Raw genomic sequence first — 57,671 nt, 5'->3', positions numbered from 1 at the left:
ATTTTCTTACAGGATTACCCGTTACTAAAAGCTTTGTAGCAGGAAAGAATTTTTCCATTCCTTCTGATGCAACAAATATTTTCGTCGCCTTTTTTCCAAGTAGCATGTTTGTTTTACCGGCAAACGAATTGCTCTCATGGATGAACGTTGGGATACCTTTTAACTGCGCCTGCTTTAGAACCGGAAAGCTTGAATATCCTCCCACACCAATTACTGCGTCTGGTTTAAATTCGGCAATAATTTTCCTTACCTGGAAAAAGCTCTTAATAAGCTTCAAAGGCAGACCAATATTTTTTATCAAAGAACTTCTGTTAAATCCCGCTATGTCGAGGCCTTCTATTTTGTATCCGGCCAGCGGCACTTTTTCCATTTCCATTTTTCCTTTGGCGCCAACAAACAAAATCTCTATACCAGGTGCCATTTGATTTATGGCATTTGCAATAGCAATTGCCGGAAAAATGTGTCCGCCTGTTCCTCCACCTGCAATGATAATATGCCCCCCCCGCCCCCTAAAGGGGGAGCCGGAAACCGTTTCAGTATTTGGGGTCAGTTCTATCATCAAATTTTTTTTTCTTCTTTATACCCATCCACTATAAACTTCTTATTTTAATAGCTGTTTTCTCTCTCCTCCCTTTAGGGCTGGGGCTCCAACTCTTTCTCAATTCTCTTTTTATTAATAGGTTCCTCGACTTCATCAACCGGCTTCACAGCCTCCCCTTGAGGGGAAGTTGGAGGGATCCTCCCTTCCAGTTGTTCGACGTTTCTTGCTACACTCAGCACAATTCCTATAGATGCACAGGTAAAGAGAAACGAGCTTCCGCCCATGCTAACCAGTGGCAGCGTAACACCTGTTACAGGAACAAGATTTACCGCTACTGCCATGTTTGCCATTGCTTGTATCACAAGTGTAAAGCTTAGCCCCAGCGCCAGGAATGCACCAAATGCAAAGGGACATTTTCTAAACAATCGTATACAACGCAGAAGAAAAATGAGGTACATGAAAATGATGATCGCGCCTCCGATCAGTCCATACTCTTCAAGTATTACTGCATAAATCATATCGGAATATGGATGAGGCATAAAGTTCTTCGCTTCGCTGTTTCCCGGACCTACGCCAATTATCCCACCTTTTGCAATGGCAATTTTCGCCTGCTGAACCTGGTAAGGTGTTTCTTCGTCGCTTGCGTACATAAAGTCTTGAACCCGGTTTATCCAGGTGCCAATTCTACCATGCGATTTTAGCTCGCTGATAGCAACACTTTTTGTTTGCTTTTCTGTATTCTTATCATAAGTCCCTACCGCAACTGCAATTAAAAGCAGCACCGGTACGAGCGCAATTCCTATCGTTGAAAGAATGTGTTTTACCTGCGCCCTGCCAATAAACATGAGCAGCAACCCTGTTGCACCTGTCAGCAGAGCTGTTGAAAGATTTGCCGGAGCAATGAGCATACAAATGATTCCGATTGGAATAATAATGGGCAAAAAGCCGGTTTTGAAATCTTTGATTACTTCCTGCTTTCGACTCAACTGCCTGCTCAGGTACATAAACAATCCCAACTTCGCAAGATCACTCGTCTGGAAAGTCATGTTGATGATGGGAAGCTTAATCCACCGGCTTCCATCGTTGATAGTAGCGCCAAAGAAATAAGTAAATATCATTAATGGTATGGCAGCAAGAAAGAGGTACAATGCAAACCTTGAATAGAGCGTGTAGTTAATCCGATGCGCAAAATAGATTACAATAATGCCCAAAACGATGAAAGCAAATTGCTTAAACAGGTACACCTCGGTGTTGCCTTTGTACATCTTGTAGGCCAATGATCCTGTGGCGCTATAAACAACCAGCAAAGAAGTAATAGCCAGCAGAATAACTATTCCCCAGATATACTTATCGCCTTTGGTCCTTTTAAGCAAGCCTCCGCCTACACCTCTTACCGGTGGCATCTCTGAAAACGGCTTATTGAAAAATGTACTCATTCTAAAATCGGGTTTAAGGTTTAGGGCGTAAGGTTCAGGGCCTTTTACCCTATACCTTTTTCCTTTCACCTTGTTTTCTACAACTCCTTTACTGCTTCTTTAAATTTCTTTCCTCTTTCTTCGTAATTCTTAAAAAGATCGAAACTTGCGCAGGCCGGACTAAGCAATACTGCTTCACCTTTTGAAGCAAGGTTGAATGCTGTTGTTACAGCGTCATGTGCGCTTTGTGTGTCGACAATTGTTTTTACTACATCTTTAAAAGCTGCATGAATTTTTTTGTTATCCAGTCCCATGCATACAATTGCCTTTACTCTGTCTTTTACCAGGTCTTCTATAAATGAATAATCGTTTCCTTTGTCAACGCCTCCTAATATCAGAACGGCCGGCTTCTTCAAACTTTCCAACGCATACCAGGTGCTGTTAACATTCGTCGCTTTGCTGTCATTTATAAAATCTACTCCGCGAACTGTAGCTACATATTCCATACGGTGCTCGAGACTCTCAAATGTCTTCACCGCCTCCCTGATCTTCTCCTTGCGTATGCCAAGGGTAGAAGCTGCAATGCCTGCTGCCATTGTGTTGTGTTGATTGTGTATTCCTTTCAGAGCAAAGTCGTAAATGCTCATACTCACTCGTTCTTCCTGTATCTTCAGCATCATCTGGTCGGCCTTGATGTATGCTCCTTTCTTTACTTCTTGTTTCATGGAAAATGGCAGTTGGTTTATATGTAGGGTTAAAGTCTCCAGTTTTTTCGTTATCACTTCATCGTCCAGGTTGTATATGAAATAGTCATCTTCAGTCTGGTTCTCTATTATCTTAAACTTGCTGTTTATATAGTTTTCAAACTTGTATTCATACCTGTCTAAATGATCTTCTGTTATGTTTAACAGCACCGATACATCCGGCCTGAATTCCTTGATATCATCTAGTTGAAACGAACTTATTTCAGCTACATATAATGGCTTTGGATCTTCAGCCACCTGCTTCGCAAACGAGTACCCGATGTTACCAACGAGGGCTGCATCAAGACCCGCAACTTTGCATATATGATAGATAAGTGAGGTTGTAGTGCTTTTGCCATTACTGCCTGTGATGGCTACAATCTTACTATCACCCTTAAACCTGTACGCTAATTCTATTTCACTAATCACCGGAATTCCCTTAGCTCTTATCTTTTTAACCAGTTCATTCTTCTCAGGGATACCCGGACTTTTTACAATTTCATCGGCACTTAATATCTTCTCTTCCGTATGTCCGCCTTCTTCAAATTCTATATTGTTTGCAAGTAGTTCCTGCTTATAACTTTCTTTCAATGAACCGCCGTCGCTTAGAAAAACATTATAACCTTTTTGCTTTCCCAGTATTGCGGCACCCACACCGCTTTCACCACCGCCGAGTACTATTAGCCCCCCCGCCCGTAAAGGGGAGCTTAAAAGAGCGTAATTATTTTTATCGTCGTTCATCAATTCCAATCCCTTGTTTTATAATCAAATACTATCTTCTTTCTCTCTCCTCCCTTTAGGGCCGGGGCTTCTACCTTATTTTCAAACTCATGATAGAAAACACGACGCATAATATTGTTACGATCCAGAACCTCACTGCTATTTTGCTCTCGTGGTAACCTAACTTTTGGTAATGATGGTGTAGTGGGCTCATCTGAAAAATCCTTCGCCCCTCACCATATTTTCTCTTTGTGTATTTGAAGTAGGATACCTGTAAGATCACGCTCACCAATTCAATCAGGAACACGCCGCAGATAATTGGTATCATTAATTCTTTACGGATGATAATGGCAAGTGATGCTATGATACCGCCAAGTGCGAGACTACCTGTGTCGCCCATAAAAACTTGTGCAGGAAATGCATTGTACCATAAAAAACCTATACATGCCCCAATGAAAGCCCCGATAAAAATGCTTAGTTCTCCCAGGTTAGGGATGTACATGATGTTTAAGTATTCTGCTAATCTTACGTTTCCACTTACATAAGCGAAGACACCAAGACAAACACCAATGATAGCCGAAACGCCTGTCGCCAAACCATCGAGGCCGTCAGTTATATTGGCACCATTTGATACAGCGGTGATAATAAAGATTACTATGAGAATATATAAAACCCACGTAAAACCCCTTAAAGCTTCGGGCAATAATCTCGAATAATTAAACTCGTGGTTTCTTACAAACGGAATGGTTGTAATAGGTGTTTGTACAACTGCAAAACGATGTTGCCTTCCACTGATCATTCGTGTTACTTCGTTCACCTTTCTTTCTCCTGCGTGAATAGTTTCAACTCCTTGCTTAGACATTATCTCACGCTCAACATTTACACTGCTATTAAAGTATAGGGTGGCACCAACAATAATTCCTAATACCACCTGTCCAAATATTTTAAACCTTCCGGCCAAGCCATCACTGTCAGACTTTTGATACTTTAAACCTTTTTCTTTGGCAATTCTCTTAGACCTTAATTTCAAATAATCATCTATAAATCCTATGATGCCTAACCATACCGTGCTCAGTAGCATCAGGCGTACGTAGACCTTATCAAGGTTTCCAAATAATAGGGTAGGGATGATGATAGCAAGCAGGATGATTATGCCGCCCATCGTTGGGGTACCTTTCTTTTGCTGTTCTCCCGCAAGCCCTAAATCTCTAACCGTTTCACCCACTTGTTTCTTAAGCAAAAATCTGATAAGGCGTTTTCCATAGACTGTAGTAATTATCAGCGACAGTAAAACAGCCAACAGCATACGGAAGGTGATGAACTGAAACAGTCCACTTCCCGGAAACTTTATTCCTGCTTTTGCCAGCCATTGATAGATGTAGTACAGCATATTAAAAATTACTAGTCCACTATTGTTAAGTCAAAAGGAGAAAGTCAAAAGGAAAAATTTTGAAAGCCGTTGAACATTGTTCCGTTTTGTTGCTACAGTACAAGAGTGCGACGCAACGAAAGCTGGATTATTAACTTTAGCCCGGCCTATACATATTTTACCTAATCTCTTTGCTCCCGTGCCACCTTTTTTATTTTTTATTTTTTATTCATTCTTTACTTCTCAAACAACTCAAACATTTCTTTCAACACCGCCTTGTCATCGAAAGGATGTTTTACACCTTTTATCTCCTGGTACTTTTCGTGTCCTTTTCCCGCAACCAGCAGAATGTCGAATGGCTTTGCCATGCTGACCGCCATTTTAATGGCGTCCTTTCTATCTGTAACGGACATAAACTTTCTTTTCGCAGCACTCCCTAAACCCTGCTCCATTTCCTTTATAATTTCTACCGGATCTTCACTTCGAGGGTTGTCGCTGGTAAATATTACCCGATCACTTAGTTCACACGCGATCTCTGCCATTTCAGGCCTTTTTGTTTTATCCCGATCTCCACCACATCCAACTACCGTAATCACCTGCTCATTTCCCTGGCGAAGCTTTTTGATGGTATGCAACACATTTTCTAAAGCATCCGGTGTATGAGCATAGTCAACAATCCCTATAATCTTCGAGTCACTGACAACGTAGTCAAACCTTCCTTCAGCACTAGTTAGCAAACTCATGATCGTTAACACTTCCTCGCTGTTTTCGCCGAGACACATAGCAGCGCCGTAGACAGCAAGAATGTTATAAGCATTGAATTCTCCGATTAACCTAAAATGAACTTCCTTATCATTTACCGTCATGATTAATCCTGTAAGTAAATTTTCCAGGATTTTTCCTTTAAAGTCTGCTACGGTATGCAGGCTGTAGAAGTGCTTTTTAGCAGCAGTATTCTGCAACATTACTTGCCCTCTTTTATCATCGAGGTTCGAAATGGCAAATGCTGCAGAGGGCAAACCGTCGAAGAACTTTTTCTTTACCCTGATATATTCATCAAAGGTTTTATGATAGTCGAGGTGGTCGTGGGTAATGTTCGTAAATATGCCTCCGACAAATTCAACCGCTGTAGTTCTATGTTGGTGAATGGCGTGGCTGCTTACTTCCATAAAAACATGTGAACATCCAGCTTCTACCATGTCATGCAGCAACGATTGCAGGCTAATAGCATCAGGCGTGGTGTGCGTTGCCGGAACTATAGTGTTACCTATTTGATTTTGAACAGTGCTTATCAGGCCACACTTGTATCCCAGTTTTGTAAAGAGCTTATATAAAAGAGTGGCAATCGTAGTTTTTCCATTGGTGCCTGTTACACCCACCAGTTTCAGCTTAGTTGATGGTTCGTTGTAGAAGTGATGAGCCATGTTAGCCACCGCTTCCGCCGTATCGTTCACCTGCAAATAGGTCACTTCGTCTTTCAAGACGTTCGGCATTACCTCACAAATAATTACACTGGCACCTTTACCGATTGCAGCATCAATGAAATCATGACCATTACTAACGGTGCCCGTTATAGCGACAAATACAGAACCCGAAGTAACTTTCCGGCTATCAGTCTGGATGTCTTTCACGTCCAGATTCGTAATGCCTGTTACTGCCTTCAGCCGTACATTGTATAGTATGTCTTGTAGTTTTGCCATAACCAGATTCCTAGCGTGCCCTTGGTAGAGAAAGTAGGAGTTAGTTGAGTTGTATGTTTACTGTTTGCCCTTTTGTAATATTTTGTCCTGCCGGTATTGTTTGCGTTGTAACTTTTCCTTTTCCTTTAATAATCACCTTTAACCCTAAATTTTCACAGAGGTAAACCGCATCTTTCAAGCCCATGCCCAGTAGGATAGGCATCTTTTTCATACTGATTTGCTGACTCGACAAAACATTGTTTCCATCCTGCCTATAAATCCTGCTGTAGTTTCCTTTTGCTTCGGTCGCCGCTATACTTACTCCCAGTTGATCAGTAATTTTCTTGATGTCTTTGGTATACCCGGCGTAGCTATACCAACTGCTGTCATTTGTTGGAAAGGCATTAACTGTATTGTGGTTTTGATTAACTTTTAAGAGATAGATCTGGTCTGAAATTTCTTTGAACACAGGGCCTGCAACCGAGGCTCCGAAGTAGTTAGCCGCGTGAGCCTTATTTTTTATGGTAACAATTATGGTGTATTGGGGATTTTCAGCAGGAAAGTATCCTACGAAAGTTGATTGATAGATTTTATCATCATACCCACGGTTGCCATTTGCAACAAGTGCAGTGCCTGTCTTACCTGCTATCCGGTAATTATTGCTTTTTAGTGCTTTTCCTGTTCCCTCTAAAACAACTCCTTCCAGGCATTCCTGCAATTGATGCAACGTAGATTTACTACAAATACTGTCTTTTAGAATAGTGGGTTGAAACTGTTGAAGCGGTCTTCCGTCTTCCCTTATCTCATTTACCAGATAAGGTCTCATCATCCTGCCTTGGTTAGCAACGGCATTGTAAAGGGTCAGCATTTGCAAGGGACTTACGGTAAGGTTGTAACCAAAGGCCATCCAGGGAAGCGTTGTATTGCTCCAGCGCTTGCTGCCCGGTTTATATATTGAAGGTTTTATCTCACCCTTAAGATCTATTCCTGTTAGTGTATCAAGTCCCAGCTTCTTTATATGATTAACAAACTGATTTGGATTATTGCTATAATGCTGTACTGATAGCTTTGCCATTGCAACATTGCTGCTATGTTCGAAGGCTTGCTTTACCGATACATTATACAATCCGTGTTCTTCAGCATCATACACGGTACGCTTATAAATCTGCCATTTGCCACCATTCAAGTCGACATTGGTATTTAGATTTATTTTCCTGTCTTCTAACAATGAGAGCATGGTAGCCAGCTTAAATGTAGATCCAGGTTCAGTTGGCGTGATAGCATAATTGTAATCTTCCCAGTACAAGCTGTCTTTCTCATGACCCAGGTTTGCAATTGCTTTAATCTTTCCCGTGTTTACTTCCATTACAATTGCACATCCATGCTCTGCTTTATTTTTGACCATCATCTTCATCAGTGCATTCTCCGTCACGTCCTGTATGTTCACGTCCAACGTGGTAATGACATCTTTTCCATTTTCAGCTTCAACTTCATAATCGTCTACGGGAACGCTTGCTCCTCCTGCTATGAAACGCACCAGTCTTTTTCCTGCTGTGCCTTGTAGATACTTGTCGTAGGTTAATTCGAGACCGACTTTGTTGCTGTCTCTCAATAATCCTATGGTACGATACGCAAGCATCTTATATGGGTTAAGCCGGATGATTCTTTTATCAGGAATGAAGCCGCTTTTATTTCTTCCAAGGCGCACAAGCGGAAAGTTTCTCATCTGCTGGTACTCCTTAAAAGACATTTTCTTTCTCAATAAAAAATACCTGTCTTTTTCGCGGTAGCCTGTTTGTAACAGGTATTTATATTCAGCACTTGATCTGTCGTGAAAAAGGTTGGCAAGGCAAATACTTAAAGAGTCTATATTCTCTTTGAAGCGCTTACCATTTTTATCTCTTAAGCCTTCGGCCATGAAATCTATATAGATATCAAACTGGGGAATGCTCGTACTCAACATGCTGCCGTCTTCGCTATATATTGTTCCTCTTTCTGCATCCAGTGAAATAATACGCTGATGAAGACTGTCACTCATCCCTCTCCAGTAAGAACCTTGTACCTGTTGTATGTAAACAGCCTTTCCAAGAATACAGGTACCTACTATCGCCATAAGAATAAATCCCAGGTACACTCTCCACAGTATGTCTTTTTTTACATCCACTTTTCTCGCAAACTTTTTTGAAACACTATGGCCTCTTAGTTATTTTCTACCGATTTTCTGCTGATCAATTTTATCCTGGTTGGTGATGTTGTATCCATCGTTAGCCCCATCGGTTCGGCGGCTTTCACCATCTCGCTCTCACGACTTTTAAACATCATCTCGCTTTTTAGCGTTTTATACTCATACTGTAGATCCTTTAACTTTCTCGCTGTTTCATTTATCTTTCTTATACGGTTATCGCTCATGTGTCCGTTAGCGATATACACCACTGCCAGTGCTGCCAGGAATAAAAAAAATCCAATGTTTCTTAATATCCAGCTGTAGTTGAAAAAGCCTCCTACTGCACGAATAGCTGCATTCTTTTTTCCTATGTTGGTTTGTTCAGACATTTGAAAGCCTCAAGCTTTTAGCTGCTAGCTGCAAGCTTTTCGGGTTTTACTTTTTGCTTTTTATTCTGTTTTGCTGTGATGTTTTTCCTGGTTTTGGTACACGCATTTGTACATTGTTAAACATCTGTTGCGTCGCATTCCGTTCGTCTTTTAGTTCGTTTTTCAACTTTTCCTGCCTTTTGCATTTCTGCTCATTTTAGCCTCATTCCTACAAGAGTGCGACGCAACGATGTCTAATTTTCCTTCTCCTGCCTGTTACATCATTATTTTCTTCTGTTCAACTTTGCCTGCCGGTAGTTTTGGTTGCAGCTTTAATTTCCGGTCTTTATATATTTCCTGTCATTTATGTAAACCTTACTATTTATTATTCTTCATGTTTTTAAGGCTCATCTATTCTTGTCCTTTTCTCTCAGCCACTCTCAGCTTAGCACTTCTGCTTCGTGGGTTTCTTTTTACTTCGTCGGTTCCTGCTACGATTGGCTTCTTTGTAATAATCTTTAAATCGTTTTTTCGCTCCTCAATCGACAGCGGGTTTTCATCTTGCTCGTCAAAGCTTCCGTTTCTAAAAAAGTTTTTAACTAACCTGTCTTCCAACGAATGAAACGTTATGATGGCCGCCCGTCCCCCAGGTTTTAAGACTGCCGGTATTTGTGCCAGCATTTCTTTTAAAGCGCCCATTTCGTCATTAACTTCTATTCTTAGTGCCTGGAAAACCTGTGCTAAATACTTGTTAGGGTTTCCTTTCACTACCGGACTTATCAAAGCTTTTAGCTGCGCAATCGTTTGGAGCGGACTACTGTTTCGTTGCTGCACAATTTGCTTCGCTAATGTTTTCGAGTTGGTCACTTCGCCATATTGCTCGAATAGTTTGTGCAATTGTTGCTCGGTGTACTTTTTCAAAATTGCCGAAGCCGTGTTTTCATGGCGCTGGTCCATCCGCATATCAAGTGGGCCCTCAAAACGCGTAGAGAAACCTCGCTCCCCTTCGTCAAACTGGTGGCTGCTTACTCCCAGGTCAGCCAACACTCCATCCACTTTTGCAAAGCCATGTAGCCTTAAAAACCTTTGCAGGTGTCGAAAGTTATTGGCCACAAATACCACCCGTTCATCTTCCGGAATATTCTTACTTGCATCTGCATCCTGGTCGAAAGCAACCAGCTTTCCCGCAGGACCGAGTTTATCTAGAATACCCCTGCTATGTCCGCCTCCGCCGAATGTGCAGTCCACGTAAATACCTTCGGGTTTTATCTCGAGCGCTTCCATCGTTTCATAGAATAAAACCGGCACATGATAAGGCGATGAATGGTGATCAACAGTTGGAGTGTTGTCCTCCATACCTTACAGATTTATTACGGGTTTATCCGCCATTACATCGGCTGCGAGTTTACTAAAGTCCTCGGGCGCCATGTCATCAAAGAGCTTTTTATATTTTGGTGAATCCCAAATTTCAATTTTATCAAGAGCCGCTACCAGGATGATGTCTTTAGATAAATCAGCGTACTCTTTTAATGTCGGTGGTAACAACATCCTTCCCGCAGCATCTAATTCTACCTCTGTTGCACCGCCCAAAAACTGCCGACGAAATGCGCGTACTTTTGGGTCAAAGTCATTTAAAGCATTAATTTTTTCAACAATGGGCTGCCAGCTACTCATCGGATACAGCGTCAGGCATCTTTCAATACCGCGACTTAAAACGAAGGTATTTTCGCCTTCCTTGAGCTGCTTTTTGAAGCCACCAGGTAAAAGGAAGCGACCTTTCGTGTCGACAGTAGCTTCATATTCACCTAGAAATGTGGGCATTTGTTGAAAAATTTTGTCGGCCTTTCCATTTATTACCACAAAATAACACTTTTTCCCACTTTTAATACAAATTAAAGTGCATTCTTTTTATCCACACCACTATTTGGGGGAAGTCAGCCGTGGTACTGAGTTTGAGCCATGTCTGTTGGTATTTCTGTTAGTACATTGTGGAAAGCGGTGGATAAGCTGTTGATGCTATTAATAATCAAATAGATAGGATGAGTTACGAAAGTTACCAATGGGGATAAGAGAAGCAGGAACAAACGAATTCGTGCAAAAAATCAGAGAAATCAATAAACCCCTATTTTTGAAAATTTTAGCCACTATGCACCCTAAACATCTTTCAATTACAGAATTTAGCTATGATTTAGATCCCGAAAGGATAGCAAAGTACCCTTTGGAAGAGAGAGATGCGAGTAAGCTACTGGTGTATAAAAGTGGAACAGTTACTACTTCAACCTATAAGCAGGTAGCAGAATTTTTGCCGGAGGAAACGTTACTTATTTTCAATAATACCAAGGTTGTTGAAGCTAGATTACTTTTTCAAAAGCCGACCGGAGGTGTAATTGAAATTTTTTGCCTCGAGCCCGGGGATCAATACAAGGATATTACTTCAGCAATGCTGCAAAAAGGAAAAGCGAGTTGGAAGTGTTTGGTTGGCGGTGCGAGCAAATGGAAGCACGGGATGAAGTTGCAGAAACAGGTAAATGAAAATGGGGTCAACTTTATTTTGGAAGCTTCCATTGCCGGACGGCTGCCTGATTGTTTTATCATTGACCTAAGCTGGAAGCCAGAGGAAGTTTCATTTGCTGAAATTTTACACATAGCCGGATTTATTCCATTGCCACCATACTTGCATCGTTCGGCCGAGGAAGATGACAAGAACCGATACCAAACCATTTACGCAAAACAGGACGGATCGGTAGCAGCACCTACAGCAGGTCTGCATTTTACAGATGAAGTGTTTGAAAGACTAGCGGCTAAAAATATTCGACACGATTTTGTTACGCTACATGTTGGAGCAGGTACCTTCAAACCAGTCAAGGCCGAAACAATGGATGAGCATGAAATGCATGCAGAGTTTATAGAGGTAGCCGCGGAGGCAGTTGAAAGGCTAATAAATTATGTTGACAAAACTGTTGTAGCGGTAGGCACTACGTCTTTAAGAACAATTGAAAGCCTTTATTGGATGGGCGTGAAAGTGTTGCATGAGCCGGCAATTGAAGTTGACGATATAGTTATATCTCAATGGGATCCGTACGAGTTAGAACATTTTGGCATTGAAGTAAAAGATGCTCTAAAAGCTTTGTTCTACTGGATGATAAAAAAAGGTTTGAATAAAATAATTACAAAAACGCAAATACTGATTGCGCCGGGTTACCAACTGAAAATTGCAAAGGGAATAATTACGAACTTTCATCAACCACAATCCACCTTGCTGTTACTCGTGGCGGCTATTGTAGGAGAAGAATGGAAGAGGATTTATCAATACGCGATGGACAACGATTTTCGGTTCTTAAGTTATGGCGACGGCTGTCTGCTATGGAACGATAGCAAATAAATTTTTAGTACGAGATCTCACAATTAGAATGCGCATCTCAATTGCCTTGTTCCGGTTCTGTTGCCAGTTTTTTCCCTGCCTAACACTACGCCAACCTTTACTGACAACGACATGAAAGCGTCGTTATTGTTTGAATGACCTCGATAGATAGGTATAGAGCCGTCTTTAGTTCTGTTGAACAGCGCCCTTGCATTAGCTGCGTCGGCAGGAGGGAGGTATTTTGCAAATAAATTAGGATTGATATAAACTTTTGTACTTGCATCATCAAGGTAATCGGTAAATAGCCTTCGATGAACATATTCTACTCTTACATTTATTAAACCGGTTTCAAATCTTAGCCCGACTCCCATTGGTATATTGAATTGAGATAAACTATAAGGTTTGCGATCAGGAAACTCGGCGAATCCCTGGCCTTCGGTGTGTAAAGGTTGTAAGTCAATCATTTTGCCTTTTAACTCTGCCTGCGGCTTGAAGCGATACCATCCGACTCCGGTAAGAACATAAGGTGATAAATTTTGCGATAGCTGAAAGTTGAGTAATAAAAGTGGATGAAACTCCAGCAACAGACTCACCTCAGCAATTTTGCTTTTAAAGCTTAAGTTTCGAACATATTTAGAGTAGATGTTATTAGACTTGCCAGTTATACTGCTGTCATCAGCGCTTACTTCACCAAGTGTTCCCTCAATCCTCGCTCCCAGCAATCCCTGGTACAAAACACCGCCGTAGATACTTTTGCTGAATTTGTTATTCTTCTTATTAATTTCATTTAAGTAAGCTGTGTTATCTGTATTTGCACCGCCGATATCAGTGATGCAGTTCATTGCTCCTAGTCCAATTCCAACCTCGTACAAAAGATCGGTATTGTAGTATTTGTCACTGAAATAATAGAATTGGCTGAGGGAATTTTTGTAAATCAAGTTACATACAACCAATAAAAGGAAGATTTTCAAGGCTTTCATAAGAAGTTCAACTCTATAGTCCTTAAAAAGAACGTGATTTTGAAACTTTTATTAGCCTTTAGATTATTTCTTTATGAAAATGGTAGTATTTACAGGCTATTTTCAACCCGCATTCTTCGCATTTTGGAGTTCTTGCTACACAGATATAACGTCCATGTAATATTAGCCAGTGATGCGCGACGTAAATAAGTTCTTTGGGGATGTGCTTGATCAACTGCATCTCTGCAGCCAGGGGAGTTTTGGCATTGTTAGTAAGACCTATGCGTGCGGCCACACGAAACACGTGGGTGTCAACAGCCATGTTTGGTTGATTATCTACAACCGAGGTAATTACGTTTGCAGTTTTGCGGCCGACACCGGGAAGTTGCATTAGTTCTTCAACAGTAAGCGGAACTTCTCCTCCAAATTTCTCGACCAGCATGTTTGCCATTCCCATTAGATGCCTGGTCTTGTTGCCAGGATATGAGATGCTTTTGATGATGTCAAAAAGGTCCTCATATTCGGCTTTAGCTAATTGGAAAACGGTCGGGTATTTTGCAAATAGTGCAGGGGTTGTCATGTTGACCCGTTTGTCTGTGCATTGCGCGGACAAAACAACTGCTACTAATAATTGATAGGGATTGTCGTAGACTAGTTCTGTTTCTGCATTTGGGGCGTGTTCGCTGAAGTAGGAAATAACAAACCCGTATCTCTCTTTCTTAGTCATAGAATAAGAACAAAGATACGGGTTGAGATAATTGTCAGAAAGCGGTTAAGGTTGTTCTACTACTGATGTTCTTTTTGCATAATTAAGAATAGCGGTTATTGATTGTTCACGTGGACTTGTAATAACAGTATCTAATTGTTGCATTGAGTCTTTTAAAGCACCAAGTTTTTCTTTCAGGTTCCAGTCATTTTCTAATGCCTTCTCTAATGCCTGTGTTTTTTCTGGTGATGTCTCTTGATACACGTACTGTATCAGTTCCTCTGTTGAATAATTTGGCATGCTTAAAGAAGTATTTTCCGGTTTATGTTTTATTGCCTGATATTAAAAACGGCTTTAAAACTTAAATATTGTATTAAATCACTTTTTTTCTTGGGTACTGTCATCAATGATAAAGATTTCTTCACTTGGTTTTTTCAGGTAGAATTTCTCCCGTGCAAATTTTTCTAATACTGCCGGATTATTGTTTAAATCCATCAAATCTTTCTTTGTAGTGGCAATCTCCTGTTCATAAAAGGTTTTGCTTGTTTCCAATTTCTGCAATTCGTGTTTCCTGTCCCATTGCGTCCACAAATCATTCCGGTCAAAAAACAGGATCCAAACGACAAATACAATTACGGAAGAAATGTATTTATTTCTTAAAACCCTTACAACACTTCCAAATTTTTTATAAAACATAATAAAAAAATCGTTAGCTGTAAAGTTATACGAACAGCTAACGATTAGGTAATAAAAATGAGAAATTATTTTATAAACTTGAAGCGCCCTTTCGGGTAAATAGCGCTCTCGCCTAACATTTCTTCAATTCTAATAAGTTGGTTATATTTTGCCATTCTGTCCGTACGGCTTGCGCTACCAGTTTTAATTTGACCACAGTTTAGCGCAACAGCAAGGTCAGCAATAGTCGTATCCTCAGTCTCACCACTACGATGGCTCATGATCGTAGTATAGCTATTCATTTGAGCCAGTTGTACCGCATTGATCGTTTCGGTCAATGTACCGATCTGGTTCACTTTAATCAAGATGCTATTGGCAATACCTTCGTTGATACCTCTTTGTAAAATCTTAGTATTAGTTACAAAAAGGTCATCACCTACCAGCTGCACTTTTTTACCCAAAGCGTCTGTAAGTTTTTTCCAGCCTTCCCAGTCTTCTTCAGCCATACCATCTTCGATACTGATAATAGGATATTTATTAGCCCACTCTACCCAATAGCCCACCATTTCATCTATACCGTATCTTTTGCCATCACTTTTGTGAAACTCATACACACCGTCTTTAAACATTTCAGAAGTAGCGGCATCAAGCGCAATTCCTATTTGCTCGCCCGGTTTGTAACCCGCAGCCTCAATTGCCATTAACACAGTTTCGATAGCTTCTTCGTTGCTTTGAATGTTGGGTGCAAAACCACCTTCGTCGCCCACATTTGTGCTATAGCCTTTCTTTTTTAAAACTGTTTTTAGTTGATGAAAGATTTCCACTCCCCACCGAAGACCTTCACTAAAAGTGTCAGCTCCAACTGGAACGATCATAAATTCCTGGTAATCTATCTTGTTATCAGCATGTGCTCCGCCATTCAAAATATTCATAAGAGGAATAGGTAACACACTGCTGTTTACACCGCCTATGTATTTAAATAAAGGGAGGTTGCTTTCCTGGGCAGCAGCTTTTGCTATAGCCATACTTACTGCAAGCATAGCATTTGCTCCCAGGTTACCTTTATTTTCGGTTCCGTCTAATTCTATCAATTTTCTATCGATACCTGCCTGGTCATTTACAGCCCAACCTAATAGAGGATCTGCAATTACATCGTTTACGTTTTTAACTGCTTGCAGAACACCTTTGCCGGCGTAAGTACTTTTGTCATTATCCCGAAGCTCTACCGCCTCATGAATACCTGTTGATGCACCGCTTGGTACTGCTGCACGTCCTATAATGCCGTTGTCAGTAGTTACATCTACTTCAACTGTTGGATTACCACGGCTATCTAGAATTTGCCTGGCATGAATGTCTGAAATGTAGCTCATATCTCGTTGGTTGTGTTATTATTTAAATAGATTTTGGCAGTGATCTTTATATCATTATTGGGCATAGTTGCGTCGCACTCTTGTACTGGTTATACGTTACTTAACCAGGTAAGCGACCTGAAAATTTCTTCAAGGCTTCCGCCTTCGGTTTGCAAAGAAACGATATTAAGATTATGTTGCAAACTCAGTTCGAGTAATTGCTTTTTTACCTCATTTGTGTCAGTTCCCAGTATTTGCCATGTAAACGTATCAACCTTTGTAACAGTCTTTACTGCATCCAATCTTTTAAGCCATTCTGCTTCCAACGGCTCTTTAAAGGATACTCTTACCTGGTCATTGTTTCCTTTTTGCTGCAAGTTTGCAAGCCTGTCATCTGCAACCAGCACTCCTCTATTGATGATAATTACGCGATCGCATATTGCTTCCACCTCCTGTAAAATATGGGAGGAGAAGAGCACTGTTTTATTTTTTCCCTGCTCTTTTATGACGTTCCTTATCTCTATAATTTGGTTGGGATCAAGTCCACTTGTAGGCTCATCAAGGATCAGCACTTCCGGGTCATGAATAAGTGCAGCTGCCAGCCCGGTTCTCTGCTTATATCCTTTTGACAACTGGCTTATCTTTTTTCGTTGTTCTACGCCTAAACCTGTCAGTTCGATTACGTCTTTAACCCGCTGTTTTTTATTTTTAATCTCATGAATCCCTGCAGTGAACTCGAGGTACTCTTTAATATACATGTCAAAGTATAAAGGATTTGCTTCAGGGAGGTAGCCGATTTTCTTTTTGGCAGCAATAGGATCGGCAGATACGTTTATGTTACTAACAGTAGCGAGCCCACTGTCTGGAGAAAGATAACCTGTAATCATCTTCATAGTGGTAGATTTACCAGCACCATTAGGTCCGAGAAAACCGACTATTTCACCCTTCTGAACTGAAAATGTTATTTTGTCAACAGCCTTTTGTTCGCCATACATTTTCGTTAGTTCACTTACTACAATTGACATTCAGATTACTTTACTTTCTGCTAAAATTATTGAAGACTTCCTCTCATGGATTATCGTTAACGTCCCAAAATTTTGGGAATTAATGTAGCTGCCAAAATGATTCCCAGCATCGCATACAACATTAAGGTTACGATGTTGTGAAAACGCATCATTGTTCTCCGCGGTCCAAAATCTTCCATTTCCTGTTCTTCCTCGCCATACCATTTAAATAATGCATACAATATCCCGTTTACTCCTTCAAGCGTTCCATGGAAGGAATATGAAAGAATTATTTTTACGAAAGCGATGGCAGCAAATGCCAACCACAAAAGTGTATAATATCGGGCTATCAGTTCTAGCAGCATCTTCTATTGGAGCAATGCTCCCAGCGAGTTTTAGAATGGATAATGTTTTTGCGGCAAATTTACTGTTTATAATTCTATTCGAGTTTAAGCTCATTTTTATAACAGTTTCAACCTTTCTAACATAATTATAGAAAGAAGGCAAAATAGATAGATGCGGGTAGGATTAACAGCTATACCAGCAAAAACATGTATTCGGACTAGAATGTGTATACAACTACTGATCGTATTCACCCTGCAGCGCATATTTTCCAAAGATTAGCAGGCCGCCGACAATGATGGGGGTTAAAATGAAGGCATAAATTATCGCAGGAATTAGGTCTTCACTCTTATCGCTGTAGAATTTAGGGATGGCCTGGTTTATAATCAAATAATATCCTCCTGCAAGGCCTATTACGATCCATAGTATTCCCAGTATTCTTCTAAGCTTATTCATAGTTTATCATTTATAGAAATTAATCTTCCCGTTTCCCCTTGCCGTGAATGTATAAAGCTCCTATAACAAAGCAAATAGCGGCAATTATAATAGGATACCACAGTCCTTCAAGAAAGGGTTTATCGTAAGGTAATTTTGTACCGGCTTTTGCAGCTGCGTCATTTGCTTGTGTTGCCCTAAGCGCAAGGAAGGTAGCAATTGCTGGTAGTAGACCTCCGAAGATTCCATTTCCAATATGATAAGGAAGAGACATAGAGGTATACCTGATTTTTACCGGAAACATCTCAACAAGGAATGCAGCGATTGGTCCATACACCATTGTTACAAATATTACCTGGATAAATACAAGCAACACCAGTAACCAGAAGCTGTTACTATTTACCTCAACAGCCTTTGTTGTCTTTACATCTGTTGGAGGAACTACTTTTGATACATCTGTAAAAGTTGTTTCTTTTTTGGTCTCTTTCAGCTTGGTACCGTCAGTAAACACCTTAGTGGTAACGGTGGTTTTTAAGCTCTGCCCGCTTTTAGTTGCGTCCGGTACTTCAGTTGATTCTATTTTCTGAAGGGAAACATTTTCCTGTTTGTCTTTCAGATTTGCAGCGTCGTACATGGCAGAATAAATAGGGCGATAGCTAAAGATGGCTATCAACATTCCTAATAGCATAATCCATTTTCTGCCAATCTTATCGCTTAAAGCTCCAAACATCAGGAAGAATGGGGTACCCAAGCCAAGGCCCCACATCATGATTTTACTCGCCTGCGAAATATCGATGCTTAGAGTATTTTGAATAAAACTAAGTGCATAAAACTGGCCAGTGTACCATACAACTCCCTGGCCCATCGTTGCACCAAATAAAGCAAGCAGAACGAATTTAAAATTGAACTTGTTTCCAAAGCTCTCCTTTAGAGGATTGGTGGAGGTTTTGCCTTCTGCTTTAGCTTTTGCAAAAACGGGAGACTCCTGCATTTTCATCCGTATCAGCACTGAAATAGCCACCATTATTATAGATATCCAAAAAGGAATCCTCCAGCCCCAATTATTAAAAGCTGTATCGTCCATCGAGCTTTTTGTTAGGATAATTACAAAAAGGGAAATAAATAAACCAAGGGTTGCAGTTGTCTGGATCCATGAAGTATAAAAACCTCTTTGATTGACGGGAGAATGTTCTGCTACATAAGTTGCTGCGCCACCATATTCGCCTCCTAAGGCCAGGCCTTGTAACAGGCGAAGTAATAAAACAAGCACAGGAGCCAGGAAACCGATGGTTTCATAAGCTGGTACACAACCTATTAAAAAGGTTGAAAGGCCCATGATGACAAGGGTGACGAGGAAAGTGTATTTTCTGCCGATGAGATCGCCAAGTCTACCAAAAAAAAGCGCACCAAAAGGGCGCACTACAAAGCCAGCCGCAAAGGTTGCAAGCGTACTTAATAGGGCAGCCGTTGGATTGGTTGAAGGAAAAAACTTCGTTGAAATAATAGTAGCAAGGCTTCCAAAAATATAGAAGTCGTACCACTCGATCAGGGTGCCTAAAGATGATGCGGCAATGATGGAAACCAACCCCTTTTTTTCGTTGTTGTTAGTCATGGTTTTTATGGCAAAGCATAAATATAGGAGTTTGTTGAAACTCTGAAAATTTAATAGAAGTAAATGGAGGAGATGCGGCAGGTGGAAGGTGATTGTAGCAGCGTGTGGTTACCTGTGACGAGTTACCTGTTGCCAGTTCAGTTTCGCTGTTGTTGTTGACTTCTTCGCTAATTATTATTTGAAGGATACGTACGTTACTTCTGTTTACTGTTGAGATTACTGTTGGCAGCGTCCAATAACGTTCATCTCTTTAAGGGAGCGTCGCAACGATGATGCTATGAAAAGCAAATGCACATAACCAAAACAAGATTACTACCACTCGCCTGTACATTATGTTTGCTGATAAAATTCTCTTTTCATAGGTTTGCTAAAGTCGCCTCACTTACAATTAAATTGTTATGTCATATCCTCACCAGATTACAAGTCTCGATGATTACAAAAGCACTTATAAAAAAAGTATTGAAGATCCGGAAGGTTTTTGGGCTTCTGTAGCTGACAATTTTACCTGGAGAAAAAAATGGGATAGTGTGCTGAACTGGAATTTTACCGAGCCAAAGGTTGAATGGTTTAAAGGGGCAAAATTAAATATCAGCGAAAACTGTCTTGACCGCCACCTGGAAACTAGGGGCGATCAACCTGCATTGTTATGGGAGGCGAATGACCCCGAAGAGCATCACCGGGCTTTGACCTACAAGAAATTGTATGAGAAAGTATGCCAGTTCGCACACGTGCTAAAAAACAATGGCGTGCAAAAAGGCGACCGTGTATGCATTTACATGGGAATGATTCCCGAACTACCCATTGCTGTGCTGGCCTGTGCAAGAATTGGAGCAATACATAGTGTAATCTTTGGAGGCTTTAGTGCTCAAAGTATTGCTGATCGCCTGATAGATGCACAGGCAGAATATATCATTACTTGCGACGGAGCCTTTCGAGGAGCAAAAGATATTCCGCTTAAAAGTGTGATTGATGATGCACTGATTGGGATTCGTTTTGTAAAAAAAGTGATCGTTTATACCCGCACACATACTCCCGTTAGTATGATCAAAGGCCGCGACGTTTGGTGGGATGATGAGATTAAAAAAGTAGAAACTTTGGGGCTGCATGATTTCGAGCCCGAGGAGATGGATGCCGAGGACCCCTTGTTTATTTTGTACACTTCGGGAAGCACCGGTAAACCTAAAGGAGTTGTTCATACTTGTGGTGGGTATATGGTGTACACCAATTATTCGTTCGTCAACGTTTTCCAATACCAACCCGGTGACATTCATTTCTGCACTGCAGACATTGGTTGGATAACTGGTCATAGCTACATTGTCTATGGTCCACTTAGCGCCGGAGCAAGTTCATTGATGTTTGAAGGGGTGCCGACCTTTCCTGATGCAAGCAGGTTTTGGAAGATCGTAGATAAGTTCAAGGTAAATATTTTGTACACTGCTCCAACCGCTTTACGAAGCTTAATGAGCTACGGAGATGCGCCGTTGCAAGACTCTGATTTAAGTAGCCTAAAAGTTTTAGGAACGGTAGGTGAACCGATAAATGAAGAAGCGTGGCATTGGTACGACCAGAAGGTTGGAAAAGGAAAATGTCCCATTGTGGATACCTGGTGGCAAACAGAAAATGGCGGAATATTGATATCAAACATTGCAGGAATAACACCTGCAAGAGCAGGCTGGGCAACTCTTCCGCTACCTGGAATACAACCGGTACTGGTTGATGAAAAAGGAATCGAGATTCCATATAAAGAAGGCGAAACAGCATCTGGAAACCTTTGCATAAAATTTCCGTGGCCGGGGATTCTTAGAACGACCTATGGCGACCATGAACGCTGCAGGCAAGCCTACTTTTCTGCCTATCCCGGTTTGTATTTTACCGGCGATGGAGCTTTGCGTGATAGTGAAGGATTTTATAGAATAACCGGCAGGGTAGATGATGTATTGAATGTTAGCGGGCACAGAATAGGAACGGCGGAAGTTGAGAATGCAATCAATATGCATGCAGGTGTAATAGAGAGCGCTGTGGTTGGATACCCGCATGATATAAAAGGACAAGGCATATATGCATTTGTGATTTACAACGGACGAGAGGATAGTGATGAACGTAACCGTAAAGACATCCTTGCTACCGTTACCCGCATCATTGGCGCAATTGCTAAGCCCGACAAAATTCAGTTTGTAACAGGTCTTCCTAAAACGCGTAGCGGAAAAATAATGCGCCGTATTCTCAGGAAGATTGCTGAAGGCGAAATGAAAAATTTAGGAGATACCTCAACGCTCTTAGACCCTGGGGTGGTTGAAGAAATCAAGAGTGGAAAATTGTAAGAACAATTTAAACACTTCACCGTCTCACACTGGCTTGTTTATTTTAGAGGTTTAAAAGTATTTGGAAGGCTTTACTTAAAACGGTACAAAGCATTTTGTCTAGAATGGAAAGACCCGAAAATTCGCCTCAAAATAAAATCAAAGCTTTTTTTAAGAAAGCGGGCTGGAAAGAATTCCTCGCCATCATCTTCATAATAATTGCCTGTTATTTTTTTTGGAAGCAACGGGGAGAACTAAGGTCTTTAGGCACTTCTCTGCTGCATACTAATCCAGTTTGGCTTTGGCTCGGCATTGCCGGAACAGTTGTCTATATTCTCTTGCAGGCAGGTCTGTATGTCTATAGTTTCCTGGCAATAGGCGGCCGTATTTCATGGCTTCATGCAACCGAGTTATATCTTAAACGAAATGTCATTGCAGTGTTTCTTCCTGCCGGCGGTATTACGGCTTTGGCTTATTTGCCATCCAGTATTCGCGATAGTCAGGCCGACGTACAACAGGTGCACCATGCGTCTGTCATTTATGGCTTTATCGGAATCTTTTCTGTTTTTATTGTAGCGGTACCCGTTTTGTTTTACCTGTGGATACAAGATGCAACTGTACCCGGCACAGGAGCTGCTTTTATAACGGTTCTGGCAATTCTGATAGCGATGGTATTGTTGGTAAGATCCATTCAAACAAAAGGTCCCTTTTACAGGTGGGTTATAAAAGGAAGACCGAAAATAGAAAAGTTTCTTACTGACACTTTCTCCTTTGAGCTATCCATGATGCAATTTTGGAAAGCAACATTAGTGTCTGTTTTTATAGAAGTTATCGGCATCATTCATCTCTATATTGCTATGCTTGGTTCTGGGGTTCATGCCTCGCTTGAAGCATCTGTTATCGGCTATATCGTGGCTGCTATTTTCCTTATCATTTCTCCTTTTCTTCGAGGCATGGGCGCAATCGAATTGTCGCTTACTTTCATACTTCAGAAGTACAAATACCCGACCGTTATTGCCGTACAGTCTATGCTGCTCTTCAGGTTTTATGAGTTTTGGTTGCCGCTTTTGATAGGTCTTTTAATCTACGCATCAAAAGGCCGTCACCTCTTTACAAGGTCTGGTAACAGTGTTGCTTTAAAGGAAAAATAGCCACATTTCGTGATTCCGATAAAGTCATTTTATAACACTATTGTGGGTTGAGTGGAATGAAAATTTTGTGTCCCGGCTGTAAGTTAAGAAGTTACCTTTCGTTGCGTCGCACTCTTGTACTTTGGATCATTATTCCACTGTTTTTAGCCAGCGCTGAAATTTACCTGATAAGTATCACCGTTCCTTTTTTGAACACTGTCTTTCCAAGGTAGTCTGTACCTTCAGCCAGAAATACATACGTTCCGGGTGCCTGCTCTTTACCTCCTAAAGTTCCGTCCCATCCCAGATCAATAACAGATGAACTGTACACCAGTTGCCCCCATCGATTGAAGACTTTGAAAGAGCTAAGGCCTTTCATTCCCACTGCAATAGGTTTAAAATAATCATTCTTACCGTCGTGATTGGGAGTAAATGCAGTTGGCACAAATATGTCTGGTCCTGTTTTAAATACTTTTACTTTCACTTCATCTTCCTGAACACATCCTTCCGGTACGCCCACCCTCACTCTGTATAATATAGAATCGTAAGACGCGCCTAACGTAACAGTAGGATTTGCTATAGAGGGATTGTTCATCCCTGTAGAAGGGCTCCATAAATACGTGCTTCCGCCCGTAGCATTTAATTGAAGGGGTTGGTTTGCAACAATACTCGTATCGTTGCCGGCAAACGCATTTATTTTAGGAATTACTTTAACCATTACGGTGTCATAAACAGGCTTCGCACAACCAAGCGTATCTGAGACAGCCAGGATGTATGCAGTAGTTTGTGAAGGTTTTGCAATCGGCGTAAGAGTGGTTTCGTTAGCAAGCGAATTTGCAGGCGACCATCTAAAAGATGACCCGGTAATAGTGGCTGCTAAAGGGACCTGGTCACCAAAACAGATAGCAGCGTCAACTCCCGCTTTTGCTACAGGGTAAGGAGCAACAACAACCTTGATCGAATCTCTGGCCTGGCATTTTCCAAGATTAGCAGTCACGACATAAGTCGTAGTAGTCGTCGGTTTCGCTACCACATTTTTACTATTTGAGCTACCCGATAATTGTGAAGTCGGCGTCCATTGATATTGCAATGCCTGGCTCAATGGCCTCAACAAGAAACTATCAGCAATGCAAATACTGGTATCTGCACCGGCATTTACATTGATAAAAGAAAGGACATTTACACGAACTGTGTCGCTGGCTACACACCCATTTTCTGTTACAGTAACCGCATAGGTTGTAGTGGCTTTAGGATAGACGAGCGGGTTGGCGCTATTAGGGTTAATGATATTATTTGCCGGTTTCCAAACAAAGCTTCCTGTTCCTTCTGCTTTCAATTGTAACGTATCAATACTACAAATCAACGTGTCTTTAAAGGGCAGAGAAAGAAATGGTTTGTCTGTTACTGCCACTGTTTTCGTAATGGTTTCCGTACAGCCTTTGGTGCTGGTTACCGTGAGAGAAACACTCCTCCTGCCCGTGTCAGAATATTGGTAAGTTGGGTTTTTTATGCGGGAAGTATCAGCTGCCGTAGAGACATCTCCAAAGTTCCACCTCCAGCTATTAATCGCGCCGTAGGTTACTGTGCTTTTATCGTTGAAGTTAAAGGGAGCCTGGAAACAACTGCCCGTAAAATCAAAATCAGGTTTAAAACCGGGATAAACACTAAGCGTTGTTATCCCTGTATCAACGCAACCCGCTGCAGCTCTCACTATCAGTTTCACTTTATAAGAACCTGTGTCGGGAAATGTAAATGTGGGTTGGGCTGATGAAGATGTATCAGCAATACTGCCCGTTACACCAAAATCCCAGAAATAACTCTGAATATTGGAGGAGGAACTGTTGTTGCTAAAAGTCACTTTAAAATCTTTACAGTAAGCGCCTGTAAATGGCACCGGTTCCGCGGCTGTATAATCGCAATCTCCCACCTGTAAAATAAAGTCTTTTCGGTGTTCATTAATTGCTACACCGTTTCTGGATTCGGTTACGCAAACATTTATTACATACCGTCCCGCTGCGGGAGCAACCCCGGTTATTTTGCCTGTCTGTGGATTAATTTTTACCGAAGCGCCCAAAGGACTCTGACCACTAAAGCCGGCCCCATAAGGCAGGGAATTCAACGAAAGACTTGAGGGAATGCCGGCCGGTGATGTTCCGGGATTTGGATTGGTAGAAGTTCCTCCAGAGTAGGCATCACAAAATGAATACGTAAGCTGATCCCCATCAGAATCGGTTGCACCAAAATCAAGAATGAAATTCTTATTCTGGCAAACCAGCGCCGTGTCTTTAATTAAGAATTGAGGGCTGCTATTATTTCCCGAAGGTAAAATACCCTGGCCGGGAATTTTAGTTACGAACGTTCCCCCAATTCCGGTAGTTGTTTCAAGATTTCCAATGTTTTCTATTCTGCAACATCTAACCCATGAGAGTGTGAAACCGTCAGCAGTAGAAGGCAGATCGATAGTTCCGGTAAAGACTCCTATTTGAAAACAAACCTCCGGTGCATTTACCAGGCAGGGAATCGCATTCGTATTAAGTTGAATACTTGGAGTAGGGGACTGAAGGGCTAGTTCAATTTTAGAATATAATGTAAGCCCACTCGTGCGGTAAATTCCAATCACGACTCTTTCTGTTTGAAGGGTTTGGCCTATGGAATGACAGTCCCTGAAAAGTCTCATGGTAACCCGGTACTTGTTTGTATTAGTAGAGTTACCCTGGCCGATATATTCATAAAACAATTCGCCGCCTGCAATATGGCTGGCAAAAGTTTGTAAAAAGGAGAAGATTGTAATTAAAAGGATCGAAAGTTTCTTCATGTCAGCTTTATACTAGTCATAACAGAACAGCAGGTTATTAGAAAATGCTGCACGCTTAGACAAGTGAAAGTACGAAAGGTTGGTCTATTTATCCTATCCCGGCTAGTCATAAGAGTGTGTTAATAGATAGAGCGAAAAAACTCACAAACAGTTGGTTGCGTTTGAATTTTAAGCTTAACGGCAAGCACAACTCGCGACAGTTATCCTAAAAAACTTTTTGGAAGGCTAGCGTAGTTTGAATAATTACGAGCAGTCTTTTATAAATTGATAAAGGTGCTTGTTCAATTCAGACGGCTTCTCCCACATGCTCATATGACCAACATCTTTTATAATATGGATATAGGAGACTTTAGGAAGGTGCACCTGTTTTAAGAGATCTTCCAAAGGAGCGGCAGAATCTTCTGTCCCAATCGCAAACAAAACCGGAACATCACTTTTTTCAAGTATGCTTGTCCTGTCGGGTCGCTTGATCATGGCCGTGTAATATTGTATCAGCGCTTCTTTTGTAAACTTTTTTCCCTGCTCTATTAAATCGGCAACCCTTTCAGGATGTTCTTTTTTATAGGTCTCGGAAAAGAGGTTTGGCGTGCTGTTTTTTAAAAAAGGATAAACGCCATATTCTTCTATTAGCTTAATCGCTTTTCTCCTGGTATTTTTTTTCTCTTCATTGTCTTCGAAAGCTGTAGAATGGACCACGCCAAAACCCGCCAATTTCCCTGGAAACTTTTCTGCAAATGCAAGCGTAATGTAGCCGCCCATACTATGGCCAAAAAGGAGGCATTTTTCTATATTCTCGAAATTGAGTAACGCATGTACAATATCGGCGTAGTCTTCAATAGAGGCATCTTCTTTCGTTAGCAATGGAGATCGCCCGCTTCCGGGAAGATCGGGTATGATTAATAGGCAATGTTGTTCGAGAAATGAAACTTGTTCGTTCCAGATCGTATTGTCTTCTGCAAAGCCATGCAGCAATACAACCGGTTTTCCACTTCCGTACACCTCGTAATAACCTGCTGATCCGTTGTGTTCAAATCGTTTTTCCATGGTTTACTTTTGATAAAATTAAATGATAAGCACGCTGCATTCCATTTGCGGTTTTAAAATTGAAACTACTGATGCAAGACGTTATGCAGCTGAAGTGCTTGCGACGCAACGATGTTTCTAGTAGAAATAATGCTGGTACCTGAGTGCTTACGACTGCAAAATGTCGATAAAATTTTCTCGTAAAAGGTCCTCTCGTTATCCAATTTCAAAAATTCACTTTTACTTTCATTCTTTGTAATATCTTGAAGTCTTTAACTATTGGCAGCCATAATTGAAACTACATGAAAGAAGTAAATCTCAGAAGCCGTGCGTGGTTTGGCCGTAAGGGCAAAGACGGTTTTGTATACCGGGCATGGATGAAAAACCAGGGAATTCCGGACTATGAATTTGATGGTAAGCCGGTCATCGGCATATGTAATACTTGGTCTGAATTGACACCTTGCAACGCCCATTTTCGTGAACTGGCAGAGTCTGTAAAAAGAGGTATTTACCAGGCTGGCGGATTTCCTGTTGAATTTCCGGTAATGTCGTTAGGTGAAACGTTGATGAAGCCAACCGCCATGCTTTACCGCAACCTTGCAAGTATGGATGTGGAAGAGTCTATAAGGGCTAATCCCTTAGACGGTGTTGTTTTACTTTGCGGCTGCGATAAGACTACCCCTTCTCTGGTCATGGGTGCATGTAGTGTTGATATTCCAACGATTGTTGTTTCGGGAGGCGCCATGTTAACAGGTAGACACAAAGGAACTTCCATTGGTACAAGCGATTTGTGGCGATACCAGGCAGCCATAAAAGAAGAAAAGATGAGCCAGGAAGAATTTGTAACGCTTGAAGGAAGTATGTGTAGAAGTCGGGGTCACTGCGCTGTGATGGGAACTGCATCGACTATGGCGTGTATGGTAGAAGCACTCGGACTTTCTTTGCCAAACAATGCAGCAATACCTGCGGCTGATGCAAGAAGAAAAGTGCTTGCGCAATTGTCAGGATTGCGAATAGTGGAAATGGTTAAAGACGATTTGAAACCTTCAGATATTTTAACTCGTAAGGCTTTTGAAAATGCAATTATTACTAATGCAGCCATTGGCGGATCTACCAACTTCGTGCTTCATCTTTTAGCCATTGCAGGGCGGGTTGGAATTGATTTAACGCTGCAGGATATTGATACATATTCTACTAAAATTCCACTTCTTGCCAACCTTCAGCCTTCTGGTAAATTTTTCATGGAAGACTTTTATTATGCCGGCGGATTGCAGGCAGTTTTAAAAGAGCTGGCAGAACATTTAAATACGGATTGCATTACCGTGAATTCAAAAACAATTAAAGAAAATTTTGAACGTAGCGAGTTTGTAAATAGGGAGATTATTGCTTCAGTTATTGAACCGTTTAACGCTATTTCGGGCATTGTTGTCCTAAACGGAAATCTTTGTGAAAACGGTGCAGTTATCAAACCTTCTGCCGCCTCTGCGGAGCTACTGCAGCATACAGGAAAGGCAGTAGTTTTTGAAGATATCGAAGACTATAAAGAAAGGATTGACAACGACGATTTAGACGTAGACGAGAGTTCTGTTATGGTTTTGAAGAATGTTGGTCCGAAAGGTTACCCAGGTATGCCCGAAGTAGGTAATATGGCACTTCCAAAAAAACTGCTGATGAAGGGTGTAACAGATATGGTAAGAATTTCGGATGGTCGCATGAGCGGTACTGGTTTCGGCACAGTTGTATTGCACGTATCTCCGGAAGCGGCTGTTGGTGGTAATTTTAGTGTTATCAAAAATGGTGACTTGATTACTTTAGACCTTCCTAATAGATCGCTGCATTTACATGTACCAGACGAAGAGCTAGAAGAGCGAAAACAAAACTGGAAAGCACCGGCATTAGCAAGCGAAAGAGGTTATGTGAATTTGTATACTTCAACAGTTCAGCAAGCGCATCTTGGTGCTGATTTTGAATTCTTGCGGGGCAAGTCAGGAAGTGAAATTACAAGGGACTCGCATTAGTCTTGTGAGGTGTGAGCAGTGAGTTGTGAGTAATTGCCCAATTTCTTACTTACAACTCCCAACTCCTAAATCCCAATTCACAACTCACCTATTCAATGACAATTTAGAAGACTATGTTTAACGAACAGGTTGCCATAATAACGGGTGCCGGCCAGGGCATCGGTTTTGAGATTGCAAAACAATTAACCTTCCAAGGTGTCAGGGTTGCGTTAAATGACGTTGACGAACGTCTTGCCGATGAGGCTGTAAAAACAATTAAAGAATCAGGCGGCAACTGCATAGCGGTACCGGGAGATGCGGCGGATGTGTCTTTCATAAAAGACATGGTACAGCAAACGATCAGTGAGTTTGGAAAAGTTACGATTGCAATTGCTAACGCAGGCATCACACTTTTCAATGAATTCCTCGAGTATGAGCCGGAGTCTTTATATAAAGTAATGCAGCTAAACCTGGGTGGAAGTTTCTTTCTCGCACAGGAGGTGGCCAAACAAATAAGAGCACAAAATTCAGGTGGAAGTATTTTATTTATGTCTTCGGTTACCGGTCACCAGGCACACAAAAACTTAGTTGCATACGGAATGACAAAAGCCGGTCTTGAAATGCTGGCAAAAGGGCTGGTGATCGAATTGTCAGAATACAACATATCGGTAAACGCCATCGCACCTGGGGCAACGGCTACAGAACGAACTTTAGGTGATGCATCTTACACCGAGACCTGGTCAAGGATAACTCCTATGGGAAGGCCTGCTACTGTAGAAGATATCGCTCATGCTGCTGTATTTTTAGTTTCACCCTTTTCAAGGCATATAACCGGCCAAACCTTAATTGTTGACGGCGGATGGACGTCGGTCAGCCCTTCTCCTTATTAATAATTACCGCTTGTAAAAACTGCTGTTTCTTTTAACAGTATTTTTTAGAAAATAATGTTAATCTAATTTTATTTGTATATTAGCTTATCTAACGAAACAAAATAAACTATGCCAAAACGCTACACTTTCTGTTCGAGCAAGTATTTTTAAAATTTCACACAACAATACTTTCATTTGAATTAAAGCTTCAATCCGTATTACTGTTTCCACAGAAATACGAAGGTCATTATTTATGAAGCGAGCATTTTAGCCCCTTTTATTCGTAACCATTCTTTTGCTTTTTAGCAGGTAAATAAGAAATCTTTGATAGTCTTTCTAAGTAACTGGAGTTATTAAACTTTATTATTTCGATACTAATACATTGAACAGCTTCTTTCAGTTGCAATAGGTTTTCACCTAATTATTTCCCCATAAAAAAAGCCGATAACGTTCGCAGCGCTATCGGCAGGTAATTAAATTTTTGTCTGTTAAACAATTTTAATCATTCTCATGAAACAAAAAATCATGCCCTTGCATGCGGGTAGTTTATTTGAGCCCATAGTAAGAATTAGCCAAAAAATGGGTTGGGTTTTTAAGCTGATTGTTATTCTGCAGCTTTTCAGTTTCCAACTACATGCACAAACCTTATCTCCAAGCCAGATTAGAGGAAGAATTTTAAGTCCCGATGGAACGCCTTTGCAAGGCGCATCTGTAATTATTGCAGGGACTAAGACGGGTAGCACTACTGACGAGGAGGGAAGGTTTTCTATTAGTGTACCAAATAACAGAAAGGTTACACTTGAAGTTTCCAGTGTTGGTTTTGCCACTAAAACTTTAAATCCTGGCAGTCAAACCGATATTACTATTACACTTGAAAAATCGATTGCAGGTTTAGATGATGTAGTAGTAATTGGATATGGAACCGCAAGGAAAAAGGACGTTACCGGATCGGTAGCTACTGTTTCATCTAAAAGGCTTATGGATAAACCTGTGGTAAATTTAGGCCAGGCGTTAGAAAATAAGGTGGCAGGCGTGCAGGTTATCTCAAACGGCGCTGGTGTTCCTGGAAGTCAGCCTATGGTTCGTATCAGGGGAACGAACTCTATTAACTCTAACAATGAGCCGCTATATGTGGTTGACGGTGTTGTAGGAGTCGGTAACCCTTTATCAACTTTAAATCCTAATGATATATTATCGCTTGATGTTTTGAAAGATGCATCCGCTACAGCTATTTATGGCGCCCGGGGTGCCAATGGTGTTATTATTATCACTACCAAACGCGGCAAGTCCGGGAAGCCTCAGCTTGATTACAATGGGTCTGCTTCATTGAATGTTATGCAAAGGCATCTTTATACTATGACGTCAGACCAGCTTATGTACACCTATATGCAAGCTATGGCGAATGGAAATAAATATGGAACTGTCAACCCAGGTAAAGATTTCCGTCCAACTGGATCGGGCACTTCTTTCTCCGAAATGCCTGCTTTGTTTAAACAAGTTCCAACAGGCAGTTACGTAATACCTTTAATTGGTAAGGATGGCAAGTCTTATGCACCGATATACAATACAAATTGGGAAAGTTTAATCTTTAGGCCTTCCGTTTCAACCGATCAGAGTCTTGCTATACGTGGCGGTAATGAAAATGCAAAATATTCTATGTCGCTTGGCTATACAGACCAGAACGGCTTAATGAAGCAATCATTCTTCAGGCGCTATACAGGCAGACTTACCAGTGATTTTAAAGTTTCGAAATGGCTCAATGTAAGTACTTCTCTAAGCTTTATTAAAAGCAAGCAGACAAATAGAGATGGAGACATTCCCCGTTCTACAGCAGAGGTATGGAGCATTTTGCCAGTCAAATACCCTACTGACGCTAATCAACTCATTGGTAATACTTATGTCGGTGGCCGTTGGGGGACCAACCAAGACTTTAACGTAGGTGAGCAATGGTTCAACGTTCTTTACAGAAGGCAGGAAAATATTGGATTTAATCATATTGGCCAGGTTACTGGTAGTTTTACCACTACGGCTAACATTACTAAAGACCTGACCTTTAAAAGTGATTTCTCGATAGATTACAACGCATATAAGCAAGACAGCTACAGTGGCCAATTATATGGAAGTACTGGTAGTGCAAGTGTTAATACACAAACAAATATGTACTGGCAGAACGAAAATTATTTTAATTATAATAAACGAATTGGTACTGACCATAATTTAAGCGCTGTTTTAGGTCTTTCCTGGTCTCAATTGCGTTACCAAAACAATGGTGCAAGTAACTCGATATTTCTGTCTGATTTCTACGGGTATTCTAATCTTGGCGCAGGGGCGGCAGTTAGACCTGGTGTTAGCAGTGCAGACGGATCAAGCGCTCTAAATTCTTATTTCGGCAGGATTAATTATAGTTATAAAGACAAATACTTATTCACTTTAACAGGCCGCGAAGATGGCTCGTCTAAGTTTGGAAGCAACAATAAATATGGCTTCTTTCCGTCAGCAGGGGTTGCCTGGAGAGTCTCTCAGGAAAATTTCATGAAAAACGTCACTGCTTTATCTAATCTTAAATTAAGGGGAAGCTGGGGCCGTACCGGTAACCAGGAAATAGGAAGCTATGTGACGCAGTCATATATTTCAACCGCCAATGTTGTATTGGGTGGTACTTCTTTTACGGGTCTTTACCCCAGTTCAGTAGCTAACAATGACCTAAAATGGGAAACAACTGAACAATATGATGCCGGTTTGGAATTTGGAATATTGCACGACCGAGTCAATTTAAGTTTTGACTATTATCATAAACTCACAAGTAACATGCTGCTCCAGGTGCCACTTCCGCTTTCAATGACATCGGGTAGTGTAACGCAGAACTATGGCAAGGTGCAGAATGCCGGATTTGAGTTTACCTTAAATACCCGAAATATTGAAACAAAAAATTTGTCATGGACTTCTACTATAACTGCTACTAATAATGTAAATAAAGTAGTTCAACTTGGCCCTACCGGCGCGCCCATTTATGCTCAGACAGGTGCAGGTAATGGAACCTCAGCATTGATTATTGGCCAGCCTATTGGTTCCTTTTTTGGCCTAACTCGTTTAGGAGTTTTTAGCACAGAGGAAACTTCTTTAGCAGCACGTTACGGCCTCAAGCCTGGTGACCTTAAATTCTTAGACAGAAATAATGATGGTAAGATAGATTTACTTACAGATGGTGATGTTATGGGAAATGCTTTTCCTCATTGGCTCATCGGCTTTAATAACAGCTTTACTTATAAGAATTTCGACGTAGGGGTAGATATCCAGATTGTGCAAGGTGTATCTAAGGCGTTTGTTCATGAATCTGCTGAAGACCGCCAGTTGGTTTCTGGTGGTTTAAACTCCAGCCTTGATGCATGGCGCCCTGATCATCAAAATACTATGGTTGCTCAATTTCGCCCGGGAAACGGGGGTGCTTACTACCAGTCTTACCCTGATACTCACATGATGTATGATGCTTCCTTTATTAGGGGTGCTAATGCAGTTATTGGCTATACAATACCTGATAAAAGCGTTCAAAAATGGGGGTTATCAAGGTTCAGAGTTTACCTCAGTACTCAGAACTTCTTCTTGAGAACTAAAGCTGCAGGATATGACCCAGAAGGTAGCTCATTGGATAAACAATTTGCACTCGTCCCTAATACTGATAAATACCAGTATCCTGTTCCTACAGTGTTTTCATTTGGAGTTAACACAAGTTTTTAAATGTTAAAATGATAAAATATGCAAATTAATTTCAAAAAATATAAAAGAGCCCTGACATATCCACTGTTGTTCTCGTCGATTGCATTTGTCCTTGGCAGTTGCCAAAAATTTTTGAAGGAGACTCCTACGGGGCAAATAACATCTGACTACAGTTTTTCATCGGCATCTGAAGGTGCGGCTTTAGTAACCGGAACATACAGATCGTTGGCCCTTTATACAGGCGGCGCAGGAGATTATGGTAATTTTTTACCTTGTACCGTTGAATATCCTACTGGCAAGGTTTACACAACCGATGCGCATCCGCAATTTTTTAAATTCCAAACCAACCAGGTTTCAGGGGGTACACTTTCAGATTATGATAATTTCTGGAATAATGAGTACCAAGGTGTTAGAGATTGTAACCTAGCGCTTTCAAAAATAGGTGGTATTACAGATTGGACTGCATCCCAACAATCTGCCGCTTATGGAGAGGTTAGAACTCTTCGTGCCTTTTACTATTTTATGTTGGTACGTTATTATGGGGACCTTGTAATGGATACGTCGGTTCTTGCAAGTGTTGCCGAGGCCCAGCAGCCGCGTGTTTCACTCAAAAATATTTATGATCAGGTAATTATTCCTGATTTGGAATACGCTGTTAATACAAGTTCTTTAGTTGATGCGCCATCTGGCAATGGTAGAATAACGAAGCTTATATCAAGAGCTATTCTGGCAGATGTTTACCTTACATGTGCAGGTTACCCTTACCAGGAAGTGGCAACAGCTCCTGCCAAAAACTGGTGTGTCGATGGCCTATTCGCTCAAACTGGCTACCCTGTAAATACGCCAAGTGCTAAAGATTTTATGCTAAAAGCACAGACACAGTTAAATGCTTTGTATGGTAAATACACTTTAGGAACTTATAGTGATCTTCACACACCTTCTAAAATAAACAATACCGGAGAGGCAATATTTCAAGCCCAATATTTAGGAGGGGTTAATGATATGTCTGGATTCGTACAATGTACACTTCCCACTCAAAGCCATATCTATCAGGCCGGAGATGAATATGGTACTGATATACCAACTCTAGGATATATTGCTTCCTATAATCCTGCTGATAAACGACTTCAAGACCGCCAGATGTTTTTTTATTCCGATACCTATGCCAAAAAGTTCGATCCCAATCAAGGGCCTGCCGATAAGTTTCCCCAGCCTTATGTCTACAAATATTATGATTCTTTGGCAATTAAAAACGGGGGTGGAACTAATTTAAACTATACTTTTTACAGGTACGCAGACATACTGCTTATGCTTACAGAAGTAAACTGGGCATTAAGGCAATTGGGAACTGCTGTTTCCGATAATGATATTACCAAAGGGATTAATGCAGTTAGGCAGAGGGCACTTCTACCAGATTTTCTAGCCTCTGATATAAACCTAAAATCCATTATGAGCGAACGTGCTTATGAATTGATATTGGAAAATAAAATGCTATGGGACCAGCGCCGTACCCGCATGTGCCTTGTAGATGGAGTAGGTTCATTCGCTGCAATTCAAAGCTTTTTTGGCCACCAGCCTACAGGTTTCAGTTTCGCGTTTTCCGCTATGAATTTGTTGTGTCCTATTTCACAGAATGAAATTGCTGTTAATGCAAAATGCTTACAGAATTTCAACTTTCTGCCTAAACAAGCTGGGCAGTAAAAAAGGGTGAATGCAATTGTTAACTAATTTATATATGCAAAATGAAAAATAAGAGCTCACTAATATTAATATGTTCACTGGCCTTAATGGCTAGCTGTTCTAAACAACCGTATTGGGATGTTCCGAATGTAGTAAATGGTGTGACGACCATTACTGGTATCTCGACTGCTACCTCGCCTGGGATTTCTACGCTGGATAACAGCTTTACGGTAAATGTAACCTTGCCTAATGCTAAGCCAGGCGATGTTATGATAGTTGAATTGCTTAAGCAACAAACCCCATCCGGATCTACCTCCTCACAGTTGCTTCCTTTAGCTGGCACTCAGCAAAACATTACTGTCGCAAGTAATTTAACTGCATCTGTTACTTACACAAAAGCCCAGGCTCAAATGGTTAACGCGGGCGATAACGTGTTTGTTAGCTGGGCTGGAAAAACGGAGTCGGCCTCTCTTGTAGTTACTTTGAGCCCGGCTACATCGATTAACGGACCGTCATACAACGGTAGTTCTGTTAAGGTAATTCGTGGTGCGGGTACAGCTAACTTGGATATTATCGTCGCGCCTAAGTCAGGAGCTTTCACTGGTAATGTTGTTGTACAAAGAAAGAATGGTATGAATGCTCCATGGATAAACGTGGGTTCGTTTGCCGCGGTATCACAAGTCCCGATTTCGGGTGATGATTTTGCAATAGGTAAAGATACTATGTACTACAATTTCGTAGCTACATCTGGTTCTAATACGGATAATGTTACTGTTGTGGTTGTAGATAATGATCCTTATTTTTTTCTTAAAAAATCAGGAACTATGGCTATAGGATCTACGGATGGTTTGAACGTTTTGGTAAATGGGGCCTTATCTGCCACTAACGCTAATGCGATCCTTGCAGTTGATCCTGGTACTTTGATGTTGCATGGTGGAGCTAACTGGGCTGTTGGTGGAAAAAGTATTTCTTTTGTTCCTTCAACCCTGGCCAATTATGCCACTAATAGCCCCACTAGTGCTATCGCCGCATATATGGCAGGAATTCCAACTGCAACAGCTAATCCATCTTCCGGAGAAGGTGTCTACGTTTTCAAAATTGTCAACGGTCCTAACCCAACAAACGTTTTTTATGGTATTTTAAAAATAATAAGTATTGTCCCTAATGTTTCTGTGAGTTATGAGTATAGAATTGGTAATACGTATGCACAACTGTCTTCTATTAAATAGTGGCCCAGTCTTGATCGATGCTCAGTCAACTTTTATAGCATTCAATCTATTTTAGAATGGAAACAATACAAGTATAGAAACAAGAAAACCAGAATACCTGGTAATAATGCAGCGGTTCAAGCGATAATGTTAAATGAACGCTATAAGAAAGGTAAATTGATGATAGATATAGATCCATTAATATTATACAATTAATAAGCAACATGATAAGAGTCAGTGTAATTTTTGCAACCGTGTTAGTATTATTTGGCTGCTCCGGTGCTAAGAAAGCAGGCGGTGGAAAAGGTTGGATTAGTCTTTTCGATGGCAAGTCTTTCGATGGTTGGAAGTTTAGCGAAAAGCCGGGAACTTTTAAAATTGAGAATGGAAGTATCATGGTGGCCGGTCCGCGCTCTCACCTGTATTATGACGGGCCAGTAATGAATCACGACTTTAAAAATTTCGAAGTGAAAGCCCAGGTAATGACAAAGGCGGGATCTAATTCCGGCTTTTATTTTCATACTCAATTCCAGGAAAGGGGATTTCCCGACAAAGGTTTTGAAGTACAGGTTAACAACTCTCATACAGATTGGAAAAGAACCGCGAGCTTATATGATATAGTAGATGTTCGGGAAGTTTATGTAAAAGACGACGAATGGTTTACACTGTACATAAAAGTTGACGGTAAAAATGTAACAACGAAAATTAACGATAAGACAGTTGTTGAATGGACAGAACCTGCCGGTGCAACAGCGCCTAAAGGTCATCCCGGCAGGGTAATTTCGAGTGGTACGTTTGCTCTTCAAGGGCACGACCCAAAGAGCGTTGCTTATTTTAAAGACATCATGGTCAGGCCATTACCATAAACACAATTTGTATCTTAAAAAGCATGAAACCTATCGTTCAAATTTCTCTAGACCTTACCAACATTAATGAAGCACTTGAAACTGCTGCAATGGCCATGCGTGCAGGGGTTGATTGGCTCGAAGCCGGTACTCCATTAATCTTGGCGGAAGGTTTACATGGCGTAAGGAAATTGCGTGAAGCTTTTCCCGGCGTGCCAATTGTTGCAGACCTTAAAACCATGGACGGTGGTTATCTTGAAGCTGAAATGATGGCAAAAGCAGGTGCTACTCACGTGGTCGTTATGGCAAGAGCCCATGAAGAAACGATAAAATGTGTGGTTGCTGCCGGTCGTGATTTTGGTGTAAAAGTAATGGGCGACAATCTTGGATGCGAAGATATGGTTGAAGCAGCAAGATGGCTTGAAAGGCTGGGTTGCGACTACATTGTTCACCATATCGGTTATGATGAAAGAAGAGGAATAGCCGCAAGGGGAGAGCGAATGCCTAGTCCGCTCGATCAATTAAAAGAAGTCGTTCAGGCAGTCAACATTCCCGTGCAAGCTGTTGGTGGGCTTAGTTTGGAACAAGCCATCCAATGTCCTGAATACGGTGCTCCGCTGGTTGTTCTTGGTGCTCCACTTACTATTGACAGCGATAGCTTTAAAACAGCGGGCGGTGATCTTGAAAGTTCTCTGCGTCTAATCTGCGAAAAAATTCATTCTTATACTTCTGTCTAAAGACATCAAAATATGAAGTCAGCTGCTGTAGTAAATTATGCACCTGAAAAGGGCTCGGTAGAAATCCGTGAAATTGACAAACCTTCTATTGGTGACGAAGATGTACTGCTTGAAGTAGCTAACGTAGGAGTATGCGGAAGCGACTTACATCAATGGACCAATGATCATAGCTGGCCTGTTAATTATCCGGTTGTACTTGGCCATGAATTTGGCGGTGTAATCGTTGAAGCCGGTAAACAAGTTAATGGCTGGAAAGAAGGCGATAGGGTAGTAAGCGAAACAGCGGCAGTGATTGATTTAAATAACCCGATGTCAAAAAGAGGGCTTTACAATCTTGATCCTACCCGCAAAGGTTTTGGCTATGGGGTTAATGGTGCTATGACCCGCTATGTTCGTGTTCCTGCACGTTGCCTTCACAAGGTCCCGGATTCACTTCCTTTTGAACAAGCTTGTCTTACTGAACCTTGTTGTGTGGCCTTTAGCGCTGTTGTCGAAAACACGCGCCTTAAACCAGGAGATCGGGTCGTTGTATTAGGTCCGGGAACAATAGGGATCTTGTGTGCCGCGATGGCAAGGCTTTGCGGGGCAGAAGTGGCAATTGTAGGATTAGAGGCTGACAGGCATCGTTTAGAAATCGCGAAACAATACGGCTGTGAAGCCATTATTGGAGATGCGACAGCCTGGGCAAATGAACGCGATGGACTTGGAGCAGATTGTGTGATCGATGCAGCAGGTGCAAGTATCACTTTAAAGATTGCTTTGCAACTGGTTCGACCAAATGGCAAAATTTCGAAGGTTGGCTGGGGACCTCAACCACTCGGGTTCTCGCTTGATCCGCTTGTTCAAAAAAACATTACCCTGCAGGGTAGCTTCAGCCATAACTGGCCAATGTGGGAGAGAGTACTTACACTATTGTCTACAGGCCAATTAGATGTGAAACCAATTATTGGAGGCATCTGGCCAATATCAGAATGGCATACAGCATTTGAAAAGATGCATAGAGGAGAAGTTATTAAAAGTGTATTGAAGCCGGCATAATCAACTCTATTCTAATATTTTCTTCCTAATGCAAAATAAAGGATGCGCTTAAATAACAAGGTTATCATCGTTACCGGTAGTTGCACTGGTATTGGAAAAGCGATCGCATTACGGTGTGTTGCAGAGGGCGCAAGTGTTGTTGTTCATGGGTTGGAACAAGACCTTGGGGAAGCTGTTATAAATGAGATTGAAAAGGATAAAGGCGTCTTGCAAATTGAAGAAATTACTAATGAAGGCGCACCCGAAAGACTTGTTGAACTGGCCGTAAAAACATTTGGTAAACTTGATGCAGTTGTAAATAATGCCGCCATGATACTGTCGTCAAATATGGAAACAACTGACCTCGCGTTTCTGCGAAAAGTTTTAGATGTTAATACCGTTGCACCCTTTGCACTTATTAAAGCAGCATTTCCATATTTGGCTAAAGAGGGGGGCTGTGTTTTAAATATAGGTTCAGTAAACGCATGGAGCGGTGAACCAAACTTATTTGCATACAGTGTTTCAAAGGGTGCGCTTATGACGATGACAAGAAATCTGGGGGATACGCTCTTTCGTGAAAGCGGGGTACGTGTAAATCAAATCAACCCAGGTTGGGTGCTAACAGAAACGGAAATACAGCGCAAGCGCTCACAAGGTTTGAAGGATGACTGGTACAAGGATATTTCTTCTGTCTATGCTCCCGCCGGTCGTATTCTTTGGCCTTCGGAAATTGCCGCAGCCGCTATATACTGGTTAGCCAACGAAAGCGGACCAATCAGCGGACAGGTAGTCGATCTTGAACAGTACCCTTTAATAGGACGTAATCCACCAAAGAACTAAACTCAAATTAAAAAGCTCCCTACCATTTCCAGCTTAGCAATTATTCATTATACATTTTAATTATTCATTAAAAAATTATTCATTATCCCATGCCTCAGTTAGCTGTTTTTCCAAAAGCATTTATGAATGCACTTTGCAAAGACGGAACTATGCGGGTTTCTGAATGGATAGATCTTGCAGTTAAGCTTGATATAGATGGCCTTGAATGGTATGCCGGCTTTCTCGAAATGCAAAACGAAGACAATTGGGCGCGTTTTCGAAGTGAGGTCGAAGATCAAGGAAAGAAAATTCCAATGATGTGTTGCTCCCCAGATTTCACTCATCCTGATCCGGCTTTTAGAACCAACGAAATAGCAAAACAAAAGCAGTGGATTAATATGACGTTCGCCCTTGGCGGTTCATATTGCCGGGTACTTTCAGGACAAAAAAGGCCAGAACTATCAATAGATAATGGGGTAGAGCTTGCCGCTCAATGTATAGAAGCTTGTTTGCCTTACGCTGCTGATCATGGTATCACGCTTATCCTTGAAAACCACTACAAAGACGATTTTTGGGAGTACCCGGAGTTTGCACAAAAAATGGACGTTTTTTGTAAACTGGTCAATCGTATCGATTCTCCAAATTTTGGTGTAAATTATGACCCAAGTAACACTTACCTCGCGGGAGAAGACCCAATTGATCTGCTTAAAAGAGTTTCAAATCGTGTAGTAACAATGCACGCCAGTGACAGGTATTTGAAGGAAGGAACAATCGAAGATCTGCGAAAAGAAGAAGGTGGTGCACTAGGTTATGCAAAACGACTGAGCCACGGCGAAATAGGAAAAGGATTAAACGATTATGATGCCATTTTCGCCGAATTAAAAAGGGTAGGTTTCAATGGATGGATTAGCATTGAAGACGGAGTGGATGGAATGGATCAACTCGAACGAAGTGTAACTTTTGTTCGTAAGAAAATTTCAGAACATTGGCCGGAGTAACTACAAGCGACTACACCAATTGAACAACTAATACAGCTTTTCGGATAACTTAAAATAGGTTACAATAAATCACACTCATAATCTTTAAAAGTAAAACGATGCCAGATGAAAAATTAAATCTGCCGGAAGGTAATTCCCGCAGACACTTCATTAAAAACACTGCCCTCGGTGCAGCCGGTTTTATGATTGTTCCCCGACACGTATTAGGTCGTGGCTTTGTTGCTCCAAGTGATCGCCTCACAATCGCGGCGGTTGGAGTAGGAGGCAAAGGACAGTCGGACATTAATTATTTCTTCAAATCGGGTAAAGCAGACATCGCTTATCTCTGCGACGTCGATGATCGCAGAGCCGAAAATACAGTCAAAGCTTTTCCTAAAGCCAAGTACTACAAAGACTGGCGCGAGATGTTTGAAAAAGAAGCGAAAAACTTCGATGCTGTGTCTGTATCAACTCCCGATCATACCCATGCCGTTGTTGCTATGGCAGCCATGCAAAGAGGTAAACACGTGTATGTTCAGAAACCAATGACTCACGATATCTGGGAAGCTAGAAAATTAACTGAAGCTGCTGAAAAATATAAGGTGGTAACCCAAATGGGAAACCAGGGTGCTTCAGGTGACGGCGTCAGACAGTTACGCGAATGGTATGATGCAGGAGTAATTGGTGACGTTGATAAGGTGTACATTTTTACCAACAGACCTATATGGCCCCAGGGCATTCCCTGGCCAAGCGAGAAACCACCGGTGCCAAAAGGACTCGATTGGGATCTCTGGCTAGGTACCGCTCCCTACGTAGATTATGTTGACAAACTAATTCCTGCAAGCTGGCGTGGATGGGCCGACTACGGTACAGGTGCCCTCGGCGATCTTGGTTGCCACCTGATGGAAGCTCCTTTTAGTGTGCTGGGTATTAAGTATGCTCTTGATTGCCAGGCTTCAGTTACCAGTGTGTTTACCGATTGGAGCAAACGCGGTTATTTCCCTAAAAGTTTCCCTCCTTCAAGCCACGCTACGTTGACTTTTCCTAAAGGAACTAAAACAAAGGGCCCAGTTACGATGCATTGGATGGACGGTGGAATTAAGCCTGAAAGACCCGAAGAATTGGGACCTGATGAAGTTTTCGGCGATGGTAACAGCGGAATTTTATTCGTGGGAACCAAGGGTAAAATGATGGCTAGCGAGTATGCTGCTAATCCACGTCTGTTGCCGCTTTCACGCAACCAAGAGGTGAAAGTTAAGCAGACATACGCTCGCGTTCCGGGTAGCGCAGACGGCCACTATGCACAGTGGGTGGAAGGTGCTATTGCAGGTTACGGTAAAAAGGAACTCAGTTCTCCATTCAATCTGGCCGGTCCTCTGACCGAAGCAATTTTAATGGCTAATCTTGCTATTCGTGCCGCAGATACTCCTAAGCCGAGGGCTAACGGAAGAGGCATGGATTACCCAGGAAGCAATATGAAGCTTTTATGGGATCATGAAAATATGCGTGTTACAAATCTTGAAGAAGTCAACCAATATGTAAAGCGCGAATACCGCCAGGGTTGGACTTTAGGAGGAGTTTAAAAGAATAAAACGTTACATCTAAATCTTACAAGTTGTTGCTCGGCAGCGCTTGTAAGATTTTTAGTTTGAGGGAGGTATTGACTTTTTTTAAACCCTTTTTTGTTTACAGGCAATTGTATCCTGGTCAACATTGTTGTGTCACTCACTTGTACATTTACTCAAGACGCATCAAATGAAACAGTCGCTCATTTCTTTTGTAAAATAGAGTTGGTAAAAGTACGGTGCCTTTCAAGTGAACTTTTGTAATAAACAGTCCATCAGCTGGCGTACTTCGGCATTCGTTGTTATTCTTGCAATCCTATAAAAGTTATTAAAAGACATATTCCTTTGAAAGAAAAATAGCAGCATTTAATGGAAATTAAAAAGATTGAAACGGTCGTTGACCACAGGTGCATTTTAGGCGAAGGCCCTGTTTGGGATTATAAGCAGAACAGGCTTTTATGGGTCGATATTGTTGAAGGACACATTCATCAGTTTACACCATCAACTCAATTATTTAAAACTTTTTCGGTTGGCGAAATGGTCGGTGCTGTAGCACTGAGTGACGATAAATTGATTGCGGCTACTAAAAGCGGCTTCTCATTTATTGATCTTGAAAGTGAAGTGGTAGAGAATATAATTGATCCTGAAGCCCATATTGCTGGTAATCGTTTTAACGACGGTAAGTGCGATCCTGCAGGAAGATTTTGGGCAGGAACACTACCGCTAACAGAAGATCATCCTGGCGGTGCGCTTTATACACTAAAGCCTGATCTTTCCGTCGAGAAGAAGATTGACAGCGTCAGCATTTCAAACGGTATTGCCTGGAGCATCGATCATAAAACGTTTTACTTTATCGACTCGCCAACACTACAAGTCGTTTCTTATGAATACGACAAGGAAACGGGCTCGCTTGCAAACCGAAAAATTATAATAGAGATGGATGCCATCGAAGGCTTTCCTGATGGTATGACGATAGACACGGAAGGCATGCTATGGATAGCACATTGGGGCGGATGGAAAGTGGCAAGATGGAACCCAATGACAGGAGAAAAACTGATGCAGATAGACCTGCCAGTATCACAGGTAACCTCCTGCACTTTTGGGGGTGAAAATTATGAAGATCTTTATATTACTTCAGCAAGCATCCGTCTTACTCAAGAACAGCTGCAAAAAGAACCTCTTGCAGGATCTGTATTTGTAATCAGGGATTGCGGCTTTGCCGGAATGCCGACATTTGAATTCGGAAGGAAAGAAACTTCAGCTTTTTGAAAAAACATATCAGAATGTTCATTAGTAGCAAAATGAGTTGCGGTATAAGAGTACGACGCAAGAGTGTTTAATAGAATTACTATTAGTCGGCTAAATAAAAACAGTTCATCTTAAAGGGACAATAGAGCTAGAATCAAAAAGGTGAAACATTTCGTTTCACCTTTTTGATTCTATATACTTCTATGTAATTAGCTCTTAAGCGTAAGTTGTTTTACCGGGAACGGCAACTGTATAATAACCGTCTTCATTTGGAACTACCGGTGGAGTTGCATCGAAAGAGTAAACTTTAGGATGGATATCAAGACCAGAATTGATTGCTTTATCCCACTGAACAACTTGTCCGCTATAAGTAGCCATACGGCCTAATATAGAAGTCATAGTACTTTTAGCGCCCCTTTCTGCATCGGCAAATTTGTATTCGCCTTTTGCTATGGCCGCAAAAAGTTCGTCGTGCTCGGTCTGGTAAGGCTGGTTCTCAGTCTTCTTGTCAAATTGATAGAGCACTTTTCCTTTGTGGTCTACTATATTAGCAGCACCACATTGAATTTTACCTTTTGTACCGATTAACAATTCATCCACCTTGCTCATTGTACCTGGTATATGGCGGCATTGACTATTTAAAATTGAACCATCGGCATAGGTAAATTCTACATAGTGATGATCGAAGATTTCTCCATGCTCTTTTCCTTTTCTAACCTGTCTTCCACCCATGCCTTGTGCACTTACCGGGTAACCACCTTTGAACCAATTGATGACATCAATATTGTGAATGTGTTGCTCATTAATATGATCGCCGCAAAGCCAATTGAAATAGTACCAGTTGCGCATTTGATATTCCATTTCAGTCTGGCCCGGTTTACGTGGACGTACCCAAACTCCATCATTGTTCCACCATGCCTGAGCAGATGTGATATCTCCTATCTGATCTTTGCGGCTAAATAATTCTCTATAAGAATTTTGGTAACGGCGTTGTAAACCCACCACTACATTCAATTTTTTTTGTTTTGCAATCGCCGCTGTCTCCAGTACCTTTTGAATTCCGGCAGGGTCTGTAGCGACGGGCTTTTCCATAAATACATGCTTATTCTGTTTTATGGCTTCTGCAAAATGAATGGGACGAAACCCTGGAGGGGTTGCAAGAATTACAACATCCGCCAGCGGTATTGCTTTCATATATGCGTCAAAGCCAAAAAATCTTCTTTCTGCAGGAACGTCGATTTTGCTTTTTAAACCGGGCTTAGCATTTGCTGCTTTGGTTAGCGTTGCATAACTAGTTTCGACATTATCCTGGAACGCGTCTGCCATTGCAACCAGTTTTAAATTCTGATTCGTTGACAAAGCCTCCATTGTTGCCCCCCTACCTCGGCCACCGCAACCAATCAGGACAATTTTAATGGCATCATCAGCACCTGAAAAATAGTTTGCCTTCGATAACATAGGAGCAGCAATTAGGCCGCCGGCGAGTAAAGAGGTTTGCCGTACAAATTCCCTGCGACTGCTGGCAAACTTTTTTAGGTAATCGTTAGTCATTTGAAGTGATTTATTTTTGAAAAATTAGATACCAAGATACAGTTTAAAAAATTCCTCTGCTTCTTTTGCAGTTGGTTGTTTTAGAGGTCGTACAATTCGAAAACCAACTGAAGGAGCATCGGTGAGCCACCATTTGCTTTTAGGAATTTGTGGATCTCTTTTGTTCCATTCAGGATCAGATTTAATGCGGGCAGCACTTCTTAATAATTTCGCATTGCTGTCGTAGCCTCCGCCTTTTAAAACTTTAGGATACGTTTCCTCATTGAATTTTGGGGTAGGATCAGTTGCGTTATCGGCTATTTTTTCTAAAGACTTTTCGTCGTAGTGATCCAGTGTCCATTCAGATACGTTACCTACCATATCGTACAATCCCCACGGATTCGGCTTCTTTTGTCCTACTTTATGGTACTTACCCTCGCCGTTGGATTCAAACCATCCATAATCAGGCAGCTGGCTGGCATCATTTCCAAAAAAGTAAGCAGTATTGGTACCAGCTTTACAGGCGTATTCCCATTCTGCCTCAGTAGGCAGCCTGTAAAAAACTCCGGTTTTGGTGTACAACCAACGGCAGTACATAATTGCGGCTCTTTGTAACATGCTGTTAAAAGGAAAACCGCCTTCTTTACCCATACCCCAGCTTAAATCAATATATTGTTGGCTTGGCCTTGTTACCGCATCTACATCGTCGTTCTGGCTAAGATTGTCATCTTTATAAAACACATCAAATTCGTCCCGGGTTACCTCGTAGGCACCCATCCAGAATGCAGAAATATTTACTTTTTTTTGAGGTCCTTCATCTGCATTCCTGCCACTTTCATTGTTATTACTTCCCATCACAAAACTTCCGGCAGGAATAGTTACCATCTTAGTAATCAGAGTTGAGCCCGGAAGGGGTTGATCGTAAGGTTTAAAATCAGCGTTTGTATTTTGGGCAGAGGCAGAAAAATAAAAACAATTAAGTAAACCAAATAAAACAATCTTATTCACACAAATAAAGTTTAAACCAAATGAGAATGAAAATTAATCATTTCCCTTATGTGAACTATAAAAATGACTAAACTTTTTTGTGCTCGATTGAACAATGGTACCATTTTTTAACTCTGCAATTAATACTTCAGCTTGTAACTTTTTGGCTAAGCGTTTTGCTTTTTTAAGGGGCATTATGCTACAAGCGGTTGCTAACCAGTCAGCAGTAGTCGCGTCTTTAGCAATAACGGTTACATTTTTTTGACTGGTGATGCCATAACCTGTTCTTGGATCAACAATATGTGAAAATTTTTTTCCTTCGTGTTCTATAAACTGATACATGTCGCCGGATGTAGAAACAGCCCGGTTGCTGAGTACCAATTTGTTTTCTTGCAACTGCTCACTCTCAGGCAGATTAACACCAATTGTCCAGCCTTTTTTAGCTGGCGGGGCATCGCCGATTGCAATATCTCCGCTAACATTTATTAAGGCCTTCCTGATATTTCTGCTGAAAAGTCTTTCAAGCACCTTTTGCGCAATGTATCCCTGTGCAATGCCACCAAGATCAAGCTGCATGTTTGTTGAAGTAAGTTTAATTGACCCCGTTCGCGCATCTATTTTTACTTTGTCGAAACCTACACTTTTCATTTTTGCGGCTATTGCTGATGCTTCAGGAAATTGCTTTTCTTTTCTTGCCTTCCGCCAAAGTCTTATTACCGGCCCAAGAGTGATATCGAATGATCCTCTCGTTAGGATATATGCTTTTTCAGACTCTAACATGATGTCATATAAAGCTGGTGACACAGGTATAGATTTTCCTAATCCTCCGCTTGCACTTAATTGGTTCAACTCACTTTTTTCAATGTAGTCGCTAAAAATATTTATAAAAGAATCAGCCAGGTTAAAGCATTCATTTGCTACAAGGTTAGCATGGGTAGAGTCGTTGGTATAAAAAATAATGGTGAATGGAGAAGCCATTTTTTCCCTTGTGAAAGAGTACCTTTTTTCCTGCGCCGGAACTTTTACAAAATTGAATTGAATGAATGCTATTAATAAAAATAAAAACTGCTTCAATTTTGTTTTTCTTTAGAGTTTAAAACTAAATTTATTTCCTTAAACGAAAACTCATATGCAACGTCGACGATTTCTTAGCCAATCACTTTTAACTGCGGGTGCTTCAGTATTTGCAGGAGCAAATGTGTTTGCAGGTAAAAAAACAAATAATTACAGTGGTGGAATATTTGCAGAAAAACCATTCAATTTAAATTATGGATTTCATGATGGCATGTTTAAAAATGCAGCAGGACCAGATTTTATTGACCAGATAAAATATGGTTACGACATGGGGTTTCGTTCAATTGAAGACAATGGAATGCCTGGCCGTACCCCCGACATGCAGAAAAAGATTGGAGATACGCTGGCTAAGTTAGGAATGCAAATGGGTGTATTTGTTTTAAATAAGGGTGGTAATGGTGCAAATACGCTTGCGGCGGGAAAGCCCGAATATGTTGAAATATTTTTGAAAGGTTGTCGTGATGCAGTAGAAGTTTCAAAGAGATGCAATGGTAAGTTGGCCACAGTAGTACCTGGTGATTTTGAAAGAAACCTTACTATGGGCATCCAAACAGGAAACGTAATTGAAGCTTTAAAGAGAGGGGCTGATATTCTTGAAAAAGAAAATATAATTATGGTGCTTGAACCTTTAAGCGATACGCCAAACCTCTTCTTAAGATTTTCTGACCAGACTTATATGATATGCAAAGGTGTCGGAAGCCCTTCGTGCAAAATACTCTTTGACATGTATCATATGCAAAAGAATGAAGGCAATATCATCACCAACATGGACAAGGCGTGGAGCGAGATTGCCTACCTGCAAATTGGCGATAATCCGGGCCGCAAGGAACCAACGACTGGTGAGATGAACTATAAAAATATCTTCAAACACATTCATGAAAAAGGATATAAAGGTGTGTTGGGTATGGAGCATGGAAACTCAATGCCGGGAAAAGAAGGTGAAGCCAAATTGATAGCAGCCTACAGGGAGAGCGATAACTTTTTGAGTTAGGTTTAATCGTTTTTCATACAATTATTCAAAAATGAAAAAAGGGATGTTGAAAGGCTTAAAGCTTCAACATCCCTTTTTATTTGTTCGAAAAAAAATCCTGGACCAACCCATTATTACTACTTAAGGAAAGCAGAGAACATCCAAACCAATTTCTCCTGCTGGCGAATGTAGTCGCTTACTATAGCAGTCGTTCCTTCGTCGTTAGCAGCTTCAGAAATCTGCAACAGTTCTCTTTCATTAACCAGTAGAGTTTGCAGACCATTGAGCACGTGTTGCAAAGCCGTTTTTCCATCAGAAACATTCATGACTTCTTTAATAGAGGAGGTGCTGACGTACTCAGTAAAAGTATGAATAGGCGTATGACCTAAGGTTAGGATACGCTCAGCTATCTCATCGATTTTTAGTAGTGCATCTGTGTAGATTTCTTCAAACTTAGCATGAAGTTCAAAGAATTTTTCACCCGCAATATTCCAGTGAAAGCCCCTGGCATTGATATAGAAAAGTTGGTAGTCTGCAAGCAGCACGTTCAATTTATTAGCAAGCTCCTTTGATTTTGCAGGATCGAGTCCTATTTGATTTGTCTGTACCATATTATCTTATTTTGTAGTGATTTGTTTTGATTTAATACGGGTGGTTAATCTCATATTAAAATAAAATAAAAACCGCTCCATAAGACAATTGTTCGTTATACCCTACAGTTCTTTCAAAGTATAATGTTCGCATTGGTGTTTCTGTGGATGATGAGAATAGATAATTAGCTTAGTTTGAAAAAGAGCATCAAAAAGGTTTCAACTTACAATGATCTCCTCAACTATTTCTAATGTATCGGTATCTAATACCAGGAGGCCTTCGTTAGTAGAATTAAGTTGTGCTACCAATCTTCCATTATTATTCCAGACGGATGTTTTTCCAACAGTTTCAAAATTGTCGCACATGCCCACACAATTTGCCATTAGCACAAACCTGAAATACTTTTCGACAATTTCGGGGAAGTAACTCGCAGCTTTTTCAACTCCGGCTGCTGATTTTGCAACACTCGCTACGTAGATTTCTGCTCCAAACTCAAAAGCCCTTTCAGCGTGTTGAGGTACCAGTGACTCATAGCAAATGGAGGGGACAATCCGAAGGTCGTCGATATTCAAAATAACCTGGCTATGCCCGGGTACAAAATGGGGAAGTTCGTCGTTGTGCAAATATTGCTTCGAGTAAACCTGTCTCGGTTCCCGCGGGCTAAAGATCAGCATGCTAATCATCACACTAGCTTCGCTCTTGATGGGCATGCCTACACAGATCGTAATTCTATTTTTATCGCTGAGCGTTTGAAAGACATTAAACCTGTCATCGTCTTCTGTTGTAGCCAGGTCCTTAGCTAATACTGGTTCGTAGCCTGTTAAAGAAAGTTCAGGAAAAATAATTATTGCCGCCTGATAATGAATAGCGAGGTTAATAAGCCTTTTATGGCAGTCGATATTCTTGTCGATGTCTCCCTTAAAAGGTCTTGTTTGGGCAACGCTGACTTTCATAATTAATTTTTAAGATTTGAAATCAACTCCTGCAATAACTCCGTCAATGTGCCGCAACTGCTTTTGGATATAGAATACGCAGCGCATTAAATATGGCTTGGTGAGTGATTGTTGCATGGTCTTCTTCCGGCAGGTAGTCAAGGTATACGTGTAAATTCTTGTTCTTAAGCTTTTGCAATTTTTCTCCTAACAAATTTGCATCTACTTCCATCACACGGGGTATTTCACCAGGGGCAAGTCCCTCTTTTCCATAGCCAATATAAACATCAGTCTTGGAGAAATCAGTGTTTGTTGAAATGGCTGAAGCTTGTTTCAATAACGAGCCATTATCCCACCAAATACTTGGACTAATAATTATGAATTTATTGAAAAGAGCCGGTTTTTTTATTAAAACTTCTGCCGCAAAAAGGCCCGCTAAGGACTGCCCGATAAGCATTCTCGAATTGTTGGTTTTGTATTTCTTCTCTATAAAAGGTTGTAACTCTTTTTCAATAAAAGCAATGAACTTGTGTGAGTGGCCCGTTGTTGCATACCTTTTTTTGTCTGCTTCTATCGTCGTTGGATATGTGAAATCTCTTCTTCTGTCAACATTTGCAATACCAACTATGATTGATTTAGGAACCCTGTCAATCCATGGAAAATTGTTGAACTGGAAAAGCCCGACAACGTGTATAAAATCTTCATCTGCTGAACCATCGAGTAGATAAACGACCGGATATTTAGCAGTGTCGTTCTTATTGTAGCCCTCTGGCAAATAAATGTTGAGGACTCTTTTTTCTGCCAATTCAGTCGAAGCTATTTCTTCAATTACTCCGAGCACAAAAGGTTTGCTGTTGTCTGTTTGTGTTGTTTTTTTTGATTGAGCAAATGCTGCCATGCTAAAAAATAAACAGAATAAAAAAAGGATTGTAAGTCTCATTCTAAAAAAACTTTTTTTCGTGTTTGTTGTGTCTGCTTTAGTAAAAAAAATCAGTTTATCAAAGAGCGTTTTTCTTCACTTCCTTTTCTATGAATGGAATTAAATCCTCTATTGAATTTACAACCTTTACAATTTTTCCGGTTCGATCTATTAAGAAATGTGTGGGGTATTCTGTAACGTTTAATTGCTCCCGCATGTATTCTTCTCGTTGGCCGGGTACCACTGCATACTTAAACTCTCTTGTTCTTAGAAAAGAGTTTAACTGCAGTTTGGTATCCGATGCTAAACTAATAAATTCTATATCGTGACTGTCTTTATACTTGTCTACCAAATCGTTCAATACAGGAAATTCTTTTACGCAAGCAACACAGTGTATAAACCAGCATTTAAGAACTACGACCTTTCCTTTTGTACTGTTATTGCTGTATGTCGTTCCTTTCACATCTGTGAAATGATAAGGGCTTAGTTCTTTTCCTTCCATTTCATAATGCGCAATTGCTGTGGCTGCCTTTTGCTTGATTGTCTCTTCAATTTCTACATTACGATTAGGGAACGTGTATAAGTTGTAATAAGGCTGTTCATCCTTACTCATGGTTTTAATCGCAAAGTATTTGCCTGTTGAAAGGCGATGTAAAAAGTCTTCCTTTTTTATGACGTTTGAGTCAACATCTAGTGCGATGAAGTCTTGGGATAGTTTTACGTTGTTGTAGTCATATCTGTACCAAGTCGTGAAATTTTTTAAGAGATCTTCCGGCTTTACTGCAAAGCGTCGGATTGTTTCGGTCTTCGGATTATTTGAGTTGTCGTCCTTATGAACACTATTGCAAGAGAAAAGACTTTGGAGGGCCACTAATAATATAACAGAACGCAAATTCATATGCTGTCTGCCCGAGGCTTTCTTAAGTTTACTCACCAGTATGTAATTTTTATTGTCCGTGTTGACTAACTGCTTTTGGAAATTTGTCCGCTATTAAGTTTAGGTTGATATTATGTTCTAAGTATGCCTTCAGTCCATCGAGCACAGTTGTAAAACCTCCCGTATTGTCTTTGATAGTTTCGATCAATTCATTGCCTGTTTGGCTAAAGCCAAAACTTTTTATAACGACATAAGTTGTGTCTGGAGTGAGCGGATTAAATGTGAATTCAACGGTTGACGCAGGTTCGCCCCATTCGATTACTATTTGTTCGTTTTCTATAATCTCCTTTACAAGCACTTTGGCTGATGCTCCATACATTTCCCATTCCCATGTGACAGTCTTCCCCCGTTCTAGTTTTCCGCTTGCTTTGGTGAACCAAAAGTTAGTTGTTATTGCAGGATCAATAAAAGCCTGGAAAACAGTTTTCGCTGGTTTTCTTATAAGCATTTGTGTTTCTACAATGGGGGAATTGTTGGTGGCCATTTTCTAGCTTGTTTAGTTTAATTATAAAAGTTCCTCCAAGAAAAGAAGCTGTTTCCTACTATGCAATTTACTACACAATAAAGGGTAAAAGTACAAGTGTGCGACGCAACAATGATTCTATGAAAGACAGAAGCTGGTTCAAAAAATCTTATTACTTTTTATTCTGCTCGTCCCTGTCTTTTACTTAATGATTGCCGTATGCCGATATTTTATTATTATTAGAAATCATTTCAATTACTAACGATTTAAGATGAAGCCATCGCTTGTTGTTGTCGGCAGCACCAATATCGACATGGTTATTAAAGCCAATCACCTTCCGGCCGCGGGAGAAACGATTTTAGGGGGTGATTTTTTTATGAACCCCGGAGGCAAAGGTGCTAACCAGGCAGTGGCGGCACAGCGACTTGGCGGAAACGTAACCCTCGTGGCTAAAACAGGTGATGACATTTTTGGAAAGCAATCAGTTCAGTTGTTTAAGGACGAAGGAATTAATACAGACTTAATGGTTGTTGACGACATTAATCCTTCCGGTGTTGCTTTAATTACATTGGATAAAATGGGAGAAAATACAATCGTTGTTGCTTCAGGCGCAAATGCAACTTTAAGTCCGGGTGATGTAGAGAATGCTTCTGATGCTATTGCCAACGCCACGGTTGTGATGATGCAGTTAGAGATCCCTATTGAAACTGTGGAATGGGTTGCTTCACTTGCAAAATCTAATGACGTTCGCGTTATTCTTAACCCGGCTCCCGCTTGCGAACTGCCGACTTCTTTGTTCCCGAAAATTTCAATTATAACACCCAATGAAAAGGAAGCGGAAATGCTTTCAGGCGTTGCCATTACCGACCTTGATTCTGCAACAGAAGCAGCACGGATCATAAGAGCGAAAGGGGTCGAAACAGTAATTATTACGTTAGGATCGAAAGGCGCTTATATCTCTGCAGGAGATATAAGCGAATTGGTAAGTGCCCCTGAAGTAGAGGCGGTAGATACAACAGCAGCAGGAGATGTTTTTAATGGTGCGCTGGCAGTAGCGTTATCAGAGCGTAAGTCTTTGCGAGATGCAACCTTCTTTGCTTGTTATGCTGCCGCACTATCTGTAACAAAATTTGGAGCACAGGCATCAGCACCGTCGAGGCAAGATGTATTGGCTTTTGTGGGAAATACCGGGAGTAGTGTGTCCGCAAAAATGTAAAGGTTTAATGCTGATGGCAACGGCCGGCCCATCTAAGAATAATACTTTGAACATAAAAACTACTCTTTTGACAATCATAACATTTATATGAAAAAATTATTTACTGGCTTTCTTGTGCTTTGCCTGACGGCTTCAGCGTTTGCTCAAAACATCACGCTTACAAAGCAGCAATTGCAGGATAAAATTAAAGGAGGATGGGCAGGACAAACCATTGGAGTAACTTTTGGCGGACCATACGAGTTTCGTTTCAACGGAACTTTTATCGGGGACTATCAACCTTTATTATGGTATAATGGCTACCTGAAGAAAACGATGTTGGAAGGCCCCGGATTATACGATGACCTCTACATGGACTTGACGTTTGTAGACGTATTTGAGAAATACGGCTTGGATGCCCCGCTTGATTCTTTTGCCAATGCTTATGCTAATGCCGGTTACATGTTATGGCACGCCAACCAGGCTGGCCGTTATAATATTTTGAATGGCATTAAAGCACCTCTTTCAGGAGATTGGAAAAACAACCCGCACGCTGATTGCATCGATTACCAGATCGAAGCTGATTTTGCGGGGCTGATGAGCCCCGGAATGCCCAACACGGCTTCAACGATTAGTGATAAAATTGGTCACATCATGAATTATGGAGACGGTTGGTATGGCGGAGTTTATATTGGAGCTATGTATGCTTTGGCTTTCACATCAAATGATATCCCGTTTATTGTAAAGGAAGGTTTGAAGACGATCGCAAAGCAGAGCGAGTTTTACCAATGCATCAATGATGTAATTCTATGGCACCAGAAGTACCCGAGTGACTGGAAGCAAACCTGGCTCGAAGTGCAGAAAAAATGGGCCGATGAGGTGGGCTGCCCCGACGGTGTCTTTATGCCTTTCAACATAGATGCTAAGGTTAATGCAGCTTATGTGGCTATTGGACTTCTGTATGGCGCAGGCGATTACACAAAAACCCTCGATATTACTACCCGTTGCGGGCAAGACGCCGATTGCAACCCCTCAAGCGCCGGTGGTATTTTAGGGACTGTTTTAGGTTACGATAAAATTCCCGCTTATTGGAAACAAGGTTTGAAGGAAGCTGAGGGAATCGATTTTAAATACACCACCATGTCTTTAAACTCTGTCTACGATATAGGACTGAAACATGCCCTTGCAAACATTGAAAGGAATGGTGGAAAAGTAAGCGGAAATCAAATAACCATAAAGCAACAACAACCGGTACCTGTAAAATTTGAAAAGAGTTTTGCAGGTGTCTATCCAACAAATAAAATTGCAGCAAAGTGGTCAGCTAATAAAGACGAGTTGGCTTTTGATTTTGAAGGAACTGGTTTTGTCTTACGGGGAAATGCACAAGGTGAAAACCCTGCTTATGTTTTTAATGCAGAATTATATATTGATGATAAAAAGGTTGAAACTATACAATTACCTGTAAGTTTCACTACGCGACGTCACGAGCTCGCCTGGAACTATCAATTGCCGAAGGGTAAGCACAGCGTACGACTAAAAATTTTAAATCCTGCCACTGGTCAAAGAGTTAATGCAGGAGACGTAATTGTTTATTCTGATCAACCTGTAAACGGGGTGAAAGAGTTGGAAAAGGCGTCAAGGGCGTTTCAGGGAGTATCTCAGTAAGCTGAGTGGGAGAAGCTACAAGCTGCACGCTACAACCGATTTTTTCAACTAACCTAAAATCTTACCAGGCTTATGTTTATCGTTGATAGTTATTTTACTGCGATTGTTTTTTGTTTTATTACCATGCTTTGCTGGGGCTCGTGGGCCAACACTCAAAAGCTTGCGGGCAAGAGTTGGCGGTTCGAATTATTTTACTGGGACTACGTAATCGGCATCGTATTGTTTTCAATTTTATCAGCCCTTACACTCGGCAGCAATGGTAGTGAAGGACGCAGTTTTGCTGCTGATTTAGCTCAGTCAGATTCTTCAAATATTATTAGTGCAATTATTGGCGGCGTTGTGTTTAATGCAGCTAATATTTTGTTTTCCGCTGCAATTGCGATCGCAGGTATGGCCGTTGCTTTTCCCGTGGGTATCGGCCTTGCTTTAATATTGGGAGTGATCGTAAATTATCTCGGCGCCGAAAAGGGAAACCCGTACATCTTGTTTTTAGGGGTGTTGTTTGTGATGGCAGCAATTATTGTAAATGCCGTAGCTTATAAAAAAACAAACCAGGCAGCGCAAAAGGTTTCATCAAAGGGTTTGTTGTTGTCGCTCGCTGCCGGCTTGCTCATGTCTTTTTTCTACCGATTTATTGCAGCAGCTATGGATCTTGAAAACTTTCAACAACCCGCAGCTGGCAAGATGACTCCTTATACCGCCGTATTTGTTTTTTCAATTGGCATCCTTCTCAGCAATTTTATTTTCAATACCATCCTTATGAAAAAGCCTTTCGAAGGAACCCCTGTTAGTTATGCCGATTATTTTAAGGGTAAGTTATCGGTACATATGGTAGGTATTCTTGGTGGTTTAATTTGGGGCTTAGGCAACTCATTAAACCTTATTGCCGCAGGCAAAGCAGGACCTGCTATTTCCTACGGTCTCGGGCAGGGTGCAACAATGATAGCAGCGCTTTGGGGTGTCTTTATCTGGAAGGAATTTAAAAATTCCCCAAAGGGAACCGACCGTCTTATCGCCTCCATGTTTCTGTTTTTTGTGGTAGGCTTAGGCCTCATTATTTACGCAGGAACCGCTTAGTAGGTATGGATCTTTTTAAGCCTTTTTTGTAATAAACACAATAACATCTATCAACATCGTTGTGTCACTCACTTGTACTGTAAATTTTTTTTCAGCTCTTAAACTTTCAAACTAGGAGAAGGAATTTGAAAACATGTGCAGCAGTTTTCAAAAGAAGCCGGTGGAGTCCTGTTGCAAGAACGAAGCCCAGCGGCCTGAGCATCCGATACAAAAACAAATAAGCGAAGAAGCTAGGCCTTGTTTCCAATAAACCTCTTCTTCAAAATCATTATAAAATGATAAGCAAGCAGTGCTGTCATAACAAACAACGCGAGCCCAAAAATCAATGCTCCATTACGAACAAAAAACGTTTCTCCGTCTATTGCGGGTATCGCGTATTTAATCGTCCCTACTTCGTCCCATGGTCGTTTCTCAAGAATATCTCCATTGCTGTTAATGACAGCTGAAATGCCGGTATTCGCACTTCGTGCTACCCATTTTCTTGTCTCAACGGCTCTAAGTCTTGCATAGTCTAGGTGTTGCTTATGACCCGGCGTGTTTGCCCACCATCCGTCGTTGGTCATGATGGTCAGCAGATTTGCACCTTTTTTAATGTAATTAGTTGTGTATTCACCATAAATACTTTCATAGCAAATGATAGGTGCAGTGATGTAGGGATTGCCCGTTACCTTAAAAGCTATAGCTTCTTTATCATGACCATAGCCCCCGGCAGTGCCACCAAATTGTTCGAAGATCGGTCCCAGCCATAACAGGAAGTCAGGCAATGTTTCCACGCCAGGTACTAGTTTACTTTTATTGTAGTACTGTAAAGGTTCGCCTGCTTTTATTACCACAGCTGCATTGAAGACATCGTAATACGTCCCGTCCGAATCATTCTTCCTGGCAGTGTTGGTTGCTTTTTCGGTTCCATAATTTTTAATAGTTTCAATGCCTGTTTGGAGGGTAAGGTCGGGGTGCCGATTTGCAAATTCAAAAACAGGTGCGTACTGAGGACTTTGTTGCACCTGGTCCTGCCACACCGCCACGGGCAACGCTGTTTCAGGCCACAGAACCAGCTTCGTATTTGCATCTATATTTTTTTCGGATAGGTCAATTAGTCGTTGCACCTGCCCTTCAGTTGATGCTGCCACATGTTTTTCATTGTATGGATCTACGTTTGGTTGTACAATAACCACATTCGTTGTAGCCTTTTCGTCTACCTTATTGGGACGAACAAAAAACGACAAAACAATTGGAAGCAGTAAAATAGCGAACGTTCCTACGGCTGTAGCAACTCTTGATTTTTTCGCGGCTTTTATAAGCAGGAACAACATTACGTTGGCTGATAAAACCCATAAACTTCCACCACTTACCCCCGTCAATTCGTACCATTGAACCCATTCTATGCGCTTTGCAAACACGTTTCCCAATGTTAGCCACGGCCAGCTTAGCTGCCAGTTTAGGTGCACATATTCGAAAGTGAGCCAGAAGGCCATCAGGCTTATAAGACCAACCCGATCTCCATATTTGGTTTTGAAAGTATGAAAACCCCAAAGCGGAATAGCCATTAAAAAACTGTTGGCGACAATAGCGCCAATAGCGCCGGGTGCAGTCGAATTCCAAATCCACCAGGTAGTGCCGGCGTTCCAAATAAACATACTAAGCAAGGCAAAAAGAAAAAATCGAATTTTATTTTCTTCCTGGTCGGCTAATAACAATAACGGAAGCCATGCAATGAAGATCAACGGTGTGAAACCGGCGTCGGGCCAGGCGGCTACCAACAACAAGCCTGTAAGCAGGCTCAAGATAAGCGGGGAAATTTTTTTCAAGAAAAGTTGCGTAATGTTTACTGGGGCAAGTTCGCGAAAAAAGGGTTAAGAAAGGTATAAGGTGGAAGGGGTGGAGTTTTAGGGTTTAAGGTTTAAGGTGTAGGGTTTAGGGTTTAAGGTGGAAGGCAACGAGGCAACGA

48 protein-coding genes (1 of these 48 running past the window's edge) are annotated in these 57,671 nt (G+C 41.2%); 19 read left to right on the top strand and 29 right to left on the bottom strand.

Annotated features, from left to right (window positions below; all coding sequences use genetic code 11):
- The 9 genes from murG to mraZ form a co-directional block, all read right to left on the bottom strand.
- On the bottom strand, positions 1–559 hold the 5' portion of the coding sequence (gene murG / locus SAE01_RS14015; protein ID WP_147204408.1) for an undecaprenyldiphospho-muramoylpentapeptide beta-N-acetylglucosaminyltransferase. 596 nt of this gene lie to the left of the window's left edge; the window shows 559 of its 1,155 coding nt (coding positions 1–559); it begins with the start codon at positions 557–559; its stop codon lies beyond the left edge, outside the window.
- Positions 560–633: 74 nt separating this feature from the next.
- Positions 634–1,977, bottom strand: a complete 1,344-nt coding sequence (locus tag SAE01_RS14010) for an FtsW/RodA/SpoVE family cell cycle protein (protein WP_147204407.1) — start codon at positions 1,975–1,977, stop codon at positions 634–636.
- A 77-nt stretch (positions 1,978–2,054) separates the two neighbouring features.
- Positions 2,055–3,440: a UDP-N-acetylmuramoyl-L-alanine--D-glutamate ligase gene (gene murD, locus SAE01_RS14005; RefSeq protein ID WP_147204406.1), complete on the bottom strand. Its 1,386-nt coding sequence runs from the start codon at positions 3,438–3,440 to the stop codon at positions 2,055–2,057.
- Positions 3,441–3,510: 70 nt separating this feature from the next.
- Positions 3,511–4,809 carry a phospho-N-acetylmuramoyl-pentapeptide-transferase gene (mraY, locus tag SAE01_RS14000; protein ID WP_147204405.1) on the bottom strand — a complete coding sequence of 433 codons (1,299 nt, stop codon included), beginning with the start codon at positions 4,807–4,809 and terminating at the stop codon, positions 3,511–3,513.
- A gap of 215 nt (positions 4,810–5,024) precedes the next feature.
- Positions 5,025–6,488, bottom strand: a complete 1,464-nt coding sequence (locus tag SAE01_RS13995; protein ID WP_147204404.1) for a UDP-N-acetylmuramoyl-L-alanyl-D-glutamate--2,6-diaminopimelate ligase — start codon at positions 6,486–6,488, stop codon at positions 5,025–5,027.
- A gap of 40 nt (positions 6,489–6,528) precedes the next feature.
- On the bottom strand, positions 6,529–8,631 hold the full coding sequence (locus SAE01_RS13990; protein WP_147204403.1) for a PASTA domain-containing penicillin-binding protein: 2,103 nt from the start codon (positions 8,629–8,631) through the stop codon (positions 6,529–6,531).
- A 35-nt stretch (positions 8,632–8,666) separates the two neighbouring features.
- Positions 8,667–9,020, bottom strand: coding sequence for an FtsL-like putative cell division protein (locus SAE01_RS13985; RefSeq protein WP_147204402.1), 354 nt, complete (start codon positions 9,018–9,020; stop codon positions 8,667–8,669).
- Between the two features lie 390 nt (positions 9,021–9,410).
- A complete protein-coding gene (gene rsmH, locus SAE01_RS13980; protein ID WP_147204401.1) occupies positions 9,411–10,355 on the bottom strand; it encodes a 16S rRNA (cytosine(1402)-N(4))-methyltransferase RsmH in 945 nt (314 codons plus the stop codon).
- Positions 10,356–10,358: 3 nt separating this feature from the next.
- Positions 10,359–10,820, bottom strand: a complete 462-nt coding sequence (gene mraZ, locus SAE01_RS13975) for a division/cell wall cluster transcriptional repressor MraZ (RefSeq protein ID WP_147204400.1) — start codon at positions 10,818–10,820, stop codon at positions 10,359–10,361.
- 307 nt (positions 10,821–11,127) lie between these two features.
- Between mraZ and SAE01_RS13970 the strand changes: the two genes are divergently transcribed.
- Positions 11,128–12,381, top strand: coding sequence for an S-adenosylmethionine:tRNA ribosyltransferase-isomerase (locus tag SAE01_RS13970; RefSeq protein ID WP_246113241.1), 1,254 nt, complete (start codon positions 11,128–11,130; stop codon positions 12,379–12,381).
- Positions 12,382–12,404: 23 nt separating this feature from the next.
- On the opposite strand, the gene SAE01_RS13965 is transcribed toward SAE01_RS13970, so the two are convergent.
- The 9 genes from SAE01_RS13965 to SAE01_RS13925 all read right to left on the bottom strand — a co-directional run bounded on the left by SAE01_RS13965 (position 12,405) and on the right by SAE01_RS13925 (position 19,442).
- On the bottom strand, positions 12,405–13,340 hold the full coding sequence (locus SAE01_RS13965; protein WP_147204399.1) for a DUF6089 family protein: 936 nt from the start codon (positions 13,338–13,340) through the stop codon (positions 12,405–12,407).
- A gap of 58 nt (positions 13,341–13,398) precedes the next feature.
- On the bottom strand, positions 13,399–14,046 hold the full coding sequence (gene nth / locus SAE01_RS13960; protein ID WP_147204398.1) for an endonuclease III: 648 nt from the start codon (positions 14,044–14,046) through the stop codon (positions 13,399–13,401).
- 45 nt (positions 14,047–14,091) lie between these two features.
- Positions 14,092–14,325: a hypothetical protein gene (locus tag SAE01_RS13955; RefSeq protein ID WP_147204397.1), complete on the bottom strand. Its 234-nt coding sequence runs from the start codon at positions 14,323–14,325 to the stop codon at positions 14,092–14,094.
- 78 nt (positions 14,326–14,403) lie between these two features.
- Positions 14,404–14,721 carry an FtsB family cell division protein gene (locus SAE01_RS13950; RefSeq protein WP_147204396.1) on the bottom strand — a complete coding sequence of 106 codons (318 nt, stop codon included), beginning with the start codon at positions 14,719–14,721 and terminating at the stop codon, positions 14,404–14,406.
- A gap of 65 nt (positions 14,722–14,786) precedes the next feature.
- A complete protein-coding gene (eno, locus tag SAE01_RS13945; protein WP_147204395.1) occupies positions 14,787–16,070 on the bottom strand; it encodes a phosphopyruvate hydratase in 1,284 nt (427 codons plus the stop codon).
- 89 nt (positions 16,071–16,159) lie between these two features.
- Positions 16,160–17,074, bottom strand: a complete 915-nt coding sequence (gene gldA, locus SAE01_RS13940; protein ID WP_147204394.1) for a gliding motility-associated ABC transporter ATP-binding subunit GldA — start codon at positions 17,072–17,074, stop codon at positions 16,160–16,162.
- Between the two features lie 56 nt (positions 17,075–17,130).
- Positions 17,131–17,418 carry a hypothetical protein gene (locus SAE01_RS13935; protein WP_147204393.1) on the bottom strand — a complete coding sequence of 96 codons (288 nt, stop codon included), beginning with the start codon at positions 17,416–17,418 and terminating at the stop codon, positions 17,131–17,133.
- 214 nt (positions 17,419–17,632) lie between these two features.
- The gene (locus SAE01_RS13930; protein ID WP_147204392.1) at positions 17,633–17,851 is read right to left on the bottom strand and encodes a DUF6814 family protein; all 219 of its coding nucleotides are present in this window, start codon (positions 17,849–17,851) and stop codon (positions 17,633–17,635) included.
- A gap of 19 nt (positions 17,852–17,870) precedes the next feature.
- Positions 17,871–19,442, bottom strand: a complete 1,572-nt coding sequence (locus tag SAE01_RS13925; RefSeq protein ID WP_147204391.1) for an MFS transporter — start codon at positions 19,440–19,442, stop codon at positions 17,871–17,873.
- Positions 19,443–19,840: 398 nt separating this feature from the next.
- Between SAE01_RS13925 and acs the strand changes: the two genes are divergently transcribed.
- Together acs and SAE01_RS13915 are read left to right on the top strand one after the other, a co-directional pair.
- Complete coding sequence (acs, locus tag SAE01_RS13920) at positions 19,841–21,763, top strand: acetate--CoA ligase (RefSeq protein WP_147204390.1); 1,923 nt, start codon at positions 19,841–19,843, stop codon at positions 21,761–21,763.
- Between the two features lie 104 nt (positions 21,764–21,867).
- The gene (locus tag SAE01_RS13915) at positions 21,868–22,893 is read left to right on the top strand and encodes a lysylphosphatidylglycerol synthase transmembrane domain-containing protein (RefSeq protein WP_147204389.1); all 1,026 of its coding nucleotides are present in this window, start codon (positions 21,868–21,870) and stop codon (positions 22,891–22,893) included.
- A 160-nt stretch (positions 22,894–23,053) separates the two neighbouring features.
- On the opposite strand, the gene SAE01_RS13910 is transcribed toward SAE01_RS13915, so the two are convergent.
- On the bottom strand, positions 23,054–25,687 hold the full coding sequence (locus SAE01_RS13910; RefSeq protein ID WP_147204388.1) for a PKD domain-containing protein: 2,634 nt from the start codon (positions 25,685–25,687) through the stop codon (positions 23,054–23,056).
- A 243-nt stretch (positions 25,688–25,930) separates the two neighbouring features.
- Positions 25,931–26,731, bottom strand: coding sequence for an alpha/beta fold hydrolase (locus SAE01_RS13905; RefSeq protein ID WP_147204387.1), 801 nt, complete (start codon positions 26,729–26,731; stop codon positions 25,931–25,933).
- 281 nt (positions 26,732–27,012) lie between these two features.
- Between SAE01_RS13905 and SAE01_RS13900 the strand changes: the two genes are divergently transcribed.
- From SAE01_RS13900 to SAE01_RS13845, 12 genes are all read left to right on the top strand, one after another.
- Positions 27,013–28,728: an IlvD/Edd family dehydratase gene (locus SAE01_RS13900; protein ID WP_147204386.1), complete on the top strand. Its 1,716-nt coding sequence runs from the start codon at positions 27,013–27,015 to the stop codon at positions 28,726–28,728.
- A 113-nt stretch (positions 28,729–28,841) separates the two neighbouring features.
- Positions 28,842–29,597, top strand: coding sequence for an SDR family NAD(P)-dependent oxidoreductase (locus tag SAE01_RS13895; protein ID WP_147204385.1), 756 nt, complete (start codon positions 28,842–28,844; stop codon positions 29,595–29,597).
- A gap of 489 nt (positions 29,598–30,086) precedes the next feature.
- Positions 30,087–33,311: a SusC/RagA family TonB-linked outer membrane protein gene (locus tag SAE01_RS13890; protein WP_147204384.1), complete on the top strand. Its 3,225-nt coding sequence runs from the start codon at positions 30,087–30,089 to the stop codon at positions 33,309–33,311.
- An 18-nt stretch (positions 33,312–33,329) separates the two neighbouring features.
- Positions 33,330–34,991 carry a RagB/SusD family nutrient uptake outer membrane protein gene (locus SAE01_RS13885; protein WP_147204383.1) on the top strand — a complete coding sequence of 554 codons (1,662 nt, stop codon included), beginning with the start codon at positions 33,330–33,332 and terminating at the stop codon, positions 34,989–34,991.
- Between the two features lie 41 nt (positions 34,992–35,032).
- A complete protein-coding gene (locus tag SAE01_RS13880) occupies positions 35,033–36,199 on the top strand; it encodes a hypothetical protein (RefSeq protein ID WP_147204382.1) in 1,167 nt (388 codons plus the stop codon).
- Positions 36,200–36,402: 203 nt separating this feature from the next.
- Positions 36,403–37,044: a 3-keto-disaccharide hydrolase gene (locus tag SAE01_RS13875; RefSeq protein ID WP_147204381.1), complete on the top strand. Its 642-nt coding sequence runs from the start codon at positions 36,403–36,405 to the stop codon at positions 37,042–37,044.
- Positions 37,045–37,067: 23 nt separating this feature from the next.
- Positions 37,068–37,760: an orotidine 5'-phosphate decarboxylase / HUMPS family protein gene (locus tag SAE01_RS13870; protein WP_147204380.1), complete on the top strand. Its 693-nt coding sequence runs from the start codon at positions 37,068–37,070 to the stop codon at positions 37,758–37,760.
- A 12-nt stretch (positions 37,761–37,772) separates the two neighbouring features.
- Positions 37,773–38,798 (top strand): zinc-binding dehydrogenase, encoded by a 1,026-nt coding sequence (locus tag SAE01_RS13865; RefSeq protein ID WP_147204379.1) that lies wholly within the window; start codon positions 37,773–37,775, stop codon positions 38,796–38,798.
- Between the two features lie 42 nt (positions 38,799–38,840).
- Positions 38,841–39,617, top strand: a complete 777-nt coding sequence (locus SAE01_RS13860; protein WP_147204378.1) for an SDR family NAD(P)-dependent oxidoreductase — start codon at positions 38,841–38,843, stop codon at positions 39,615–39,617.
- Positions 39,618–39,706: 89 nt separating this feature from the next.
- Positions 39,707–40,594 carry a sugar phosphate isomerase/epimerase family protein gene (locus tag SAE01_RS13855; RefSeq protein ID WP_147204377.1) on the top strand — a complete coding sequence of 296 codons (888 nt, stop codon included), beginning with the start codon at positions 39,707–39,709 and terminating at the stop codon, positions 40,592–40,594.
- A 98-nt stretch (positions 40,595–40,692) separates the two neighbouring features.
- Positions 40,693–42,156 (top strand): Gfo/Idh/MocA family protein, encoded by a 1,464-nt coding sequence (locus tag SAE01_RS13850; protein ID WP_147204376.1) that lies wholly within the window; start codon positions 40,693–40,695, stop codon positions 42,154–42,156.
- A 351-nt stretch (positions 42,157–42,507) separates the two neighbouring features.
- Positions 42,508–43,407 (top strand): SMP-30/gluconolactonase/LRE family protein, encoded by a 900-nt coding sequence (locus SAE01_RS13845; RefSeq protein ID WP_147204375.1) that lies wholly within the window; start codon positions 42,508–42,510, stop codon positions 43,405–43,407.
- Between the two features lie 195 nt (positions 43,408–43,602).
- On the opposite strand, the gene SAE01_RS13840 is transcribed toward SAE01_RS13845, so the two are convergent.
- The 3 genes from SAE01_RS13840 to SAE01_RS13830 are packed head-to-tail and all read right to left on the bottom strand — an operon-like array spanning position 43,603 to position 46,977.
- The gene (locus SAE01_RS13840; RefSeq protein WP_147204374.1) at positions 43,603–44,937 is read right to left on the bottom strand and encodes a Gfo/Idh/MocA family protein; all 1,335 of its coding nucleotides are present in this window, start codon (positions 44,935–44,937) and stop codon (positions 43,603–43,605) included.
- Between the two features lie 24 nt (positions 44,938–44,961).
- The gene (locus tag SAE01_RS13835) at positions 44,962–45,924 is read right to left on the bottom strand and encodes a formylglycine-generating enzyme family protein (protein WP_147204373.1); all 963 of its coding nucleotides are present in this window, start codon (positions 45,922–45,924) and stop codon (positions 44,962–44,964) included.
- Positions 45,925–45,957: 33 nt separating this feature from the next.
- Positions 45,958–46,977 carry an FAD:protein FMN transferase gene (locus SAE01_RS13830; protein ID WP_147204372.1) on the bottom strand — a complete coding sequence of 340 codons (1,020 nt, stop codon included), beginning with the start codon at positions 46,975–46,977 and terminating at the stop codon, positions 45,958–45,960.
- Positions 46,978–47,032: 55 nt separating this feature from the next.
- On the opposite strand from SAE01_RS13830, the gene SAE01_RS13825 reads away from it, so the two are divergent.
- Positions 47,033–47,968: a hydroxypyruvate isomerase family protein gene (locus tag SAE01_RS13825; protein WP_147204371.1), complete on the top strand. Its 936-nt coding sequence runs from the start codon at positions 47,033–47,035 to the stop codon at positions 47,966–47,968.
- 116 nt (positions 47,969–48,084) lie between these two features.
- Here the strand turns inward: SAE01_RS13825 and SAE01_RS13820 are convergent, their stop codons facing one another.
- The 5 genes from SAE01_RS13820 to SAE01_RS13800 all read right to left on the bottom strand — a co-directional run bounded on the left by SAE01_RS13820 (position 48,085) and on the right by SAE01_RS13800 (position 51,810).
- The gene (locus SAE01_RS13820; protein WP_147204370.1) at positions 48,085–48,558 is read right to left on the bottom strand and encodes a Dps family protein; all 474 of its coding nucleotides are present in this window, start codon (positions 48,556–48,558) and stop codon (positions 48,085–48,087) included.
- A 198-nt stretch (positions 48,559–48,756) separates the two neighbouring features.
- Positions 48,757–49,491, bottom strand: a complete 735-nt coding sequence (locus tag SAE01_RS13815; protein WP_147204369.1) for a carbon-nitrogen hydrolase family protein — start codon at positions 49,489–49,491, stop codon at positions 48,757–48,759.
- Positions 49,492–49,534: 43 nt separating this feature from the next.
- On the bottom strand, positions 49,535–50,368 hold the full coding sequence (locus tag SAE01_RS13810; protein ID WP_246113240.1) for an alpha/beta hydrolase: 834 nt from the start codon (positions 50,366–50,368) through the stop codon (positions 49,535–49,537).
- Positions 50,369–50,468: 100 nt separating this feature from the next.
- On the bottom strand, positions 50,469–51,323 hold the full coding sequence (locus SAE01_RS13805) for a TlpA family protein disulfide reductase (protein WP_147204367.1): 855 nt from the start codon (positions 51,321–51,323) through the stop codon (positions 50,469–50,471).
- A gap of 13 nt (positions 51,324–51,336) precedes the next feature.
- On the bottom strand, positions 51,337–51,810 hold the full coding sequence (locus tag SAE01_RS13800; protein WP_218029159.1) for an SRPBCC family protein: 474 nt from the start codon (positions 51,808–51,810) through the stop codon (positions 51,337–51,339).
- Positions 51,811–52,060: 250 nt separating this feature from the next.
- Between SAE01_RS13800 and rbsK the strand changes: the two genes are divergently transcribed.
- The 3 genes from rbsK (at position 52,061) to SAE01_RS13785 (ending at position 55,723) form a co-directional block, all read left to right on the top strand.
- Entirely contained in the window at positions 52,061–53,005 is a 945-nt protein-coding gene (rbsK, locus tag SAE01_RS13795) for a ribokinase (RefSeq protein ID WP_147204366.1), read from the top strand.
- Between the two features lie 87 nt (positions 53,006–53,092).
- Positions 53,093–54,646, top strand: coding sequence for an ADP-ribosylglycohydrolase family protein (locus tag SAE01_RS13790; protein ID WP_147204365.1), 1,554 nt, complete (start codon positions 53,093–53,095; stop codon positions 54,644–54,646).
- A gap of 72 nt (positions 54,647–54,718) precedes the next feature.
- Positions 54,719–55,723 carry a GRP family sugar transporter gene (locus SAE01_RS13785; RefSeq protein ID WP_147204364.1) on the top strand — a complete coding sequence of 335 codons (1,005 nt, stop codon included), beginning with the start codon at positions 54,719–54,721 and terminating at the stop codon, positions 55,721–55,723.
- Between the two features lie 230 nt (positions 55,724–55,953).
- On the opposite strand, the gene lnt is transcribed toward SAE01_RS13785, so the two are convergent.
- The gene (gene lnt, locus SAE01_RS13780) at positions 55,954–57,531 is read right to left on the bottom strand and encodes an apolipoprotein N-acyltransferase (protein ID WP_170234164.1); all 1,578 of its coding nucleotides are present in this window, start codon (positions 57,529–57,531) and stop codon (positions 55,954–55,956) included.
- Between the last annotated feature and the right edge of the window lie 140 nt (positions 57,532–57,671).

It is taken from the genome of Segetibacter aerophilus, assembly GCF_007991655.1.
Lineage (GTDB): Bacteria > Bacteroidota > Bacteroidia > Chitinophagales > Chitinophagaceae > Segetibacter > Segetibacter aerophilus.
This window is presented reverse-complemented; position numbering and strand designations above follow the sequence as displayed.

What these genes read in the sequence shown, in the direction of transcription:
- SAE01_RS14010 (WP_147204407.1), bottom strand. Translation starts at nt 1,977, where the DNA reads ATGAGTACATTTTTCAATAAGCCGTTTTCAGAGATGCCACCGGTAAGA.
- murD (WP_147204406.1), bottom strand. Translation starts at nt 3,440, where the DNA reads ATGAACGACGATAAAAATAATTACGCTCTTTTAAGCTCCCCTTTACGG.
- mraY (WP_147204405.1), bottom strand. Translation starts at nt 4,809, where the DNA reads ATGCTGTACTACATCTATCAATGGCTGGCAAAAGCAGGAATAAAGTTT.
- SAE01_RS13995 (WP_147204404.1), bottom strand. Translation starts at nt 6,488, where the DNA reads ATGGCAAAACTACAAGACATACTATACAATGTACGGCTGAAGGCAGTA.
- SAE01_RS13985 (WP_147204402.1), bottom strand. Translation starts at nt 9,020, where the DNA reads ATGTCTGAACAAACCAACATAGGAAAAAAGAATGCAGCTATTCGTGCA.
- rsmH (WP_147204401.1), bottom strand. Translation starts at nt 10,355, where the DNA reads ATGGAGGACAACACTCCAACTGTTGATCACCATTCATCGCCTTATCAT.
- mraZ (WP_147204400.1), bottom strand. Translation starts at nt 10,820, where the DNA reads ATGCCCACATTTCTAGGTGAATATGAAGCTACTGTCGACACGAAAGGT.
- SAE01_RS13965 (WP_147204399.1), bottom strand. Translation starts at nt 13,340, where the DNA reads ATGAAAGCCTTGAAAATCTTCCTTTTATTGGTTGTATGTAACTTGATT.
- nth (WP_147204398.1), bottom strand. Translation starts at nt 14,046, where the DNA reads ATGACTAAGAAAGAGAGATACGGGTTTGTTATTTCCTACTTCAGCGAA.
- SAE01_RS13955 (WP_147204397.1), bottom strand. Translation starts at nt 14,325, where the DNA reads ATGCCAAATTATTCAACAGAGGAACTGATACAGTACGTGTATCAAGAG.
- SAE01_RS13950 (WP_147204396.1), bottom strand. Translation starts at nt 14,721, where the DNA reads ATGTTTTATAAAAAATTTGGAAGTGTTGTAAGGGTTTTAAGAAATAAA.
- eno (WP_147204395.1), bottom strand. Translation starts at nt 16,070, where the DNA reads ATGAGCTACATTTCAGACATTCATGCCAGGCAAATTCTAGATAGCCGT.
- gldA (WP_147204394.1), bottom strand. Translation starts at nt 17,074, where the DNA reads ATGTCAATTGTAGTAAGTGAACTAACGAAAATGTATGGCGAACAAAAG.
- SAE01_RS13935 (WP_147204393.1), bottom strand. Translation starts at nt 17,418, where the DNA reads ATGCTGCTAGAACTGATAGCCCGATATTATACACTTTTGTGGTTGGCA.
- SAE01_RS13930 (WP_147204392.1), bottom strand. Translation starts at nt 17,851, where the DNA reads ATGAATAAGCTTAGAAGAATACTGGGAATACTATGGATCGTAATAGGC.
- SAE01_RS13925 (WP_147204391.1), bottom strand. Translation starts at nt 19,442, where the DNA reads ATGACTAACAACAACGAAAAAAAGGGGTTGGTTTCCATCATTGCCGCA.
- acs (WP_147204390.1), top strand. Translation starts at nt 19,841, where the DNA reads ATGTCATATCCTCACCAGATTACAAGTCTCGATGATTACAAAAGCACT.
- SAE01_RS13915 (WP_147204389.1), top strand. Translation starts at nt 21,868, where the DNA reads ATGGAAAGACCCGAAAATTCGCCTCAAAATAAAATCAAAGCTTTTTTT.
- SAE01_RS13910 (WP_147204388.1), bottom strand. Translation starts at nt 25,687, where the DNA reads ATGAAGAAACTTTCGATCCTTTTAATTACAATCTTCTCCTTTTTACAA.
- SAE01_RS13905 (WP_147204387.1), bottom strand. Translation starts at nt 26,731, where the DNA reads ATGGAAAAACGATTTGAACACAACGGATCAGCAGGTTATTACGAGGTG.
- SAE01_RS13900 (WP_147204386.1), top strand. Translation starts at nt 27,013, where the DNA reads ATGAAAGAAGTAAATCTCAGAAGCCGTGCGTGGTTTGGCCGTAAGGGC.
- SAE01_RS13895 (WP_147204385.1), top strand. Translation starts at nt 28,842, where the DNA reads ATGTTTAACGAACAGGTTGCCATAATAACGGGTGCCGGCCAGGGCATC.
- SAE01_RS13890 (WP_147204384.1), top strand. Translation starts at nt 30,087, where the DNA reads ATGAAACAAAAAATCATGCCCTTGCATGCGGGTAGTTTATTTGAGCCC.
- SAE01_RS13885 (WP_147204383.1), top strand. Translation starts at nt 33,330, where the DNA reads ATGCAAATTAATTTCAAAAAATATAAAAGAGCCCTGACATATCCACTG.
- SAE01_RS13880 (WP_147204382.1), top strand. Translation starts at nt 35,033, where the DNA reads ATGAAAAATAAGAGCTCACTAATATTAATATGTTCACTGGCCTTAATG.
- SAE01_RS13875 (WP_147204381.1), top strand. Translation starts at nt 36,403, where the DNA reads ATGATAAGAGTCAGTGTAATTTTTGCAACCGTGTTAGTATTATTTGGC.
- SAE01_RS13870 (WP_147204380.1), top strand. Translation starts at nt 37,068, where the DNA reads ATGAAACCTATCGTTCAAATTTCTCTAGACCTTACCAACATTAATGAA.
- SAE01_RS13865 (WP_147204379.1), top strand. Translation starts at nt 37,773, where the DNA reads ATGAAGTCAGCTGCTGTAGTAAATTATGCACCTGAAAAGGGCTCGGTA.
- SAE01_RS13860 (WP_147204378.1), top strand. Translation starts at nt 38,841, where the DNA reads ATGCGCTTAAATAACAAGGTTATCATCGTTACCGGTAGTTGCACTGGT.
- SAE01_RS13855 (WP_147204377.1), top strand. Translation starts at nt 39,707, where the DNA reads ATGCCTCAGTTAGCTGTTTTTCCAAAAGCATTTATGAATGCACTTTGC.
- SAE01_RS13850 (WP_147204376.1), top strand. Translation starts at nt 40,693, where the DNA reads ATGCCAGATGAAAAATTAAATCTGCCGGAAGGTAATTCCCGCAGACAC.
- SAE01_RS13845 (WP_147204375.1), top strand. Translation starts at nt 42,508, where the DNA reads ATGGAAATTAAAAAGATTGAAACGGTCGTTGACCACAGGTGCATTTTA.
- SAE01_RS13840 (WP_147204374.1), bottom strand. Translation starts at nt 44,937, where the DNA reads ATGACTAACGATTACCTAAAAAAGTTTGCCAGCAGTCGCAGGGAATTT.
- SAE01_RS13825 (WP_147204371.1), top strand. Translation starts at nt 47,033, where the DNA reads ATGCAACGTCGACGATTTCTTAGCCAATCACTTTTAACTGCGGGTGCT.
- SAE01_RS13820 (WP_147204370.1), bottom strand. Translation starts at nt 48,558, where the DNA reads ATGGTACAGACAAATCAAATAGGACTCGATCCTGCAAAATCAAAGGAG.
- SAE01_RS13815 (WP_147204369.1), bottom strand. Translation starts at nt 49,491, where the DNA reads ATGAAAGTCAGCGTTGCCCAAACAAGACCTTTTAAGGGAGACATCGAC.
- SAE01_RS13810 (WP_246113240.1), bottom strand. Translation starts at nt 50,368, where the DNA reads ATGGCAGCATTTGCTCAATCAAAAAAAACAACACAAACAGACAACAGC.
- SAE01_RS13800 (WP_218029159.1), bottom strand. Translation starts at nt 51,810, where the DNA reads ATGGCCACCAACAATTCCCCCATTGTAGAAACACAAATGCTTATAAGA.
- rbsK (WP_147204366.1), top strand. Translation starts at nt 52,061, where the DNA reads ATGAAGCCATCGCTTGTTGTTGTCGGCAGCACCAATATCGACATGGTT.
- SAE01_RS13790 (WP_147204365.1), top strand. Translation starts at nt 53,093, where the DNA reads ATGAAAAAATTATTTACTGGCTTTCTTGTGCTTTGCCTGACGGCTTCA.
- SAE01_RS13785 (WP_147204364.1), top strand. Translation starts at nt 54,719, where the DNA reads ATGTTTATCGTTGATAGTTATTTTACTGCGATTGTTTTTTGTTTTATT.